40 protein-coding genes and 2 pseudogenes (1 of these 42 only partly in view) are annotated in these 57671 nt (G+C 61.1%); 16 read left to right on the top strand and 26 right to left on the bottom strand.

The genetic code is table 11. The features are described 5' to 3' along the window. Nucleotides 1-36 precede the first annotated feature (36 nt). From J0A91_RS11165 to adh, 3 genes are all read right to left on the bottom strand, one after another. Nucleotides 37-243 carry a cold-shock protein gene (locus J0A91_RS11165; RefSeq protein ID WP_069204975.1) on the bottom strand — a complete coding sequence of 69 codons (207 nt, stop codon included), beginning with the start codon at nt 241-243 and terminating at the stop codon, nt 37-39. Between the two features lie 312 nt (nt 244-555). Then, entirely contained in the window at nt 556-1587 is a 1032-nt protein-coding gene (gene adhP / locus J0A91_RS11160) for an alcohol dehydrogenase AdhP (RefSeq protein WP_069204974.1), read from the bottom strand. A gap of 77 nt (nt 1588-1664) precedes the next feature. Beyond that, nucleotides 1665-3176, bottom strand: coding sequence for an aldehyde dehydrogenase (gene adh / locus J0A91_RS11155; RefSeq protein WP_069204973.1), 1512 nt, complete (start codon nt 3174-3176; stop codon nt 1665-1667). A gap of 302 nt (nt 3177-3478) precedes the next feature. Here adh and J0A91_RS11150 point away from each other — a divergent pair, with 302 nt between their 5' ends. Next, nucleotides 3479-4576, top strand: coding sequence for a helix-turn-helix domain-containing protein (locus J0A91_RS11150; RefSeq protein ID WP_069204972.1), 1098 nt, complete (start codon nt 3479-3481; stop codon nt 4574-4576). Between the two features lie 325 nt (nt 4577-4901). On the opposite strand, the gene J0A91_RS11145 is transcribed toward J0A91_RS11150, so the two are convergent. The 4 genes from J0A91_RS11145 to J0A91_RS11130 form a co-directional block, all read right to left on the bottom strand. Beyond that, on the bottom strand, nt 4902-5114 hold the full coding sequence (locus tag J0A91_RS11145) for a hypothetical protein (protein WP_069204971.1): 213 nt from the start codon (nt 5112-5114) through the stop codon (nt 4902-4904). Nucleotides 5115-5250: 136 nt separating this feature from the next. Next, nucleotides 5251-6306: an acetate/propionate family kinase gene (locus J0A91_RS11140; RefSeq protein ID WP_240502265.1), complete on the bottom strand. Its 1056-nt coding sequence runs from the start codon at nt 6304-6306 to the stop codon at nt 5251-5253. A gap of 29 nt (nt 6307-6335) precedes the next feature. Continuing rightward, on the bottom strand, nt 6336-8666 hold the full coding sequence (locus J0A91_RS11135) for a phosphoketolase family protein (protein WP_240502264.1): 2331 nt from the start codon (nt 8664-8666) through the stop codon (nt 6336-6338). A 267-nt stretch (nt 8667-8933) separates the two neighbouring features. After that, nucleotides 8934-11054, bottom strand: coding sequence for a TonB-dependent receptor (locus tag J0A91_RS11130; RefSeq protein ID WP_169833132.1), 2121 nt, complete (start codon nt 11052-11054; stop codon nt 8934-8936). Nucleotides 11055-11165: 111 nt separating this feature from the next. Here J0A91_RS11130 and J0A91_RS11125 point away from each other — a divergent pair, with 111 nt between their 5' ends. The 5 genes and pseudogenes from J0A91_RS11125 (at nt 11166) to J0A91_RS11105 (ending at nt 17713) form a co-directional block, all read left to right on the top strand. Continuing rightward, entirely contained in the window at nt 11166-11915 is a 750-nt protein-coding gene (locus J0A91_RS11125; protein ID WP_420852823.1) for an ABC transporter ATP-binding protein, read from the top strand. After that, a complete protein-coding gene (locus tag J0A91_RS11120) occupies nt 11912-13330 on the top strand; it encodes an ABC transporter permease (RefSeq protein WP_069204968.1) in 1419 nt (472 codons plus the stop codon). Before J0A91_RS11125 ends, J0A91_RS11120 begins: the two co-directional genes overlap by 4 nt. Continuing rightward, nucleotides 13327-14691: an ABC transporter permease gene (locus tag J0A91_RS11115; protein ID WP_069204967.1), complete on the top strand. Its 1365-nt coding sequence runs from the start codon at nt 13327-13329 to the stop codon at nt 14689-14691. Before J0A91_RS11120 ends, J0A91_RS11115 begins: the two co-directional genes overlap by 4 nt. Nucleotides 14692-15214: 523 nt before the next feature. After that, nucleotides 15215-16375, top strand: a complete 1161-nt coding sequence (locus J0A91_RS11110; protein WP_069204966.1) for a tyrosine-type recombinase/integrase — start codon at nt 15215-15217, stop codon at nt 16373-16375. 273 nt (nt 16376-16648) lie between these two features. Further along, nucleotides 16649-17713 (top strand): annotated as a pseudogene (locus tag J0A91_RS11105) (IS630 family transposase). Here the strand turns inward: J0A91_RS11105 and J0A91_RS11100 are convergent. From J0A91_RS11100 to J0A91_RS11070, 7 genes and pseudogenes are all read right to left on the bottom strand, one after another. Further along, nucleotides 17659-17883 (bottom strand): annotated as a pseudogene (locus tag J0A91_RS11100) (hypothetical protein); the annotation flags it as partial. The pseudogenes J0A91_RS11105 and J0A91_RS11100 overlap by 55 nt on opposite strands. A gap of 185 nt (nt 17884-18068) precedes the next feature. After that, a complete protein-coding gene (locus J0A91_RS11095) occupies nt 18069-19640 on the bottom strand; it encodes a hypothetical protein (protein WP_150126900.1) in 1572 nt (523 codons plus the stop codon). 105 nt (nt 19641-19745) lie between these two features. Continuing rightward, nucleotides 19746-22484 carry a glycoside hydrolase family 99-like domain-containing protein gene (locus tag J0A91_RS11090; protein WP_083224640.1) on the bottom strand — a complete coding sequence of 913 codons (2739 nt, stop codon included), beginning with the start codon at nt 22482-22484 and terminating at the stop codon, nt 19746-19748. A gap of 69 nt (nt 22485-22553) precedes the next feature. Then, a complete protein-coding gene (locus J0A91_RS11085) occupies nt 22554-22967 on the bottom strand; it encodes a hypothetical protein (RefSeq protein ID WP_069204962.1) in 414 nt (137 codons plus the stop codon). 6 nt (nt 22968-22973) lie between these two features. Next, the gene (locus J0A91_RS11080) at nt 22974-24149 is read right to left on the bottom strand and encodes a glycosyltransferase (protein ID WP_069204961.1); all 1176 of its coding nucleotides are present in this window, start codon (nt 24147-24149) and stop codon (nt 22974-22976) included. Between the two features lie 543 nt (nt 24150-24692). Further along, the gene (locus tag J0A91_RS11075) at nt 24693-26000 is read right to left on the bottom strand and encodes a hypothetical protein (RefSeq protein WP_150126899.1); all 1308 of its coding nucleotides are present in this window, start codon (nt 25998-26000) and stop codon (nt 24693-24695) included. A 952-nt stretch (nt 26001-26952) separates the two neighbouring features. Continuing rightward, nucleotides 26953-27744, bottom strand: coding sequence for an acyltransferase (locus J0A91_RS11070; protein WP_150126898.1), 792 nt, complete (start codon nt 27742-27744; stop codon nt 26953-26955). A gap of 468 nt (nt 27745-28212) precedes the next feature. Between J0A91_RS11070 and J0A91_RS11065 the strand changes: the two genes are divergently transcribed. After that, the gene (locus J0A91_RS11065) at nt 28213-29094 is read left to right on the top strand and encodes a class I SAM-dependent methyltransferase (RefSeq protein ID WP_069204960.1); all 882 of its coding nucleotides are present in this window, start codon (nt 28213-28215) and stop codon (nt 29092-29094) included. A 152-nt stretch (nt 29095-29246) separates the two neighbouring features. Continuing rightward, nucleotides 29247-30305: a dTDP-glucose 4,6-dehydratase gene (gene rfbB / locus J0A91_RS11060; RefSeq protein WP_069204959.1), complete on the top strand. Its 1059-nt coding sequence runs from the start codon at nt 29247-29249 to the stop codon at nt 30303-30305. A 24-nt stretch (nt 30306-30329) separates the two neighbouring features. Here the strand turns inward: rfbB and rfbD are convergent, their stop codons facing one another. The 9 genes from rfbD to J0A91_RS11015 form a co-directional block, all read right to left on the bottom strand. Further along, complete coding sequence (rfbD, locus tag J0A91_RS11055) at nt 30330-31187, bottom strand: dTDP-4-dehydrorhamnose reductase (protein ID WP_069204958.1); 858 nt, start codon at nt 31185-31187, stop codon at nt 30330-30332. Then, the gene (gene rfbC / locus J0A91_RS11050) at nt 31187-31732 is read right to left on the bottom strand and encodes a dTDP-4-dehydrorhamnose 3,5-epimerase (protein WP_069204957.1); all 546 of its coding nucleotides are present in this window, start codon (nt 31730-31732) and stop codon (nt 31187-31189) included. The genes rfbD and rfbC overlap by 1 nt, the downstream gene beginning before the upstream one ends. After that, complete coding sequence (gene rfbA, locus J0A91_RS11045; RefSeq protein WP_069207239.1) at nt 31729-32610, bottom strand: glucose-1-phosphate thymidylyltransferase RfbA; 882 nt, start codon at nt 32608-32610, stop codon at nt 31729-31731. Before rfbA ends, rfbC begins: the two co-directional genes overlap by 4 nt. Nucleotides 32611-32743: 133 nt before the next feature. Continuing rightward, the gene (locus J0A91_RS11040; RefSeq protein WP_150126897.1) at nt 32744-34258 is read right to left on the bottom strand and encodes a hypothetical protein; all 1515 of its coding nucleotides are present in this window, start codon (nt 34256-34258) and stop codon (nt 32744-32746) included. Between the two features lie 11 nt (nt 34259-34269). After that, nucleotides 34270-35718: a hypothetical protein gene (locus tag J0A91_RS11035; protein WP_069204955.1), complete on the bottom strand. Its 1449-nt coding sequence runs from the start codon at nt 35716-35718 to the stop codon at nt 34270-34272. 190 nt (nt 35719-35908) lie between these two features. After that, nucleotides 35909-40492 carry a glycosyltransferase gene (locus J0A91_RS11030; protein ID WP_069204954.1) on the bottom strand — a complete coding sequence of 1528 codons (4584 nt, stop codon included), beginning with the start codon at nt 40490-40492 and terminating at the stop codon, nt 35909-35911. A gap of 115 nt (nt 40493-40607) precedes the next feature. Beyond that, nucleotides 40608-41396, bottom strand: coding sequence for a DUF5672 family protein (locus J0A91_RS11025; RefSeq protein ID WP_069204953.1), 789 nt, complete (start codon nt 41394-41396; stop codon nt 40608-40610). Beyond that, entirely contained in the window at nt 41393-43132 is a 1740-nt protein-coding gene (locus J0A91_RS11020) for a glycosyltransferase family 2 protein (RefSeq protein ID WP_169833131.1), read from the bottom strand. The genes J0A91_RS11025 and J0A91_RS11020 overlap by 4 nt, the downstream gene beginning before the upstream one ends. A gap of 156 nt (nt 43133-43288) precedes the next feature. Next, the gene (locus tag J0A91_RS11015) at nt 43289-44446 is read right to left on the bottom strand and encodes a polysaccharide biosynthesis/export family protein (RefSeq protein WP_069204951.1); all 1158 of its coding nucleotides are present in this window, start codon (nt 44444-44446) and stop codon (nt 43289-43291) included. A 259-nt stretch (nt 44447-44705) separates the two neighbouring features. Here J0A91_RS11015 and J0A91_RS11010 point away from each other — a divergent pair, with 259 nt between their 5' ends. The 5 genes from J0A91_RS11010 (at nt 44706) to J0A91_RS10995 (ending at nt 48433) form a co-directional block, all read left to right on the top strand. Continuing rightward, nucleotides 44706-45815 (top strand): KpsE/RkpR family capsule polysaccharide export protein, encoded by a 1110-nt coding sequence (locus J0A91_RS11010; RefSeq protein ID WP_069204950.1) that lies wholly within the window; start codon nt 44706-44708, stop codon nt 45813-45815. Nucleotides 45816-45819: 4 nt separating this feature from the next. Continuing rightward, nucleotides 45820-46620, top strand: a complete 801-nt coding sequence (locus J0A91_RS11005) for an ABC transporter permease (protein ID WP_069204949.1) — start codon at nt 45820-45822, stop codon at nt 46618-46620. Beyond that, complete coding sequence (locus J0A91_RS11000) at nt 46617-47270, top strand: ABC transporter ATP-binding protein (protein ID WP_069204948.1); 654 nt, start codon at nt 46617-46619, stop codon at nt 47268-47270. The genes J0A91_RS11005 and J0A91_RS11000 overlap by 4 nt, the downstream gene beginning before the upstream one ends. A gap of 361 nt (nt 47271-47631) precedes the next feature. Beyond that, nucleotides 47632-48024, top strand: coding sequence for a transcriptional regulator domain-containing protein (locus J0A91_RS25225; protein ID WP_420852822.1), 393 nt, complete (start codon nt 47632-47634; stop codon nt 48022-48024). Beyond that, nucleotides 47945-48433 carry a DNA -binding domain-containing protein gene (locus J0A91_RS10995; protein WP_069204947.1) on the top strand — a complete coding sequence of 163 codons (489 nt, stop codon included), beginning with the start codon at nt 47945-47947 and terminating at the stop codon, nt 48431-48433. The genes J0A91_RS25225 and J0A91_RS10995 overlap by 80 nt, the downstream gene beginning before the upstream one ends. 47 nt (nt 48434-48480) lie before the next feature. On the opposite strand, the gene J0A91_RS10990 is transcribed toward J0A91_RS10995, so the two are convergent. Continuing rightward, entirely contained in the window at nt 48481-48957 is a 477-nt protein-coding gene (locus J0A91_RS10990) for a helix-turn-helix domain-containing protein (RefSeq protein ID WP_169833130.1), read from the bottom strand. 377 nt (nt 48958-49334) lie between these two features. Between J0A91_RS10990 and J0A91_RS10985 the strand changes: the two genes are divergently transcribed. The 3 genes from J0A91_RS10985 (at nt 49335) to J0A91_RS10975 (ending at nt 52679) form a co-directional block, all read left to right on the top strand. Continuing rightward, entirely contained in the window at nt 49335-49925 is a 591-nt protein-coding gene (locus tag J0A91_RS10985) for a GntR family transcriptional regulator (protein WP_150126896.1), read from the top strand. A gap of 289 nt (nt 49926-50214) precedes the next feature. Next, entirely contained in the window at nt 50215-50877 is a 663-nt protein-coding gene (locus J0A91_RS10980; RefSeq protein ID WP_069204945.1) for a lasso peptide biosynthesis B2 protein, read from the top strand. After that, complete coding sequence (locus J0A91_RS10975) at nt 50874-52679, top strand: asparagine synthase-related protein (protein ID WP_069204944.1); 1806 nt, start codon at nt 50874-50876, stop codon at nt 52677-52679. The genes J0A91_RS10980 and J0A91_RS10975 overlap by 4 nt, the downstream gene beginning before the upstream one ends. Nucleotides 52680-52681: 2 nt before the next feature. On the opposite strand, the gene J0A91_RS10970 is transcribed toward J0A91_RS10975, so the two are convergent. Further along, nucleotides 52682-55108, bottom strand: a complete 2427-nt coding sequence (locus J0A91_RS10970; protein WP_069204943.1) for an alpha/beta hydrolase family protein — start codon at nt 55106-55108, stop codon at nt 52682-52684. Between the two features lie 2 nt (nt 55109-55110). Then, nucleotides 55111-57671 carry the 3' portion of a TonB-dependent receptor gene (locus tag J0A91_RS10965; RefSeq protein ID WP_069204942.1) on the bottom strand. It continues 532 nt past the right edge of the window, so 2561 of the gene's 3093 nt are visible here — the last part of the coding sequence; its start codon lies off the right edge, out of view — the gene reads right to left on this strand; its stop codon occupies nt 55111-55113.

Genomic DNA, 57671 nt, shown 5'->3' with positions numbered 1-57671 from the left:
GCGGAGCGGCGCCGTGGGGCGCCGCTCCGCATCCGATCAGGCCTGCTGCAGGTTTACTGCAGACATCTTGCCGCGCTTGTCGGCTTCCAGCTCATAGGAGATGCGCTGGTCCTTATCGAGCGTGCTCATGCCCGCGCGCTCAACGGCGGAAATGTGGACGAAAGCGTCGCCGCTGCCGTTTTCCGGCTGGATGAAGCCATAGCCCTTGTCGATATTGAAGAATTTCACGGTGCCGGTGACCATAGGAGTATCCCTTGTCATTGTAGATGACGGGTACGCGCCAACAGGGCGCGACCCGGCTTTGGTGAGGCTAGAAAGGGACAAAGGGAGAGCCAGAGCGGCCCAATATCCGTCGCATGCGACGTCAGCCCCTCCTCCATGCGCGTCTTTGCGGCGCAAAGCAATGCTATCGTGCGGGGCGGCAGGCTCGTGGCCGACCGGCACGCCGCCTTGAAGCGGCATCCGGGCGGCGCGCGCGGCGGAGATTCGCGCATCTGGCGCGGGCAGATCGAGCGTGGCCGGAGTCGCGATGGCGCGCGACCCCGGCGACACCCCTCAGGCGGTCAGGTCCAGGACGACACGGCCCTCGATCTGGCCGTTGCGCATGCGGGCGAACACATCGTTGACGTCCTCCAGCCGCGCGGTCGAGATCGTCGCCTTGACCTTGCCGGCGGCGGCGAAATCGATCGATTCCTGGAGGTCGAGCCGCGTGCCGACGATCGAGCCGCGTACGGTGATGCCGTTCAGCACCATGCCGAAGATGTTGAGCGGAAAGTCGCCCGGCGGCAGGCCGTTGAGCGCGACGGTGCCGCCCCGCGCCACCATGCCGATCGCCTGTTCGAACGCCTTCTCGCTGACCGCCGTCACCAGCGCGCCGTTGGCGCCGCCGCCCGTCTCGCGCTTGATCGCGGCGGCGGGATCGCCGTGGCGAGCGTTGACCGTCACCGTCGCGCCGAGACGGCGGGCGAGATCGAGTTTGGCATCGTCCACGTCCACGGCGGCGACGTTGAGGCCCATCGCGACCGCATATTGCACCGCCATGTGCCCGAGCCCGCCGATGCCGGAGATCACCACCCAATCGCCCGGCTTGGTATCGGTCATCTTCAGGCCCTTGTAGACCGTCACGCCCGCGCACAGGATCGGCGCGATCTCGTTGAAGCCGATACTGGCGGGCAGATGGCCGACATAATTGGGATCGGCGATGACATATTCGGCGAATCCGCCGTTGACCGAATAGCCGGTATTCTGCTGGCTTTCGCACAGAGTCTCCCAGCCGCCCATGCAATGCACGCAGTGGCCGCAAGCGCTGTAGAGCCACGGCACGCCGACGCGGTCGCCCTCCTTGACGTGCTTGACGCCCTTGCCGACCGCGGAGACGAAGCCGACGCCTTCATGCCCCGGGATGAACGGCGGGTTGGGCTTGACCGGCCAGTCGCCCTCGGCGGCGTGGAGATCGGTGTGGCACACGCCGGACGCCTGAATCGCGACCTGGATCATGCCGTCGCTCACTTCGGGCACGGGGACTTCGTCGATGGTCAGCGCCTTGCCGAATTCGCGCACGACGGCAGCCTTCATGGTCTTTGCCATGACAGTTCCTTTCAGTTGGAATCGGGGAAGCGCCGGGCCGCTATCCAGTGCGGAGGCGAGCGAGCCCGGCGGAAACCTTAGAAGAAGCCAAGCTTCTTCGGGCTGTAGCTGACCAGCAGGTTCTTGGTCTGCTGGTAATGGTCGAGCATCATCTTGTGATTCTCGCGGCCGATGCCGGACTGTTTGTAGCCGCCGAACGCCGCATGCGCGGGATAGGCGTGGTAGCAGTTGGTCCACACCCGGCCCGCCTGGATCGCCCGGCCCATGCGGTAGGCACGGGTGCCGTCGCGCGTCCATACGCCGGCGCCGAGCCCGTACAGCGTGTCGTTGGCGATCGACAGCGCCTCGGCATCGTCCTTGAACGTCGTCACCGATACGACCGGGCCGAAGATCTCCTCCTGGAAAACCCGCATCGTGTTGTCGCCCTTGAGAACGGTCGGCTTGACGTAATAGCCGTCGAGACCGTCGATCACGTTGCGGCTCCCGCCGGTCAGCACCTCGGCGCCTTCGCCGCGGCCGATGTCGAAATACGAGAGGATCTTTTCCATTTGGTCGCGGGATGCCTGCGCGCCCACCATCGTCGCGGGATCGAGCGGATCGCCCTGCACCATCGCCTCGACCCGCTTGAGCGCGCGCTCCATGAAGCGATCATAGACGCGCTCGTGGATCAGCGCGCGGCTCGGGCACGTGCAGACCTCGCCCTGGTTGAGCGCGAACATGGCGAACCCCTCGATCGCCTTGTCGAAGAAGTCGTCGTCTTCATCGGCGACATCCGCGAAGAAGATGTTGGGGCTCTTGCCGCCCAGTTCGAGCGTGACCGGGATCAGGCTTTCGGAGGCATATTGCATGATGAGCCGGCCGGTCGACGTCTCGCCGGTGAAAGCGATCTTGGCGATGCGCCGCGACTGCGCCAGCGGCTTGCCCGCCTCCAGCCCGAAGCCGTTGACGATGTTGAGCACGCCCGGCGGCAGCAGATCGCCGATCCGTTCGGCCCACACGAGGATCGAGGCCGGGGTCTGCTCGGCCGGCTTGATGACGACGCAATTGCCCGCGGCGAGCGCCGGCGCCAGTTTCCAGCAGGCCATCAGCAGCGGGAAATTCCACGGGATGATCTGCCCGACGACGCCGAGCGGCTCATGGAAATGATAGCCGACGGTGTCGTGGTCGATCTCGGAAATGCCGCCTTCCTGCGCGCGGATGCAGCCGGCGAAATACCGGAAATGATCGATCGCTAGCGGAACGTCGGCGGCGGTGGTCTCGCGGATCGGTTTGCCGTTGTCCCATGTCTCGGCGGTGGCGAGTTCGGCGAGGCACTCTTCCATGCGATCGGCGATGCGATTCAGGATCAGCGCGCGCTCGGCCGGGCTGGTGCGGCCCCAAGCCTCCTTGGCGGCATGTGCGGCGTCAAGCGCGCGCTCGATATCGGCGGCGTTGCTGCGGGGAACCTCGCAGATCACCTGCCCGTCGATCGGCGAGCGATTCTCGAAATAGCGGCCGTCAATGGGTTCGACCCAGGCGCCGCCGATGAAATTGCCGTATCGCGTCTTGAACGGCGCCGTGCGCGCCGTGATGGGCTGATGGACTGTCATGTGCCTCTCCTCGTCCTTGTTGTTGGACTAAGGAAACGCCTTGTCGCGCCGGCTGACAATCGGCCGACCCCGATCCGGCACGGTTCGCGGCGGAATTTTTGCCCGCGATGTGGCGCATCTGGCGCAGCGCGCGACACCTTGATCGACGATGTGTCGCATGTTGCGACAGGTGGCCCGCGCCGAAGTGCCGTGCGGCGCGATCCGGTGAGTCGGACATTTGGTGTCCGCGCGAAACGCGCTATTATCGGGCGCAGGATGCGGCACCAGACCGCGCCACGAGACTCAGGAGAGTTGGAGCAGCGATGGACACCGTCGGCATCGATTCGGCACGCGAAGCCTTTTTCGGCGAGGGCCGCCTACCCGTCACGACGGTACGTCCGCCGGTGCTGCAATCGTGGATCCGCTGCACCGACCTCGGGCTGGGGCAACGCCTGCCGTCGCTCGCGCCGCTCCCCGACGGCGAGCTGCGCGCCTTGCGTGAGCGGCACAATGCGCTGCGCCGGCTCTGCCGGCCCGAACTGGAGACACTGGCCGGCGAAGCGCGGGAGACCGGCAGCGTCGTGATCCTCGCCGATGGCGACGGCATGATCCTCGATACGCTGGGCGATCTCGGCTTCGCCGCACGCGCGGCGCAGGTGGCGCTGCAACCGGGCGTTTCGTGGAAGGAGGCGAGCACCGGAACCAACGCGATCGGCACCGCCATCGCCGAGCGCAAGCCGGTTGCCGTACACGGATCGGAACATTTCTTCGCCGGGCACGGTGTCCTGAGTTGCGCCTGCACGCCGATCATGGACCCACGCGGCGCGATCATCGGCGCGCTCGACATTTCGGGCCCATCCACGATCGGCCACGGCCACGCACTCGGCATGATCCGCATGGCGGTCGACCAGATCGAGCATCGGCTCTTCCGCCAGCGGTTCGACGACTGCCGCGTGCTGCGCTTCCATGACGATCCCGCGATGCTGGGCAGCAGTCGCGAAGGCATTCTGGTGTTCCGCGAGGATCGGCTGGTGGCCGGCAATCGCCGCGGACTGGCGCTGGTCGATCGTCATTGGGATGCGCTCGACGAAAGCTCCATCGAGGAATTGTTCGAAGAACGCGCGCATCATGGCGCTGTTCTGGAATTACGGCTGGGAACCGGCGCCAGCGCGGTCGGCCGATGGGATGCGCCTGCGGACAGATCTGGGCTGGCCAGCGCGCATTTCGACGACGGTTCCGGCCACAAAAACAACGCGTTCGCGATACGCGACGCCGAACTCATCGAAGCAGCGCTGGCGGAGGCACGCGGCAACATCAGCAAGGCGGCACGGCATCTGGGAATTCATCGCAGCACGATCCACCGCCATCTCGGACGGCAGCGGGACGCGCGAGCGGCGCGTGTGCCCGGCGGGCGGCAGTAACGCCCGTCGCCATATTCGCGAACGGGCGGCCGGGGCCGCAATATCACATCGATGACGTGGCCCATCGATCGCGGACCCGGCGACACCAGTCCATGTGATCCATCCGCCTCTTGGTGAAGGTGGCTGGGTCATACCAAACAGCATCGCTTAATACTTCAAATCGAACCTTACGACTTGACGTTCAACTTGACGGCATTCTTCTCCGACGCCATCGCCGCGATCGGCTTGACTTCGACCTTCTTGGGCTTGCGCACTTCCTTGTTTCCACGCTTCTGGGCTTTGGCCACGATGTGTTCCTTGTCGTCTTGAGGTGCGCAGGCGGCTGTCAGCCTGCGAAGAACGAGGTGCGCCGTACCGTGCCGGTGATGACTTTGGTCTTGAACAGGTTCGCAATCGTCGCTGCACCGGCTGCATTCGTCAGCACGACACGCGTTCCGCCATCGGGAAGCGGTTCGATGGCGCTGATGGCGACGTTGTGCCGGTCGCACATCGCGGTCACATCCGCTGGTGAAACTTTCAAATTCATGGCCCGAGACATGCGCGCACCCCAATTCGAGCGGGAGCATCACATCTCTCAGTCGTCGCCGGCCCGGAGCGTTGGCGCGATATAGCATATATGGGAAGGGACACACGGCCGTACAATGCCGGGTAGCAGCCCGACAGCCAAAGTAAGGCTAGTGAGGGCCGTTCGCGCTGTTTGTGAGGGCGAAAACCGCTCGCGCCATTTCAGCACCTTCCTGGGAAGGCAAGACCCGCACGACGACACGTACATCCGTAGCGGCAGAGTCCGTCGAAACACCCGCCCAATCGAGATCCGCGCAAATGGTGGAGCGGACGACGGCATCGTTTTCGCCGATCCCGGCGGTGAAGACGATCATATCCGCGCCGCCCAATGAAACCATCATTGCCGCGATCTGCTTTGCAGCCGAGCGGCAGAAAGCCGCGATTGCCAAGGCCGCATCGGCGTTCGTCGCAGCGGCAGCATGCAGCTTACGCAGGTCGCCCGATACCCCGGAGACACCGAGCAGCCCCGAGCGACGATCAACCATATTTTCAATCGCGGCTGCATCCATACCCCGCTCGCGCATGAGATAGAGCAGCAGGCCGGGATCGATATCCCCGGAGCGTGACGCCATGACGATGCCGCCCGACGGCGTCAGACCCATGCTTGTGTCGATCGACCTCCCTTTCCTAACCGCGGTTATGCTGGCGCCGCTCCCGAGGTGGGCAATGATGAGCCGATCGGGTAAATCCTGCCCGAGCTGGTGGACGATCGATTGGCACGACAGGCCGTGGAAGCCGTAACGGCGTACGCCATCCGCCCGGAACGCCTTCGGAATCGGGAGAACCGCGGCGACCTTCTCCAGCCCCTTGTGAAAGCCCGTGTCGAAGCAGGCGATCTGCGGCACGTCCGGGTACCGCGCCTGTGCTGCGCGGATCAGCGACAGCGCGGCCGGGCCGTGCAGCGGCGCGAACGCCGTCGCCCGCTCCAGCCGTGCCAGGACGCTCCCATCGATTTCGACAGGATCGAACAGCTCCGGCCCGCCATGGACGATGCGGTGTCCGATCGCCGCGGGACGCGCGCCGTCAAGGTCCGCATCGATCCGGTCGAACAGATCGGCTGGCTGCGCCCCCTCCACTTCCCCCGACGTGCATTCCTCGACCCCGTCCGGTCCGGCCGCATAGAAGCCGAACTTGAGCGAGGAAGACCCCTCGTTGAGCGTAAGCACGCCGGTCCGCCGCGGACTCTCCACCGCGCTCACCGCCGCCATTGCCAGTCGCGGATCTCGGGCAGGTCGTCGCCCTCTTCATAGACATGCAGCTTGTGCCGCTCGATCAGCGCCCAATAGCGCGCCGTCTCGTCTGGCAGCCGGTCGCGCAGCCGCGGTATCCGCTCGATCGCATCGAGCGCCAGACGGTAGCGATCGAGATCGTTGAGCACGACCATGTCGAATGGCGTCGTTGTCGTGCCCTCGTCCTTATACCCGCGGACATGGATATTGTGGTGGTTGGTCCGACGGTAGGTCAACTTGTGGATCAGCGCGGGATAGCCGTGAAAGGCGAAGATCACCGGCTTGTCGGTGGTGAACAGCGCATCGAAAGCGCGCTCGTCGAGCCCGTGCGGATGCTCCGACTGCGGCTGGAGCACCATCAGGTCGACCACGTTGACGACGCGGATGCGGATGTCGGGTACATAGTCGCGCAGCAGCATCACCGCCGCCATCGTCTCCAGCGTCGGCACGTCGCCAGCGCACGCCATCACGACATCGGGCTCGCCTTCATCGCTGGCCCATTCCCAGACGCCAGCCCCGGCGGTGCAGTGGCGGACGGCGTCGTCGATGCTCAGCCAATTCGCCTCGGGCTGCTTGCCGGCGACAATCACGTTCACATAATTGCGGCTGCGCAAACAGTGATCCGCCACCGACAACAGGCAGTTGGCGTCGGGCGGCAGGTAAATCCGTACCACGTCAGCCTTCTTGCTAGCGACATGATCCAGGAAGCCCGGGTCCTGGTGCGATAGGCCGTTATGGTCCTGCCGCCAGACATGCGACGTCAGCAAATAGTTGAGCGACGCGATCGGCTTGCGCCACGGGATGGTCCGCGTGACCTTGAGCCACTTGGCATGCTGATTGAACATCGAATCGACGATGTGCACAAACGCCTCGTAGCATGAGAACAATCCGTGGCGCCCGGTCAGCAGGTAGCCCTCGAGCCAGCCCTGACAGAGATGCTCGCTCAGGACCTCCATGACGCGACCGTCGCAACTGAGATCGGTATCGTTCGCCTCCGTTTCGGCCATCCACGCCTTGCCCGTCACCTCGTAAACCGCCTGCAGGCGGTTCGATGCGGTCTCATCGGGGCCGAACAGGCGGAAATTGGCAGCGTCAGCGTTGAGCGCCATGACGTCGCGCAGATAGCCGCCCAGCGTCGCGGTCGCCGCGGCCTTCACCGCACCAGGCTCCGACTGCACGACCGCGTAGTCGCGGAAATCCGGCAGCGACAGCGGCTTCATCAATTCCCCGCCATTGGCATGCGGGTTCGATCCCATACGCCGATGGCCCGTCGGGGCGAGCGCGGCAAACTCTTCGCGGAACTTGCCGCCTTCATCGAACAGCTCGTCGGGGCGATAGCTCCGCAGCCACGCCTCGAGCTGCCGCAGATGCTCCGGATCGTTGAAATCGGCGATGGGAACCTGATGCGCACGCCACGTCCCCTCGACCGGCTTGCCATCGACGACCTTCGGCCCTGTCCAGCCCTTTGGTGTCCTCAGGACGATCATCGGCCAGCGCGGTCGCGCGCCGACCTCACCGTCCGTCCGGGCCGCAGACTGGATCGCAGCGATGCGATCGAGCACAGTATCCAGTGTCGCTGCGAGCAACTGATGCACATCGGCCGGAACGTCGCCCTCGACGAAGTGCGGCTCATACCCATAGCCGCGCAAGAGGTCGGTCAACTCGTCGCGACCAATCCGCGCGAGCACGGTCGGGTTGGCGATCTTGAAGCCGTTGAGATGCAGGATCGGCAGCACCGCGCCATCGCGCGCCGGATTGAGGAACTTGTTGCTGTGCCAGCTCGTCGCCAGCGCGCCGGTCTCGGCCTCGCCGTCGCCGACCACGCAGGCGACGATCACGTCGGGATTGTCGAACACCGCACCGAAGGCGTGGGCCAGCGAATAGCCGAGCTCTCCGCCTTCGTGGATCGATCCCGGCGTCTCAGGGGCGACATGGCTCGGAATGCCGCCGGGCCAGGAGAACTGCCGGAATAAGCGGTCCATGCCGCCGCGGCTGCGCTCGATCGCAGGATAGCGTTCGGTGTAGGAGCCTTCGAGATAGGTGTTGGCGACAAGCCCTGGGCCGCCATGCCCCGGGCCGATGATCGCGATCATGTCGAGTTCGCGCTCGACAATGACCCGATTGAGGTGGACGTAGAGCATGTTCAGCCCCGGCGTCGTTCCCCAATGTCCGAGCAGCCGAGCCTTCACATGCTTGATCGCGAGCGGTTCATCGAGCATCGGATTGCTCCGCAGATAAATCTGCCCGACCGACAGATAGTTCGCGGCTCGCCAGTATCCATCCATTCGACGGAGCATGTCGTCTGAAAGCGGGCGCTCCGTTGCCGTTATGGAGACCGCCGCGGCGAGAGGATCAGCCGGGTGTAATGCACCGTTGGTCATGGCGATTGTCCTCCGCGCGTGTTTCGCGCGAGAATAGCCGTAGCAGCAATGATGGATCGCATGTGGGTTTCTCTTGTAAGCCTAGCCCTGCAGACAACCGTTCCAGCTGATTTGCGCATATATTGCGTTACAATGGCGCACGGGACGTGCCGAGCTGCCGTGAAGCTCCACCTGAGCGGGTTCTTAGAATCGCGCCGCCAAAGAGAACAGAACGGAGCGTGGCGCACCGGGGTAAATCCACAAGGCGCTATAGCTGCTCTGGGCATAAGTCTGATCGAGGATGTTATCGACCTCAATGCGTGCAACCAGCCGTTCGGTGACCGGATACGCGATGCTGGCTTTGGCTTTCACATAGCTGTCCAGCCGCAGGTTGCCGCCATCGAGCGCAGCAGCACGCGAGCCGACGTAGGTCCCGCCCGCACTCATAGCGAGATCGCGACCCGCTAGAGGAACGTTGGCGAACAGTTGGAGTGTGCCGGAGTGGCGTGGAACGTTGAGGACGTCGGCGCTGGGAAATGCCGGATCGCGGGCAGCGGCGTCCGTGAAGGCATAGTTGCCGATCAGCCGCACGCGAGGCGCCAGATCGATCTCACCATCCACTTCGACGCCGCGCGACCGAATACGTCCCACCGTCGCGAGGAAGTTCACGTCGATCGGATCGGTCGCAAGGATGTTGCGCTTGGAGACATCGAACCAGCTCACCGCAGCGCGAAGCGATGGCAGGACGAGCTTGGCGCCGACCTCATAGCCACGCCCGGTTTCCGGCGCGAACGCCTCTCCCAGTCGTCCAACACTTGAATTAGCGCGCGAGCCCTCGCCCCAATTGGCATGGAAGGCAATGCGCGGATCGGGACGGTACCGAATGCCAGCACGAAACTCGACCGGATCGCGTCTCAGGCGGCTGAGTTGGCCCGAACGCAAATTGTCGATGCGCTGATTAAGGTGCTCGTAGCGCAGGCCGCCGACCGCACTGAGCGAGTCCGTCAGTTCCCACATGTCCTGGCCGTAGATGGCAACGGCTTTACGACGTTCGTTGGTGACCGTGAATGGGGTCAGTGGTCCGGCGGTGCCGCCATAGACCGGATCGAAAACGTTGATCGGGTAAGGCTGGGCAACGCTCGGCCGGAATCGCTCCTGGAAGGTGTCAAAGTCGAGATCGTAGAGTGTCACGCCGAAGCTCGGTTGGTGCGTGCCGAAGGCTTTGATGGTGCCACGTACCTCCGCCCGCCCCGACCAATCCGTCAAATTCCAGTCGCGGAAACGGCGTTGACGACGGACCGTGCCATCCGGCAGCAGTGTCGACGCTTCGCTGGAGAAGCCCCGGATGCGGGCGTCGCGATAGGCCGTGCCGCCTACCAAGCTCCAGCCGCCTCCCAAATCCTGCTCCAGCGTCAGTTCGTGGCGCCAGTTGCTGGATGACACGCGACCGTCGCCAGGCTCTCCCAGAAAACGATCGCGTGGTACTGCCTCGCTATCCCCATTGATTGCCGGGACGCCGCGATCGAACGGCGAGCGGAACTGAATATATTCGCCCTGATAGGTCAGCGTGGTGCCGTCGATCGGCCGCCAGCTCAGCGACGGTGCAAAAAGACGCCGTCTCAGGTCCACATAGTCTCGAAAGCCGTCGCTGTTTTCGAGTGCGCCGACCAGACGGATTGAAAACGTCCGGGAGAGCACTGACTCAACGTCGCCTTCCAGCCGGTAAGTACCAAACGAACCGCCGCTCGCGGTGAGATTGCCGCCATTGCGAAATCGCGGCTTCTTGGTGACGACGTTGATGACCCCGGCCGGGTCCACCGATCCGAACACGGCGCCGACCGGCCCCTTGAGCACCTCGATCCGTTCGACGGTGGCGGGATCACGCGGCGGTCCAAAACCACGGTTGGCGAGGAAGCCATCAACGAAATACTCGGCACCCGTATCGGGCGTGCCGAGGAATCCGCGGATCGCGTAATTGTCGCGCAGGCCACCGAGATTGTTCTGCTGTGAGATGCCGCTGACCAGCTCAAGGGCATCGGCCAGGCGGCGAACGCCGTAATCATCGAGAATGCTGCGATCGAGAGCGATGCTAGCCTGCGACATTCGCTCAGTTACGATGTCCGATCCGTTGGTCCGATCGAGGCGGCGCTGTCCGAGCACGACGATGTCGTCGACCGTTGGTTTGCGCTCTTCCGTACCGTCCCGAGCAAAAGCTGGCGTGACTGAACAGGCCAGCACACAGATCGCGGCACCAGCGGCCCGGCGCCAGGATGACAAGCGCGTTTTCTCCGGATTTCGCGCGACGTTCGACACTGCCCTGACCACGATTATCCCCAAGTCGCATGTGGAGACGCAGGGCACCAATGCCCTTGCGTCATGATACATCGTCTCATAGACAGCGCGTGTTGCGGTGCAAGATGAAAATATGGTGACACGATGATGACGAATGATGCGGGCGCTCACCTGCCGATCGAAGTGCGCGCGCTGCGGCACAGCTACGGCGAGCGTGAGGTGCTGTGCGGCCTTGATCTGACGGTTGCGCCAGGCGAGATCTACGCTCTTCTGGGTGGCAATGGCGCTGGCAAGTCGACCACGCTGTCTGCATTGCTGGGCTTCATCGTACCATCCGCAGGAAGCGTACGGGTCGGTGGCATCGATCCCGCTGCCGATCCGGCGATGGCCCGCGCGCAGCTCGCTTATGTTCCTGAAAGCGTGGCTTTGTATGACCACCTGAGCGCGCGCGAGAACCTCGACTATTTCCTCTCCCTTGCCAGGGCGCAGAGGTCGCGCAAGACGGTGGTCGAGCCGGCCCTCGACGCAGTCGGCCTGCCTCATCACGCCTGGAATCAGCGCGTTGGCGGCTTCTCCAAAGGCATGCGGCAGAAGGTGGCCATCGCCCTTGCGCTCGCGCGGCATGTCCCCGTGCTGCTGCTCGACGAACCGACATCAGGGCTCGATCCACGTGCGACCATGGAATTCAACCGGCTGATTGAAACGGCGCGTGACCGTAAGGTCGCGATATTAATGGTGACCCATGACTTGCTGAGCGCTGTTGACGTTGCGAACCGCATCGGTTTCCTTTCCGCGGGGCGGATCGAGGAGGAGCTTGCTGCCGGAGACGGTGCTGCCCGGTTCGACCTCAACGCTCTGCACGCCCGCTATACCGGCACGAGGGCGGCGGCATGAACGGACCCGTAATCCGCATTGCCGCCGAGGAATGGCGTAGCCTCGCCAGAAACCGCGCGGGTCTCATTGCAACGCTGCTTCTCGTCGCGCTGATCGTTGTGTCTGCCGTGGTCAGCTTCGAACGCCGCGCTGGTATCGAAGCGGAACGCGCCCGCTATCAGGCCTCGGCAGATACAGGCTTCGACAACCAACCTGCGCGCCATCCCCACCGGATGGTGCACTATGGCCAGTTCGTGTTCCGCCCGCTCAGTCCGCTGGCGTTCGTCGATTTCGGTGTCGACAGCTTCACCGGCAACACGATCTTCCTCGAAGGGCATCGGCAGAACAGCGCAAACTTCGCGGAGGCGCGGCAATCGTCGCTGCTGCTCCGTTTCGGCCAATTGACCCCGGCGTTCGTGCTGCAGACACTGGCGCCGCTGCTGCTCATTTTCCTTGCTTTCACCAGCGTGGCGCGCGAGCGCGAAGCGGGCACGTTGCGGCTGATGCTGGCGCAGGGCGTCAGCGGTTCGCAACTGCTCGCCGGGAAGCTGCTGGGCCACGGTGGTATCGCACTGGCGATCGGCACGCCGGCGTTCCTGCTCTTCGCCTGGCTGGCGGCACGTGCGGTTGCCCCGACGGATGCCGTCGCCTTGCTTGGAATCGGGTACGCCGCATGGCTGCTGCTCTGGGCCATGCTGGCCGTGCTGATCTCTGCACTCGTCACCCGTTCGCGGGACGCTCTGGTAGCGCTGGTCGCAATCTGGATGGTGGGGGTGATTCTCCTGCCGCGAGTCTTGCCCGAGGTGGCGGCGACCCGGACCGTGCTGCCGAGCAAGATCGAAACCGACATCGCGCTCCACCGGGATCTCAAGCAGATCGGCGACGCACATAATCCCGACGACCCCTATTTCGCCCATTTCAAGGCTCGCGCGCTGGCCCGGTACGGGGTGTCGCGTGTCGAGGACATGCCCGTCCAATATGCCGGCCTTGTCGGCATGGAGGGCGAACGGCTGACAACCGGCCTCTATGCCAGATCGGCAAAGGCGATGGCGGCGCGCGAGGCGGAGCAGAACGGCTTCGTCCGCGCCTTCGGTACGATCAGCCCGCTCATCGCGGTTCGGCAGTTGTCGATGGCACTTACTGGTACGGGGCTGGCCGCTCATCAGGACTTCCTCAACCAGTCAGAGGCGTTCCGCTATCGGTTCGTGCAGGCGCTCAATTGGATGCAGGCGGAGAAGATCCCAAGCGTTAACGCCGGCGAGGACCCTCGCGTCTCCGCCGACAATTGGAAGACGATTCCCCGCTTCCGCTATCGCCCCTTCGTACCACCTTCCGCGCTGATCTGGCCGAACCTGCTGGTGCTCGGTGGATGGCTGGCGGGTCTACTGCTGCTATCGCTGCCAATTGCCCGACGTTTGGGGAGGGCGGCGCGATGAGCTTGCTTCACGCAGAGCTGCGGCTGATCCTGCGCTCCCGACTGGCCGCCGCGTCGCTTGCGCTGTTGATGGCGCTGTCAGCCCTCTCGGTCGTGTCCGGCCTTTCGGCTGTCAGCCGCCAAGAGGCTACGATCGCGCGCGCAACCGCCGAACAGGCACGCGATCTCGCGGCGGTCGCCAAGGCGTATGGGAAGCCAGACGGGGAGGCAGGCTATGCTGCCTATTATTCCTTTCTCCTGACCCACGACCGCCCCTCGCCCCTCGCCTTTCTCGCGCTGGGGCAGCGCGACGTACAGCCCACGGTCCTTCGGGTACGAGCGCTGAGCTTGCAGCAACAGCTCTACGAATCCGAAACGCTGAACGCGGAACAGGCCTTGCCGGGTGTGTTCGACTTCGCCTTCGTCGCCATCTATCTGGCGCCTCTCGTCGTGATCGCATTGACTCACGATCTGGTCACCAGCGAACGTGAAGCGGGGCGGCTGCGGCTGCTTCTCTCGATGCCGGGCACCGGTCTGTGGCGTCGGCGGATTGGCCTGCGCTACCTGCTCGTGGCCCTCTCCCTCCTCATCCCTGCGGGCGTTGCGCTGGTTGCCACTTCCGCACCTGCGCACCTCGGACTTGGCATCCTGACCGTGCCTGCGGTGTACCTCGCCTTCTGGTTCGGGCTCAGCCTGCTGGTCGCCAGCCGGGTACGTGCATCGGCGACGGCAGCGGCCGCGTCAGTGGGATATTGGATCGCCCTGACCCTGCTGATTCCCACTCTCGCCAATGCCGCGATCACGCGTGCGGTTCCGGTCAGCAAAGGCATCGACCTGACCCTGGCGCAGCGCGAGATCGTTCATCACGGCTGGGACATCCCCAAGGCCGCCACGTTCGATCGTTTTCTGGCGACACATCCTGAGTGGCGTGGTCACGAGACGTTCGAAGGTCGGTTCCATTGGAAATGGCTCTTCGCCATGCACCAGGTTGGAGACGAAGCGGTGGCGCCGCAGGTTGCCGCCTATCGCGCCAGCCTGCTCAGCCGCGAACGCTGGACAGCACGTCTCGGATGGCTGCTCCCGAATGTGGCGGCACAGGGCATCTTGCACCGGCTTGCCGACACCAACCTCGTTGCGCAGCTCGATTATCAGGATAGCATCGGCGCCTTTCACAAGGAACTGCGCGCGTTCTTTTACCCGTATCTCTTCTTCGATCGGCCATTCACGCGTGCCGACTTCGATTGGCTGCCGAGCTATAGTGCCCGTACCGGCACGGCATCCTGGCCAGCCATCCCGATGCTCATGCTGTTGGTTGTGACAGGTCTCATCCTCGCTGCGGGTGCAGCCCAGATGCGCCGAACCGGCCGCGACGCTTCGCGCTGAATCTGCTCACCTCATACCGGCGGCCTTAAAGTTTGACCTGTGGCCATGGTCGGGAGGTTATGGAAGTGAGGCGGACTGGATCGTCGGCGAAGACGTTCCAGGCATTGCAGCACGCCCGACGACGTACCAGGCCAGCGCCAACATTCGTCGCGCCGCACGTGCTCCTCATGCGCGCCCGATGCCCGCCGCAATCGGGCGCCCTCATATCTTCGCGCGTGATCTCTATCCCCGCCATCACAGCCTCCAACCCAATGCTTCCGCATCGAATTAGAAAATCCGCCCTTGGCGAATCCCGCAGAGTGAAAACTCTCGACCGTTGGTAACAGTCATTGAAAAGATGGTGCACCCGACTGGATTCGAACCAGTGGCCTCTGCCTTCGGAGGGCAGAGGCATGGGGGTTTCTGAAATTATACGAAACTCATAACCTATTAAAATAGCTTTATTTTAAATCTAAAGCCGTCTAGCAATATTCGACTATGTTTTCCGTACTTTTTCCGTACGGAATCGATGCGGAGATCGGCGATGACGCTGGACCTGAGCATAGTGAAGAAACGCGAAGCGCTTCGCAGCCAGCGCGAGCCATATTGGCAGCGCATTCGGCCCGGTTGCTTTTTGGGCTATCGACCCTCAACCAGAGAGGGCGTGGGAACCTGGATCGCTCGTGCCTATGACGAGGATCATCGCTGTTACCGCCTTAAGGCGCTGGGCGATTTTGGCACTTTCCCCGGGCGCGATCGGTTCGCGAATGCGAAGAAGGAAGCCGAGGCCTTCGCCGCCTTAGTGGAATCGGGCGGACATAGCGAGGAGATGGTCGAGACCGTCGGGGAGGCGTGCCGCTTATACGCGAAGTCGCGACCCGACGCTGCGAGCCGCTTCGAACGCCACATCTATTCAGATCCGATCGCGACCGTGAAGCTCGCGAAGCTTCGCCGACATCATCTGCAGGCTTGGCGCCAACGGCTGGAGGGGAAACCCGTCTCGGTCACACGGCGGAAAAAGGGACCGCAGGTCACCCGCCTGCGCGCGCCCTCTTCGATCAACCGTGACATGGCGACACTTCGCGCAGCATTGAACAAGATATTGGCACCGGGCGCGCCGGACACCGAAGCCGCGTGGCAAGAGGCGCTGAGTGCCATTCGAAATGCCGACCGGCAACGCACGCTCTATCTGGATCGCGATCAGAGACGCGCGCTTTTGGAAACGATCGACCCGGAAGCCGAGCCTTTCGTGCGCACGCTTTGCTTACTTCCGCTGCGGCCGGGCGCAGTCGCCGGCTTGACGGTCGGTGATTTTGACAAGCGTACATCAGAACTGAACATCGGCAAGGACAAGAGCGGCAAGCCTCGCCGTATTCTCGTACCCGCCGCTGCCGCCAAGTTTCTCGCAGCCCAAACGAAGGATAAGCCGCCCGGCGCACCGCTGCTGGCACGCATCAACGGCGCGCCCTGGGACAAGGAGTCCTGGAAAAGGCCGATCGCAAAGGCTGTTGTCGCTGCAAAGCTGCCAGCTGGGACGACCGCCTATACGCTCCGCCATAGCACAATCACTGACTTGGTGAACGGCGGCCTACCACTACTGGCGGTAGCGCAGATCAGCGGCACAAGCGCCGAGATGATTGAACGCCACTATGGTCACCTACGCCGTCACGCCGCCGCTGAAGCGTTGGCGAGGCTCGCTCTGTAAGCGCCCTTAGTATGCCGGCTCGACCTCGCCAACCGAGTGCTCAGTCATTCGACTTTCTCAAAGAACCGGCACGGTCGCGTCCGCATAGTTGCTCACAGGGGTGGCGCGGGGTGACCTGATCAGGCGACGGCGAACTTACCATCGACAAGGTTGCGCACCGCCCCGAGCGCAGATTTGCCGCTGATACCAACCTGCGCAGTGTCTGACTCACGGGGGATTCCCAAGGCGGTGAAAATCTGAATCAATGAGGCTGCGACTTTGGAGTGTGGCACCATGGGTTCAGCGATCGGCTTGCGGGAAGATTTTGACGGGGCGGCGCTTCGGCTGTTGTCGCGGACGACGAAGAGCGCGAACCAGGCGCGGCGGCTGTTGGCCTTGGCCGAGATTTACGACGGTGGTAGCCGGAGTGCCGCGGCTCGGATCGGCGGAGTTGGCCTTCAGATCGTGCGTGACTGGGTGATCCGGTTCAATGCCCGCGGCCCCGATGGATTGCTGGATGGCAAAGCGCCTGGTCCCCCGTTCGCGGCTGAACGATACGCAGCGCCAGGCACTGGTCGATGTCGTCGAGAGCGGCCCGATTCCGGCGATCCACGGGGTGGTGCGTTGGCGGCTGATCGATCTGGCCCAGTGGCTCTATGACGAGTTTGCGGTCTCGCTCGACGAGACCACCATCAGCCGCGAGTTGAAGAGGCTGGGCTACGTCAAACTCACGGCGCGGCCTCGCCACCATGCCCAGAACGAACATGCCATGGAGGCCTTCAAAAAAGGGGCTTCGCTGCCGAGCTGGCAAAGGTTAAAGCCGTCCTCCCGAAGGGCACGCCCATAGAGATATGGTTCCAGGACGAGGCGCGTGTCGGCCAAAAGAACACAATCGCGCGACGCTGGGCCAGACGCGGAACGCGGCCATCGGCACCGAAGGATCAGCGGACGAAATCAGCCTATATCTTTGGCGCGATCTGCCCGGAACAGGGCAAGGGCGCCGGGCTCGTCCTGCCCTTTTGCAATACCGATACCATGTCGCTGCATCTGGCCGAGATATCGCTCGCCGTCGCGCCGGGTGCCCACGCCGTTGTGCTGATGGACCAGGCTGGTTGGCACATGACCGGCAAGCTCGATGTCCCCCACAACATCAGCATTGTCGCGCTCCCGGCCAAATGTCCCGAACTCAACCCGGTCGAGAACATCTGGCAGTTCATGCGAGACAACTGGCTCTCCAACCGCGTCTTCACATCCTACGAAAACATTGTCGACCTCTGCTGTGAAGCTTGGAACAAGCTCGTCGATCAGCCTTGGCGAATCATGACCATCGGACGCCGCAAATGGGCGCGTAGGTCATAATCAACGCAGGTTGGTATGAGACGCGCGGTGCCGGTGACAGAGCGATAGCCGGCGTTGATTTGTGCTCCCCAGTCCCGGCGGAAGCTGTTGGTGACCGTTCGGAACACGACTGAGGAGCGGATTTGACGCTCGGAGATGTTGTGGGTGGCAGGGACCTCTCGGTTGGTGAGGGCACGACAGACAAGCCTCAATCGAACGGTCACTTCGTTTCTGCCGTCTGTACAGAAATCGCGGGAGAGTCCCAATTCGCATCGGGTAAGCGCGTGAAAATTCAGTCCGCCCGAGCGAATTCGGTGATGCCCATGGGCAGGGAATGTTCAGCAACCCGCTGGCGCGATAGGATTTTCCACATATCTTACCCACGGGCCGGTGCGATGGTGATCGCACTTAGAGCCAGGCCAAGTTCCCGATGGTCCAGATAGCCTGGCAGTTGCTCGGAAGGGGTAAAAGTACGGTCGCAGACCAGCCAGATTTGAAGAGGGCCTGGCTTGGTCGATCCGGAAACCTCAAATCTGACCGTGGTTGAGGGTCCGGCTGGGATTTCCCCATACTGGACCCGTTCGCCATCCCACCAGATTTCGAATTGCGTGGCGTCGTTCCACGGAGAACGCAGTTCTATGGCACAAGAGAGCGCACCAGGGTCGCCGAGCGGTGCGATGCCAAGAACGCCAACGCGGCCGCTCCAAACCCCCCAAGGCTCTAACTGGTGCCAACCGAAGGTGAGGGCCGCCGCAAAGTCCACATCTGCCGCGGAGACCGCAACTGGATCCGCACCGACCGCCATTCCGGTGAAGATCGGACTGGCATTCTGAATTCCTGCATACGCCCAAATATTAGCACTATTTTGCGGGGAAATCGGCTCATCAGGAAATGGGCGCTTGAGCGGTGGTAGCATGAAGCCACTCACACGCGCGATGCCGTTCGCCAGCGCACCGCCAAGTGCGCGGACATCGATAGTTACACCTTTCCACTGTCTGGGGGGCGCCAATCTTACGGACGAAGCTCCAAAGAACTTCGCTTCTTCTAGTAACGACGACGATATCGCGACGACGAGGTCAATTTTTCCGGTAGCGAGGAGACGATAAGAGTTCGCTCTTGAGATTTTGATCGAGGCGATCGAAGCTAACTTTTCTAATCCAGCGATGCTGTTCGCGGAGTGCGGATGCGGCGTCAGGATTACGAGAGCCCTGTCGGTCGACAACCTGCGCAGGTCATCGACAAAATTGCCCAAATCGAGTAGCTTTCCGGCATCGATCAATGCCCTGTCGGCGGGCATTTGCCCCGCGATCAGCACCGCCGAACTAAAATTCTCCTCACCTTCAGATGTCGGACGCCCCATGCGCGCGCGCATAATACCGAACTGCCACTGCAATTCGCGCTCCGTTATTGTTTCGCTGTCGATGGCGGCCTGAAGTTCGGGGTGCGTACTTTGGGCCGAAAGAAGAATACCGCTAAGAAACCGAATAGGCGCGACCTCGACTTCGAGCAGCGCAAGAGCCGCGCCTTCTAATATCGCTCGCAAGTCGGACGATATCTCAAACGCAATCACGACCTTGCCAGCTACAGCCTTGCGAATGCGAGCGGCGAGTCTTGAACTCAGCGGAGATCCTACCGACTCCACCCACCATGACTGCAACGTCGAGCCGTCCTTCGGCCCGAAGTTACTGGGTGACAGCCCGAGTGCGGCATGATCCAATACGCCGACTTTTATGTCCGGATTGCTCGCGAGAGCACCGCCGACCAGCTGACTTAGCCAGTAGACATTTTCGTCTTGGTGCCAGCGCCACGGCCCGTCTGAGGTAGCAACCAGCCTGAAGATGTCTCCGGTCACAAGGACGTGACAATCCGCTACAGATACAGAATCGTTCAGAGCGCTGTTCGGATTTTTGAACGATCCGGCTTTACGGCTTGCCGAGGAAGCGCTCATTCATCGTCCCATGCCGACAGCGCCGGACGCTGTAACCAAAGCCTAGCTTAACGAGGCCGCTTCGACGTCGTCAATGGAAAACCACGGGAGCCGGTTCTCTCCATATCAGCTCCGCTGATATTTGGCCGCAGCGAGCCCGTCCTGAAGCGCCTGTAGCCAGGAATGCCCATAGGCAACGTCGGGCTCGAGATGCGCGCCCTCGGCCCATTCGTTCCAAGCGTTGACGAACATCATCTTTTCTTCGCCGACCAACATTTCATACGCGAAATCCGCCTTCTTGCGTACATATTCGGAAAAAGCCGCCGGCGTCTGGCCGATAAAACTGGTGCCGCGCAGTGGCTGGCGGGCGGTGTTGTCCCAGCTCGGAAACACCGCCGGCATACGCTTGTACGGTGCCGTGCTTTCCTTGCAGGCCAGTAAGACCGACTCTTCATAGTCGTATACGTGTCCCTGCCAACCCGCCTTCAACATCGACAGTTCGTCTGCATAGGGTGCGCCGATTCCTTGCGGTGGAAATTCGACGCAAGCGTCAAACCCGATATCCTGCGGACTAACGCCGCGGTTGATCGCCTCCATGCTTTCGACATACAGAAGATACGGGTTGCCGAGCCCCTCGTCGATGAACGCACTCCGAACCATGTCAGTAAACAGGCGCGGATCTGGGATCAGCAGCGGTCGATATACGAGGAACATCGGGCGCCCGTTTACCGTGATCGCGCGGGGATCGCGCGCCGCTTCGATCGCATCGGAGCAGACGGAAGCGAGCGTCTCGTTGTCATATTGCTGCTCGAGCAGAATCGCCTTCTCGCCACCATCCCAATGGCGAGTCCAATTCTCATTGGCCCAGCACAAGGCAAAGCGGAAATGTATGCCCTTGTTGCTCAGGAGATTTCGCAGCGGCCGATCCAAAACGCGCCGTGCGCCAAAATTATAATAGTACATGATGAAGCCGCTCAACCCATACCGTTGGGCAAGCGCATATTGCTCACTCATCACGTCGCCGCAGCGCAGGTCATAATAGCCATGGTCCGAGGGAAGATGTGGTTGATAATGCCCTTCGAAGGAGGGCAATGCTTTCGCCACATTGGTCCATTCGGTGAAGCCCTTGCCCCACCAAAGATCGTTTTCCGCAGTCGGATGAAATTGCGGGAGATAGAAACAGAAGGTCGATACCTCGCCATCCTGCTCCAGCTGCTCGCTCCATTTATCAAACAACTTATGTTGGTTGATGACGACTTGTCGTACTCGCCCCACCTTGCTGTGCTTACCCGTCGATACGGACAACTCATGAACACAGGTTGCCTGCGGAACATATCTTATGCGCTTGCCACTAAACCGCAACCGGAGCGACAGGTCCGCGTCCTCACAGTATGCAGGCCGAAACCGCTCATCGTAGAGATCGTTTCCGATCATGTCGCGCTTGAGAAGCAGGCATGCGGCCGAAATATGCCCGACATCCCGAGCATAATTGTAGCGTGGCAAATCCGGATTGCTGCCTAGGCCAACCATCACCGTGGTCGCGTCGGGCAACAGCGCGCAGCCAGCCTCCTGAAGGTGGCCGGACGGATAGACGATCTTGGGGCCGGCCGCCGCGATTTCGGGAGCGGAGCGCAACTCGTCGAGTAGCGCTTGAAGGGCGCCCGGCAGCACGAAGGCATCATTGTTCAGCAGGAGCACGAACGGCGCACTCGACGCACTGAATGCTCTATTGCACGACGCGAGGTAGTGAAGATTCTGTTCGTTGCGGATCATGGTGACGCCCGGCACGGCGCTCAAGATCGCCGTATCCTCAGTCGATCCATCGTCCATCAGGATAGGGTGGATCGCCAGGTCCCCCATGCCCTTGTGCAGCGCTCCCAAGCAGCGCCGGGTCGTTTCCGTCTCGTTGTAAAACGGAATGATGACGTCGATCAACGGCGCACCGTGCACCGGGAAGGCTATCGCCGTCGCCGATGAGGCAGAATCGACGCTTATCGGAACGATAAGCGCTTGTTCGCGCTGCGCCGCTTGCGACGCTACCAACTTGGCGCGAAGTCTCTGCGTATCGCTTTCCCAGATCGCCGGATCGGGTTTGAAAGTCCAATCCTGCGTCGCGCGCGCATGCAGTTCCGTGCGGCCGAATTTCGCATGATGGAAGATCTTGCGCCCCTCGAACCGGCCGATCCGCAAGTAATGCTCCAGCGGCGGAAGGGCCGCGCGCATAACGTCGCCGTAGCGCGCCTCATACGCGAGCGAGTCGAACGCAGCGCTTGGGGAAACCCGGTTCTGGTCGCCGACACGGATGAAATGCAGGAGGGCATCCCGCCCGTTCGATGGCACGTCCAAACCCTGAGCGCGGTAATATACAGGATCGAACAGCGCGAGAGGAGATATGTCGCTTTCCGCAGCGACATTCAGAAAATGGATGAGGAGCGACCCGTATACTTTTACGTCGGACACCACAAATCGATAATCCTCCAATGAGAAAAATGGGGAAGGATCGATGGCATTATCGGTGATGACGCCGAGCATATCTTCAATCGAGGGAACCGGTTGAAATATATCACTCCGAGTACTGCGCATATAGCGTAAATCTATCAGCGGATGAGGATCCCGCCACATCTCGATTCCGAAAGCCAAGAAATGGTCGAGCGCGCGAACATCGCCAATATCGCTTTGGTCACGATAATATTGACTGTCAAAAATCGGGAGAGTGATCGACTGTTCTAGCTTGCTCAGCGAACCAAAAACATCAAGAAACTCTTCCGGATAGAAAATATCCGCGCCCACGATGCTTACCAGAAACTCACGATTAACCACCCCAGCGTTGAGAATACACCGAGCTCCGTGCAAGGCTTCAATCATGACGATCTCTTCTATTCAAATAAATAGCTGACCGACTGGTCGGCCAGAGTTACGATTCGCGTCGGATACCTATCCAATTAAACCCTGCATTGGCTCTAGCGTCAGGTTGCGGATGACCAAGGCCAGTGGACGGATATCATGAGCCAACTGTGGGCAACGTCCGGCCGAACGAATCGACAAGACGAGTCCGCCTTCTGCTCCCACGTCCACATCGCGCTGCACGCCCTGGATTTGCTCGGGCATCAGGTCCGGAAACACCGCGATCGCGCGATGATCGAGCCGAATAACGACCTCGTTCGGGTTGCGATCAATCATCGCAGGGTTCCAAAACTCGACGGTGACGCGCACGCGGCCAATCAGATCTGGAAAGTGGATGCACAAGTATGGGGTACACCAGGCGTCGTGATAAATGGTCCCCGACGTAACAAGATGCGGCGGCAAATCAAACAGACCGGGCGCTATGGCAGTGTCGATCACACTCATGCGGAATTACGCCCCTTGCCCTTGCAATGCCTGAAGAATGCGCAGGCCAACGGCCCGATCGCCGCTCCGAGACAGAAGGTCCCGGGATGCGCGCTCGGTCAGGAGCCGTAAATCTCCCGGAGAATCGATCACCTTCTGCAACTGTCTTGCCGCGTCATTCGGATCGGCTTCCGCCCAGTGGTTTCCAGCACCAAAGGGATATTCGCCCGCTTTGACCGGAACCAGATCGTAGTCGACTGGCAACGAATTGTTTGCACTCATGAAGTCTAGATTGCCCGACCAATTGGTTCCCACCGCGAGCACGCCCAGCGACATAGCTTCTGCAAGCCCCCGGCCGAAGCCTTCCGACCGGTGCAGCGACAAGAATGCGTCGGAGCAGCGGATTAGACTCTGTACGCGAAACGTCGTCAGGTGCTCGTCGATGATGACGACATCCTGCGACTGCACAGCCAGACTTTGGATGAATTCGGGCGTCGCCGTGTTGCCCTTCACCTTCAGGATCAGTTGAACGTCCTCGAAGGGTCGATTTGCCCGTAATCGACGAAAAGCCTCAATAGCGGCTGCCGGATTTTTGCGGGCGACGTAAGAACTGGTGTCGAAAAAATGGAGAATCGCAAAGGCGGACTCCCGTATACGAAAATGTCGGCGCGGTAGAAAACTGCGCTTCTTCACCTCCGCAGACTGTCCGACGAAACGGCTCGACAATCCGGCATTCGACAGAGAGGTGTTGACGAATTCCGATATTGCCCAGCAGCCATCGAACCTCCGTAGCTTTTCCGCCCACTCTTCGGGGTAGTTTGGAAGTTCCCACGCAGGCATGACAAAGTTGAGATGCGACGCGAAATCGAAGCCTCGCGCCTCAAGCGCCGCGACGCACGGCTCCACCTCATCGCCGTTAAGATGGTAGACGCAGATTTTCCGCGTCGGAATCGAGGATTCCTTACCCTCGACGATTTCTTGATGAGCAGGGTCGGTTCGGGGTGCCCATTGATAAACATCCACCACCTCACAGTCGATTTGCGCGCATTCCGCAGCACGGATGAAAGAACGCAATTGCTCCCCCATTCCGATCGAAACGAAGGGGTGGCCAATCACCGAAATCTGTATCTGCCCGCTCACGGCCACCTCAGACCGCCAGCGCAAAGAAGCGCGTTGAATGCGCGCAAGGTCGATATCTAACATCGCAGCGCCGAAGCAAATTTTTAAAATCCAACGTCACAGACCTGTCTTTTTTGGGCAGAAACCCAGCGCGCAAACCACCAACCAAGCAACTATCGCCTGATTTACTCCGAGTCAGGCCGATGATATTTTGTCCTTATTCGAAAAGCTGCTGGTTGTCAGAATCGTCACATACCCAGCCTCATTCGAAACCGATCAACCGGTTCGGTCAATACCGTAAAGCCAATATTTTTTATATGTCAAAACATTTTAGCCGCCTCGCCCTATGCCGCGCGCGCCGCACTCCTCCGCCAAGGATTACCGCTCCTGGCGCCCGAGTAACAGCCGTGGCGAGTCGGCGTCAGCCCCCCCCTCCACGCGTCTCCACGTCAAGGGTCTGAAGACCAAAGCCGCGGCGTCCGCGACCTTGGACGTGAGATTGGCGAGGTCGCCTAAGCAGGACGAGGCAGATTGATGCGGATACCTCCCAATACACCGCCCTTAAGAACGCCAGCACTGAACCAGAGGCTCCTTCCGGTCGATATATTACAGGCACACCATCTGCGATCAGTGCACCAACCATTCAGTACCGTCATACGTGAGGTTTGCCCAACCATGATCACGCGATATCTTGTAAAATTTTGAGCCGTCGATAGTTCCGGATTGCGGAACTATCGTGATCGGGTTTTTCGTCGCATCGCCGCGACCATCTTTCACGACTATCGTCGAGCCGGCATCTACGACAGGGAGTATTATGGTCGTGCCAGATCCGATCAACTTCCGTATGACGACCATCCAATCGCTCGGCCGCAGAGTTAGAACCGCCCCTGCTGTTATAGTGCGAACCGAAAATACCGGCGACGCTATATACCCCTTTCCAATCGGTTCATCGCGAGTTCCGATCTGGACAGCTTTCGCTTTACCGTCATTCAAGAGGGCGATTCTCGACCCAAACGACAATGAAGCATTGCCATCAAGTGATAAGCCTTCTTTAGAGATTGTTGCTACTGGCTTCTGACCGGCATATATTACCACAGGATAGACCCGATCGTTTCTTCCAATCTCGATAACATTTTGAGAATTTAGTTTTTCGATCATGACATCTTCGTCACCGCCGTTAGCGCGGCTGTATATGCCCTGCTCGTTACCAAGCCGAACCGCCTTCTTAGAGATGATATTGGCGTTTCCGAGATCGATCGCAAATGTATCTATCTTTCCGGTTAGCTGAATTCCCAATCCTAAATTGGCATCCAGCGTCATTCCGGTAAGCCATTCTTGAGATCCGTCGCTTTTGCTCCCAAATGCTAACGAATTATGTCCAAGGTAAAAAGCATCTGTGCCGCCTGCACCCTTAATTCCCGTGATATTCATAACAGATACGCCATTTGCGTCGTCATACGGGACATTATTTCTACGAATTCTCGGACTTATAGTTACGTAAATCGGATAAAGAACCCCTTTGCTGTTGGGAGTCACATCATCCCTGTCCCTCGATTCGACGTATAAAGTATTTCCTCCAATGAAGGATTTATTATCTCCATTTGAAGATTGCACGAAACGTGCGAGTTGAGCCAGGCTTACGCGGTTAGAATAGGCGGCGGGATCGGCCTGCGTACCATAAACTTGGAACAGTGGGTTTCCAGGATGCCCGAACAGGCCGGAATCGCCGACCTGCATGCGCACCGATACCGGGCCCGTTCGGCCAATTTGGGAACTTGGCAGAGCCCCCCCACTTTCAGAAAGTATCTTTGGCTTGTTAAGAGGGCGACGAGCTCCGTCCGCAGTTAGCGGTTGACGGCTTTCGACATGCCGCTTGCCAATGGCCGTCGCCGGATACAGAGCCAGAATCATCAAGAGTAATTTGCGTGAAAACATGCCTGTTTCCTAAAGCGTGGCGAGAACGGTCGATCGCCCGCCGAACATGTCGGTAAGCAATGGCGCAATTGAGCGATACCTCACCGGCCTAGCAACCGACAATCAGTCCTTATGTTACGATAGGCGGCAAATTTGGCCGCGGTCCCGGGGCAGACACCGGGCGAACGAGGCCAGACTGCAACTTGCGGCCTAGCCAGCCAGGGGTCGAGCGCGTCAACGTCGCGCTCGACGAGCACCACGTCGAAGCGCCTAGCGAGATCGGCGGCGTCCATTCCAGGCTCATCTTCCGCGAGGCGACAGGCGTTCGGTCGAATGTCGCCACGCAGCCGAAACTTGATTCAGCGCCGGAAGCTACGCACATCGCCGTCGCAACCCTGTTTGCCCAACTCTCCAAACAGCGGTGTGGCGCTGTGACAGCCTTCATCCAACCGTTCGCGGATATAGGCATCGAAGTGCCTAGCGAGATCCTCTATGATCGCATGAAGACTGTCGTGCTCGGCAATGATGGGATTGGCCGCATGGTCTACACGTCAAGGGAGACGTGCGACGGGAGCACCGTTCACACGCGCCGAGACGAAGATCACGCTCGCCCACCGCGCCTACAACATCGACCGCCTGATTTTCCGAACGACGAGCGACCATGTGGTAACTGTGCCCAGGGACCGTGCTTTCCGGCCATGAGAGCCGGACACGCCCCCTTCAGATCTGCAGAAGGGGGCGCCACGCTCTCCCCACACCGTTATCGGCGCCATACTATACTTGATGGGGTGCCCAGATTTATCGATGGCGCCATCAATTCAGGAAACGAGGGCTGCCGCTCTGCCCGGCCGATCCGGTTGATGGGAGCTACATGATCAGGCCAGAGACCGGCAAGGGTATCGAGCATTTCTCTGTACCGTCCGCGTTTCAGTCGGCACCTTTTCGTCAACGAATATTTCCATTCAGCCTACATCTATTGCGATGAAAGGGCAGAAATTAGGTCAAGTTCAGCCGCCGAGACCGAACTACTTTGGCGCCCCCAAGACACGTTGCTCTTAACAACCTTTGCAGGCGAACCGACTGCCACCGACTTGGGTGGGATTTCCCGTTTCAGAAATGATCTGGCACCAATGATTGAACCGAATCCGATATGCTGCCCCCCGACTGCCAGGACATCCTGCCCCAGCCAAACATGCCGTTCTATTAAGATATCCCCGGGCGGAGGATTGGTAATCTGCCCGCTACTCAAATCGATCAGGCTATGCATATCGTGATTGCGTAGCCACACGCCCGACGAGATCAAAGCATCTTCCCCAATAACACATACCGAATCCTCGCCCTCCATTTCGATGGATACACCGACTGCAGAAGCGTCTTTCCCAACAAAGACGTTTTGCCTATGACTTCTCAAGTTTAATATCTCAATTGAGAAATAGTTCTTTCCAGCTTCATTAAATATACAACATGTATCTTCGCCGTGGATATTTATATGCGCAAAAAACTGCCCATTACTTTCGTCGTTATCGAAGAAAACTGTATTGTTTTCAAATCTCGCCTGAATATTCACAACCCCAACCGGTTTCGATGCATCCGTAACCATGATTCTCGGCATGACATCACCCTGACGAACGAAGATTCCAAGCGTCTCGGCATCCGCCCTATCGACAGAAAAAAAACGTCCAGAATCGGCTTCAATCTCGCCCGGATCGAATGTCGAATATTCAAAGCGCGTTATGAAATCTTCTAGTCGGGAATGAATTTTCACAGCAGAATCCACTTAAACAAGACAAACACAACACACGACAACGTCAAATCGCAAAAACATCGCAGCAAAATCGGCAGTCACTTATTGATGATGTCATGTTCGTTTCACTTCCGAACATCCTTTAACATCAACATCCATGCGCGGCCTGAACCCGCAACGACACGTCCATCGAAAACGCGCGATATTCGATTATGGTGTGACGGTAGCATGAAACCGTGCGATGTCGATGGCTCACGCTCGCACTATACAGCCGCCTTTGAGAGTGGGAGGAGCAGTCAATCCTTTGATTTTTCGATCCTTTGCGCCTGTCGCTCACGCGGGATCAGCAAAGCGAGCACCGCGCGACACTCCTGCGCAGAGTCCTTCGAAATCACAGCTTCCGGCTTGCCTACGGGCCGTCCTTCGTTCAGCTACTGAAATGCACAAGGGCGAACAGGCTGTGTCGCCAACGAAATGAAAGGATTTCGAATGGGGCAGCCGATGCGCCTGTTTTTGCACGCGGTAAGGCGCGGCTGGCGCGGTCGATACGCGGTCGAGCTTGATAGGCGATTTGCTGATCGCGCCTCGTTCCTCGATTTCCTCGCCGAACACCCCCGCCTGCAGGATCGCCATTTCCTCGATGCCTTGACCGCGCGTATTCGCCGATACGGAGCTCGCGAACCGCTCACGGGAGCAAAAATTCGAGCAGGCATGCTAAGCGCACCGCCGAATCTTCGCGACGGCCTTATGTATGGCGGACTGACATCGCGCGCGCGCGCAGTGATGGCGGCAATCGAATCGCTTCTGGTGGAGGCAGGAACGAAGGAGCCGGTCATTTACGCACCGGAAGCTGTGACGTCGTTGGCGTTGCGTCTGCGCGGGCGATTTTCGCGCTTCATCGGATCGGAATACACCGAGAATCCGAACACGGCCGCCAGCCTCTACCCCATCCCAATCATGGATTTACAGGCGCTCAATCTGCCGGACGCGACATTCGATATCGTCACGACCAACGAAGTTCTTGAACATGTGCCGTCGCTAGACGGCGCCTTACGCGAAATACACCGCATACTTAAACCTGGGGGCTACCATATCGGAACCGTGCCGTTTCTATATACGCAAGACGATTCGATCGTCCGCGCGCGGCTGGAGGCGAATCAGGTTATCCACCTCATGCCGCCCGAATATCACGATAATCCAGTCGACCATGAGCTCGGCGCGCTCGTGTTCGAGATACCGGGCTGGAATGTGCTGGCGCGCGCCCGCGCGATCGGATTCCGAGAAGCGCATATCCGCTATATGGCATCGGCCCGTTACGCCTTTGTGAGCGAGGATATCGGTGGCGTACTGCTTCTAGAGTTGCGCAAATAGCCTGTCACGTGAATGGGGCGACATAGTTTTCGGCGCGACGAAGGCGAAACATTTGCCACTGCTTCCGATCACCCCGTCACGCTTTGCGTTTGTGCATGACCGCCGAAGTTTGCTACCGGCTTCTCGACTTTTGGTAAGCGAGATCGAGATTTATGCGGGTATTGGTAACGGGCGGCGCGGGTTTCATCGGCTCGGCGGTGTGTCGGCATCTGGTGGAGGATCTCGGCCATTCGGTCGTAAACCTGGACGCGCTTACTTACGCCGCCAGCCTTGCGTCGCTTGATCCGATCGCCGGTTCCGACCGCTATGTGTTCGAACGCGCAGACATCCGGGACCGCTCGGCGATGGATTCCGCGCTGGAGAAGCACCAGCCCGACGCAATTATGCATCTAGCGGCCGAGAGCCACGTGGATCGATCGATCACCGGTTCGAGCATCTTCCTCGAGACCAACATCATGGGCACCGCGACCCTTCTCGAAGCGGTTCGCGCGTATCGTGATCGTTTGCCGGCCGACCGCGCCGATGCGCTGCGGATGCTGCACATTTCGACCGACGAAGTATATGGTTCGCTCGGCCCCGACGGCCTATTTACCGAGGAAACCCCATACGATCCATCTTCTCCCTATTCCGCGTCGAAGGCCGCGTCGGACCATCTGGTTCGTGCCTGGGTGCGCACCTATGGGCTGCCATGCGTGATCTCGAACTGTTCGAACAATTATGGGCCTTACCATTTCCCGGAAAAGCTCATCCCGCTCATCATCCTCAACGCGATGGCGGGCAAACGTCTGCCGGTCTACGGTGACGGGTCGAATATTCGCGACTGGCTGTATGTCGAGGACCATGCCCGCGCATTGGTTATGGTGCTGGAGAAGGGGCAGTTCGGCGAGAAGTACAATATCGGCGGTCGCAATGAGCGCACCAATTTGCAGGTGGTTGAACGCATTTGTCGGCTTATGGACGAGATGGCGCCCAAAGGTTTTTCACATAGCGATCTCATCGAATTCGTCACGGACCGTCCCGGCCACGACCACCGTTACGCGATCGACGCGACCAAGACGGAAACCCAGATTGGTTGGCGCGCGCAGGAATCATTCGAGACCGGCATCGCCAAGACGGTGCGGTGGTATCTCGACAACGAAGGGTGGTGGGCGCCGTTGCGCAAGGGCTATTCGGGAGAGCGGCTCGGCAGGTTGGAAACTGCGGCAGAGTAAGGCGCCCCACGGGGCGGGGGGGGGTCAGCCCTCCGCCCGTATTCTCGCAATCATCACGCGCAGGTTGCTGCGCCAATGCGGTGTAGGGCCGCCGAGCGCCGCGAAGGTCGAGGCCTTGTCCAGCACCGAATAGCCAGGCCGCTTGGCAGGCGTCCGGAAATCGGCCGTGGCGATCGGAATGACCGGCACCGCAGCATTGAGCAAGCCTGCGGCGAGCGCCTCCTCCTGGATCGCGACCGCGAAATCGTACCAACTGGCTACACCGGCGTCGGTATAATGATGAAAACCGGTGATACCGGCGCCCGCCATCTTCCAGAGCGCCGCAGCGAGGCCGGGTGCCCAAGTTGGCGTGCCGATTTGGTCGGCGACGACGCGCACCTCGGGCCGTTCACCCATCAGCCGCAGCATCGTGCGCACGAAATTCCCTCCCGTCGGCGCATAGACCCACGCCGTGCGCACGATCAGCGCGTCTTCGCCTGCCATATGCTCTCCGGCCAGCTTGGTACGGCCATAGGCACCAAGCGGGTTCGTTTCCGCATCGGGCGCATACGGCGTACCCGCGCTGCCATCGAACACGAAATCGGTCGAGACATGGACGAACCGCGCATTGTTTGCGCGGGCCGCTTCGGCAAGCAGACCGACCGCCGTCGCATTGACCGCATAGGCCGCATCCTCCTCGGATTCGGCTTTATCGACCGCGGTATAGGCGGCGGCGTTGAGAATCAGGTCAGGCTTCTCCGTGGCCACGACGGCACGGACGCTGGCGGCATCGGTGATGTCGAGCGTGTCGATGTCATGGCCGACGATCTCCATGCCCTCAGGCGCGCTGGCGGCGAGGCCACGACCGAGTTGGCCCCTGCTGCCGACAATCAGTGCTTTCATCACGCGAAGGCCTCGATCTCGGTGAGCGGCTTGCCGATCGCGTCCTTGCCCGACAACTTCGGCTCGATGCCGTCGATCGGCCAGTCGATACCAAGCGCTGGATCGTTCCACAGCAGCGCATGCTCGCTCGCCGGATCGTACAATTCGGTGCATTTGTAGAGGAAATCGGTCCCTTCCTCGAGCGTCAAGAAGCCATGCGCAAAACCAGGCGGCACCCAAAACATCCGCTTGTTAGCCGCCGACAGCTCGATGCCAACCCATTTCCCGAAGTGCGGCGACGAGCGACGGATATCGACCGCCACGTCCCAGACAGCGCCGGCGGTGACGCGTACCAGCTTGCCTTGCGGATTGGGGTTCTGGAAGTGCAGGCCCCGCAGCACCCCCCTGGCCGAGCGGCTGTGATTATCCTGCACAAAGGTCAGGTCGAGCCCGCCATCGCGGAACTTGGCCGCGTTCCAGCTTTCCATGAAAAAGCCGCGGTCGTCCCCGAACACGGCGGGCTCGATGATGATCGGGCCTGGAATTGCGGTTTCAAGAAAGTTCATGCGAGGATTTTTCCTTCGAGCAGATCGAGCAGATATTGACCATAGCCGCTCTTGCGCAGCGGGCCCGCGATCCGCTCCAGATGCGCATCATCGATGAAGCCCTGCCGCCAGGCGATTTCCTCAGGGCAGGCGATCTTGAGCCCCTGCCGTTCCTCGGTGATGCGGACGTACAGCGCCGCATCAAGCAGCGATCCATGCGTTCCGGTGTCGAGCCACGCGTAGCCGCGCCCCATGATCTCGACGGAAAGATTGCCCTGTTCGAGATACAGCCGGTTCAGATCGGTAATTTCGAGTTCGCCGCGCGGCGAAGGCTTGAGGTCGCGGGCCAATTCGACCGCCCTGCCATCGTAGAAATAGAGGCCCGTAACCGCATAGTTCGACTTGGGAACCGTCGGCTTTTCCTCGATCGTCTCCGCACGACCATCCGCATCGAACGACACCACGCCATATGCAGTGGCATCCTTCACATAATAGCCGAACACGGTGGCCCCGTCATCACGGGCGGAGGCCCGTGCGAGCAGGCCGGGCAGGCCATGCCCGTAAAAAATGTTGTCGCCCAGCACAAGCGCAGACGGCTTGTCGCCAACGAAATCCGCGCCGATGTGATACGCCTGCGCCAGACCTGCGGGCTCGGGCTGCACGGCATATTCCAAAATCATACCGAGATCGCTGCCATTGCCGAGCAATGCCTTGAATGCCAACTGGTCGTGCGGAGTGGTGATGATCATCACCTCGCGGATGCCCGCGCTCATCAGCGTGGACAGCGGATAATAGATCATCGGCTTATCATAAACCGGCATGAGCTGCTTCGACACACCGCGCGTCAATGGGTAGAGCCGTGTACCGGAGCCCCCCGCCAATATTATACCCTTACGCAAGGTGATCTCCAAAATTCAGCAAAGTTTATCAATCAGCCGGCGCATAATACGCGTTGCGTGCCTCGGCAACGACGAAGTCCGAATTCCATCCACATAGGCCCACGTCGCCGCTTTGTCGCTCGGTCACGACCATTCATTCGGTCATCGCAACTCCCGCTTGCCGCACGACCTCATCATGCACATGACCGCGAAAATCGTTCTCTCGCCTGTCTGTTGCGAATATATGCCAGGGCTCCTCGAAATAGCCGTATTTGACCTTACCCGTTCCGCCGTCGCGTGCGCGGTTGCCCTGCATCGTCACATTGTGAGATGCGTACCAGTCCACGCCGATTCCGGCGTCGAAGATTGCAAACGCGGCTTTATCCGCCTCTTCGCCCGCAGAAGCGCCGCCTTCGAAACCCGTGTTTGTAGCGACATTTCCGACGTATTTCACATCGGAAGCAAAATTCGAGAATCCCGACCCACCAAGATCGTAGGCATTATTGTTTTTCACAATGGAATTTACACAACTATTCTCCAGACCAGCATGCACTGCATTATTTACATCGACACCATTCCCCGTATCATGCAGGATATTGCCGGAAATAAGACATCCGCAGTTCGACGGGGCCGAAATGACATAGCCCCCTTTCTTCCAAGGGCCGGGGTCGCTTTTGACCGCGTAGGAAACGCTCGCAGATGTCACCCCGATGACCGTAAACACGCCGTTGTATCCAGTAGGTACAGCACCCTGCACACCGATCTTCTGACCCACGACGAAGAAACGTACAGACGGCCTGTGGGATATCGTCACCACCGAATTGGCCCAACTCGCGGCGGCAACGGGCAATCCAACGTTCTGCTGCGCGTAAATTGCGGTTCCGAACGAAAATCCGCTAACGTCGTTTTCGGAGACGCGAGTGTCAGCCCCATCGATCTGAATGCCACTACCCTTGCAGACGTTGCCAATCACCTGCGCTGCCGGAATATATCCCGTTCCGTTGACCGTGGTTAGCGCGATACACTGGTTTGTCGTGGTAGCAGGTCTCATTTGCAGATAGTTATCGCTGATGACCACCCCGTCATATTTATGTCCGGCGGTGGCGCCAACAGTAATTTGCAGCGAGGGACTATTCCCGTTCAGTATCGCGATATGGTCCACACTCAGGCGTGCGGCGTCGGCGTCATACGCCGTGAATTTGAGCACAGGCTGCAGAGCTGGATAGACCGGGTCGTTCAAATCAATGGTCAACCCCGACACGCGAACATCCGCCTTTCCATCCCAAGCCATGAACGGCGTGGAGAACGAGCAACCGCGCGGAAGCCTGAGGATTGTATTCGCGGCGCCCGCCCCGAGGATCGAAACCGCGCTGGCCGCAGTATAGGTCCGACAGGACAAATTGTAGGTGCCAGCACTCAAATGGACCACCGATGGCCGGGGCGATGCGAAAAACGCGTCGAATCCACGAGTATTTGCTTCAGCCGTATTGGCCGCCGAAATTCCGAACGCAGCCGCGGCGTGGAGATCAACCGTTTCTGCCGACGGCGCGGAAGCGTTCTGCCCTGCCCCGGCCCCAATGGCCGATACCCCGATACCGAGCGCAATTACGGCGACCGGCAGCAAGCCGTGCCACGCATATCGAGTCATTACGTCAGAAGGCCGGCTCATCTGCCTGCCCATCAAATCTGGTACAAAATCTCATTCTCGACCAAGCTTTCTAGGAAAAACGAAACAAACTTCTGCAGATCTTGTACGAAATAATTCTCAACATTGAGATTTCTTTGGATCTCGTCGTCATAACTAAAATCTTCGAACACACCGATTGTTTCATCCGGCACATACGTTGGCATGATGGCCACTTCGGATTTATCTACGACCCACTGGGCAGGCCGGGATTCGAGAACCTTACGATTGCAATGCACCACCCCGGGCACGCTGGCGAACCAGCCCACCTTGTGCTGGACGGTACCATGATGGCAGAAATAGAATCCGACGTCCTGCGCGATTAGGATACTCTCATGCACCTTGTCGCCGCAGCGTGTCACGATATTAGCATCTGGAAGCGTCTCACGAACGGCAGCAACCACGCTTTCGATGGTGAGATGATCATCCGCGACGACGGCGGCATTCGCTTCTCGCAGGAAGTCCGGGTCACGATCATGGTCATAGGGCAGCGAGTGGCCGTCCATAATCACCACTCGATCAGGTCGGTCGCGTAAGTATGCGCAAATGACGGCCGCCAGAACCTCCGTCTGGTTGGTCATCGTCCGGTTTCTTGTTCGAACACTCACCCAGAGCGCACGGCCACGACGACGGGAAAGATCACCGAGCAGGTCGGCCAAAGGCGGGTCGATCTGCGTGCGCGCGAACGTACAGATCTTATCGACCACGTTGCGAGTGATGAGCGTGCCACCTGCGGCAAACGTCAGACGCCCACCGCCGTGCAATTGATTGGTTTGCCATTTGGCGAGCTTTCCGGCAATATTGAAATTCGCACCCAAGATTTCGTTGATCGGACCAAGCGCTTCGTGGAATGCGTACAGCGTGACGCGGCGGTCGAGTCCCAATTCTACAATTTTCTCCAACGCCGAAAGTTCATTCCACGCATGATGCGCAAAGTTAGGGTCACCCGCCACGAGACAGATCTGCCTCGGCTCGGAGACCGGCGCAATTTTTGAGATGCCATTTTCTTTCAGAATGTCAAAATGACGCGATTTCAACGCCCAGAAAGTCGGATTCAGCGAAAATATCAGCCTCTTTTCGAAAAGAATGAGGTTCGTGATCGGAAAACCCTGTGAAAGATCGCCAGCAACGAGGGCGAAAGAATTCTCCGCATCCACGAAGAAGAAAATTGTGAGAAAATCGTCGAATGTGAACGTATTGGACACCGGACACGATTTACCGGTCATCGGATTTACTGCAGAAAAGCTACCCGACTCGATGAGATCAAAAGCGTATTTCCTCAAATTCTGATACGCAAAAGCATCTAACGCAAATACGCTTTCCAAAGCTGGCCTCAGAAAGGGAGTGTCGAACCGCGTAGCGGCGTCCACGATGCGCTTTTCGTCAACAGAGACCAACTGTATCTCATAATATTTCCGGAAATCGGTCTCAAATTCGCAAGTCATCGCGCAATACCTTACCAAAATATATGTGCAGCGAACGCATCAGCGAACCTGCCATGCCCCCGGATGGACCACAAGCGCTCCACCCATGTATTTAGGCGCCACATCTTCGTGCGAGTACGCGGCACCGACCGGGGATAATAGCCGTTGCTTACGGCCGTAGCTTTCCGCGTAAAAAAGCATCTTCGCCGCATCACCGCTCGATAAGATCCCGGAATATGCGCTCGAGAACCTCCGCGGAATACTGCTGATTCACGCGTTCAAGTGCGCGGCTCGCGCGCAGCCACGCCTCGTCCCGATCGCCCAACGCGCGCTGTATCGCCTCGGCAAGATCGGCGGCATCGCTGGCGACAAACATCAGCTCATCGGGATTCGCGAGTCCCTGCGCTCCCGTTGGCGTGGTTACAAGCGGAACGCCCATTGCCATCGCCTCAATAACCTTGCCCTTGACGCCAGCACCATATCGCAGCGGCGCAACAATCACGGACGCCTCGTCGTACAACTCGGCAAGACGGTCGTCGGAGACGAAGCCGACGACTTCGATGTCATTGCTGGCCAGGCTGGTGATCGATTCTGGCGGCTTGGAGCCAGCGATTGTCAAGTGCACATGATCGAGCTTCCGCTGGAGTTCCGGGAAAACGGACTCCATGAACCATTGGATGCCGTCGCGGTTGGGCGCATGATTGAACCCGCCGACGAACAGAAGGCGCTGGCCAGCCTTCGAGCGAATTGTCTCCAGCATCCTGGCCCCGCGCGCGAACATATGCCGATCGAACGCGAAAACTGGAAGAGCGGCGAAGACCCTCCTTCCGCCGATTTGCTCCTCCATGAAGTGGACCTCCTCAGGATCCGGATACATCACAACATCCGCCTTGCGGCAAACCTCGAATTCCATATGCCGCATACTGGCGATATCCGCGTCCGAAACCGGTTCGCCCGCCGCTTTGGCCGCCATCATGCGCTTAAAATGTAAGTCATGACCGTAAAACAGGATCCGGGTCTGCTTCGAGCGCTTCCTCAGATCGGTGAGATATTTTTCAGCGACATGAGGCCGGTTGACGAACGCCGCATCATATAGATCGCTGCGGCTCTCGATAAAGTCGCCGAACCCGTCGAGGTAGTTCCAGCCATAGATAACTTCGACGCCGAGTTCTTGCAGCTTGAGCGTATAATGCGGATCTCGCCAGAGATTATCTGGCCAGAATGTCACCGCATACCCAAGCGTGAGGAAAGCCTCGATGCACATGAACGTGGATCGCGATCCGGCATCCTGATCCCATTGCGGTACGTAGTGATCGATCACGAGAACATGCCGCTTCCGGCCGGACCGATCCCGCGCCCGCAAGACATTTTCGGCGTTAGGGTAATGATCTCGCTCCAGCGTCTCCTTCCAACGCTCTAAGAAAATCTGTTGGTTCCTGACCTGATAAGCCTTGACCCCCGAGGTCAGGTCGCGCCCATGGCTCCGGCCTTCGTGGTGCAACACTTCCGAGTGCGGGTTTAAGACCGTCCGATATCCAGCCGCGCGTAAACGAAAAGCCAGATCGGAATCCTCGCAATAGGCGGGAGCATAGATTTCATCGAAGCCGTGCATCTCCCGCCAGATGGCGGCGGGCACCGCAATCGCCGCGCCGGAGACGTAATCGACATCCTTCAGGTAACAAAATTCCGGCGCACGAGCATCGGCGCCGCGCCCGAAATTCCAGGCCGAGCCATCCTTCCAGTAAATGCCGCCTGCCTCCTGCAAAGTGCCATCCCAACTCAGCAGCTTGGATCCCGACAAGCCGATCTTATCGTAAAGATCGAACGGCCTAAGCAACGCATCGAGCCAGCGCGGCATCACCAGCGTATCGTTGTTGAGCAAGACGATATGACGCCCCCGAGCCTGTTTGGCGGCCTGATTGCAATTGCCCAAGAAACCGTAATTGCGCGGCTGGCGGACGTAGCGAACCACCCCGCTCAACGAGGTGATAATTTGCGCGGTTGCATCGTTCGATCCATCGTCCGCAACGATGATCTCGTAACTGATTCTCGTGTCGTCCTCCAGGACAGAACAGATGCACAACAGCGTGTCCATGATGTTGTTGTAAACTGGAATAATGATCGAGCTGTCGGGCATTTCCGGAAGCGTAGCAGCACGCGTACGCGATACATTTCTTGCGCGCTCGACGATACGACGGCATGGCTCGGATTCGGGGAAATCTTCCGGTGCAGTCTGGAACGCTGCCATCACCGAACACAGATAGACATACAGATGAACGGCGTCTTCACTATAGCCTTCGATGATGAAATCGCGCAGGCGCTGGGGTAGCCAGAAGTCGTTCAGCCGCTCTGGCGGCCATGCTGGAGCGTGACCCTGCACTTGCTCAATCGCAGGACTAGCGTCCGCCCCCGCAATCGCCAATGGCGAGTCCTGAAGAATAAAATCTAGCAAGGTTTTACTTCTGGCGGCCGTCGGAAGCAGCGAAGTCCACACCGGGTTGACAGATGCCGACGGTATCTCACGCCCTTCCCGCCGCCCATATGCGAGAAAATGCGTCAATGGTTCCGTTTTTGCGGCCGCAACGTCGGGGTAGCGATCGAGATAGGCCCGCGGATTGAACAGCGGATTGGGCCAGCGCCCCTCTCGCCAGCCATGTTCCAAATAATGTTCGAGCGGGCTGATCGACCCAGCTGCCATCACGTCCGGATTTTGGGCGAGATACCAATCGTTTGCGAAATACGGATGCGGAGACCGGCCCTCACGCCACCCATGCTCGCGATAATGCTGCAGCGGATTGAACTTCGTCGCCGCGACGTCTGCATTGCCCTGTAGATATTCTCCGGCGGCGAAGACGGGGTGCGGATCGAGTGTCCATAATCGGCTATCGCGCAGATATCGGGCGAGAGAGACGCGACCGACGGAGGGGTCTTGCTCGGCAATCCAGTCGCCGTTGAACAACACCGTTCGGAACGGCGCCACATAGGGATTGACCTTGGTCGCCCAGCGCTTGACGTTCCACGCGCTTGTCGGGCGCGATCGCGCGGCTGGGATACGGCCCGACACGTCGCGCGACGCGCGCGCGAGTTGTGCACTCACCGATTGATGGACTTTGACGAAGCGCTCAAGCTCTCGCTGCGATCCGGATGCCGCAGAGACGCTCGACCCGGCTCGCCCCTTGGTTTGAACCGCAGTCGAAGCTTGCTGACCTCCCGAAGCGGGCACCACCACATCGGCAGGTCGGGTGCGAGCCTTCTCCAACTCCGATCTCAGCGTAGCCGCTTCCGTGCGGGCATCGGCGAGGTCACGTTGGAGAGTGTCCCGCAACGCCCGCGCCTCGTCCAATTCGCGTACGGTACGCGTGAGGTCTTGTCGCGCGGCGGCAACTGCCGCGTCGCCGCGTTGCCGCACTTCCTCGAGCTCGACTTGTGTCGCGCGCAACGAGCTCGCATCGCGCCGAGCGGCCTCGGCAGCATTCGCGTGCATCGCCTCGGCCTGCGTACGCTCCAGATTGACCGAAGCCAGCTGCGACGTAATTGCGCTATGCTCCGCGCGCTTCCGATCAAGCTCGTCGGAGAGCGCTACCGCGCGCGCAACCTGTTCGGACACCTCGCGCCGCAAGGATGCCAACGCCGTTTCCGCCTCAACCAGCCGGATCTCGCGCTGTCGCGCTTCGGCAAGACGGGAACGCTGCTCGGTCAGCGTCTGGCCCAGCACGAACAGTGCCTCGACGATCGATTGGTCGTCGGCGGCCACACTGTCCCCCGTCAGACGGGACAAGAGCCGCGAGGACATCGTGAAATGCGCGGTTCTCATCTTATCAACAGCATCCCGATGCGTCGCGATCGTGTCCGCGGTGGCGGCTCCAATCTGACGCAGTTCGGCGAAACGTTCGTCCAGTCGCGCATACTCCTCGCGCATACGCAGGACCTGATCGCGCTCAGCCTGTAGTTCGGCACGCGCCTGATCGAGCTCGCTGCGGAGGATCCTATCCTCATCGTGCAGGCCGGATGCCCATGCCATGACGCGTTCGTGCTCCCGCCACAGATCCTCGTCACGCGAGACGAGCAGGCTAGGGCCAGGCAGACCGGATTCGATCGGGGTGTCCGAACACAATGCGAGCACATATTCCGGTTCGTGCAGCCAAAGTTCATCGGCGGCGACTGCGGGTACTGCGGCATCCCGAAAATCGCCCAGGTAGGTCTCTGCACTGGGCAGGTTGTCACGGTCTTGTGCATGCGCCATCCGGAAGCCGACCGAGACGAGCGCCATTCGCATGCCCACCATGCCGACATGATCGAAATGCCGACCCAGCAAACGACTAAATTCCGGAATGTCCATTGCGGACAAATACGAATGGTCGACCGGTTTGTATCGATTGTGGATCAGCTTGTTCAACGCCGAAAGAAGCAGGATTCCACCCGGTCGCAAGATCCGCCGGACCTCCTTTAAGAGACGGTTGGGATCGCTGACATATTCGATCATTTCATTCGCGACGACTACGTCGAAGCTGGCATTGTCAAACGACAGATCGAGACCGTCGCCCGCTAGGAATTCGACGTTCGGCAATGGAAAGCGTTTTTGCGCGGCGCGGATTACCTGCGGATCGATATCGACCCCGACCACTGATGCCGCCCTTTGCGCCAGCAACGCCGTCCCATGCCCTGCCCCGCTCGCCAGATCGAGAACACGCTTGCCTTCAACGTAGTCGAGGCAAAGCGCATAGCGATGGACATTCTCGTGTGAAACACGGCCGCGCTCCGCCCAAGGATAGCCCCGTTCCAGTTGCTTTTCCATCAACACCTTAGCTCCCAATCTTCCGTCGCCGGCACGCTGGTGAGCGCCTCGCACGCATAGCCACCACTTTCAACTGCCACCGGAAGGCGCTTTGCGGTAGCCCTAACGCCAAAGCTTAGCGCCGCCGACGACGCGCATTCCGCGCCTGCCACACCATCTTCCAAGCGAGTACCGGATCCAAATGCCGGATCGCCCACCACCGTAGATCGCGCGCTTCGCGCAAACCGATCACGTCGCGGTCGAGAGACTCCAGCAGCGCCCGAAAGCGCCGCGCTCCCAGGATATCGGGCATGTTGAAGACACCGTGGAAACCGAATTCCACCCCGTGCGCAGGACAACGCTCATACGCGAAACGCCGGGCAACCTCCGCCGGAGCAAACCGCATGCCATACCGCTTTTCCAGCATAGCGCGCGCCTGTCGGCATATCGTGACATCCTCCGACATTCGCCCGTCATGATCGATCGTCGCACAAGCCTCTAGCAAGCGCCTCGACCGCAGAGAAAATCCTCCATTTCCGACATCATGGCCATCGGAAAAATGTGGCCACGGGGCACCGATATAATCATATTCCAGAAACGCACTTTCCCACCGGCTCGCGTCAAGGACAAAGCCGTCCCATTGAACGCACAGCACGTGGCTGGTGTGAATATGCTCTGCCAAGTCCCGAAGCATAAAGCGCGAATACGCCTCGCGAGATCGCAGAGGCGCAATCTCCCGCCACTCGATTCCATTTTCCGTCACGGTGTCCGGCGGAACGTCGCTCAGCAATAACGATCTGCCGAACCGAATCCGGATGCTGGACGCACGCATTGCCGCCAACGTCGCGTCCAATGCCACACTGGTCGCCGCCACCAGCGTCACATCCGGCAGGTCGATGATCGGCGAATCCCGGCTGTCGGTCACGCTTGGAATTCGAGCACACATGCCTCCGATGTCCGCGAAAACAGCGGACTAAACCTGGCATCGCGATAAGTATCCGTGTTCCATCGTTGGCGAAGGGCGCCGAGCTCTTGCAGAAAACGAGCGGATTTTTGCGGCGTGTCGTCCAAGCCTCGCGACTGAGACTCGTGGTGCACAAGGCGAGCTTGCGCGACGTACACATTTCGATACCCGTGCTGATCGAGGCGGAGGCAGAAATCAACATCGTTGAAGGCGACGGCAAAATTGTCCTCATCAAAGCCACCGACCGCCATATAGAGATCGCGACGCACGACGAGGCAGGCTGCGGTCACGGCCGACACGCATCGCGTCACACCGATCCAACTGCCATAGTGGTCGTCATCGGGCCGCGCCCCTTTTCCGAAGTGCCCGGCAGCGCCGCCAATACCGATGACGACGCCAGCGTGTTGAACGCTCCCGTCCGGGTACAAAAGCTGCGCGCCGACAGCACCGACCTCCTCACGAACGGCATGACGCACCATGGCCGACAACCATTCCCCGTCCAACGCTTCGATATCGTTGTTGAGCAAGCACAGCATGCTGCCGTTCGCTTCCTTCGCAGCGAGGTTGTTCAATCTGGAAAAATTGAAATCGCCTGGCGCCGACACGACTCGCGCCAGCCCGCTTTCACGATAGCGCTTAAAAAGCGCATGCGTGGCAGCGTCGGTGCTATCATTATCGACGATCAGGATTTCCACCGCGCCGGCATATGTAATCCTTCGCACGCTATCGATGCACATCTCAAGCAATGTGTGGCGATCCCGCGTGGGAATGATAATCGAGACCGCAGGCCAGTCCGCAGGGTCTGCCGGCACGACGTTGCGCCAAGCCCAGCGATCGCCCTGCGTCGCCCGTACCCGCCCCGCTCCATGCATCGCTATTTCGTCCAGCCCTGATGTAAGGTTCGGATCCGGCAAGGGCGGCGATCGATGCGTCAGAATGAACGGTATGTGCACTGGTGTAGACGCACCCGGTGTCTCGACGATGGCCGATAACGTCGCGGCGATCCCGGCGCCCGGCAGCGAAGCATCACTTTGCGCATCCTTAGAGACGGCCGCCGCCGCGAGCCTCACGATACATGCTCCCATGAGGACATCGCGCGCCAGAAACAACAAGGTATCCCAGTCGGGCTTGATCCAGGGGAGCGCCCGACCTGAACCGCGACGCACGTCTTCGTCCCAGTAGAGAATTTCCGCGTCGGGCTGATGCGCCTGTGCGTGTCGTAGAATCTCGCCAGTGCTGGGGGAAAGCACATCGCCGGCCCTGATCGGCAGCAACCACTCAGTAGCGGCGGTCTCCGATAGCATCGCAATCAGACGGGCGAGACCGGCCTCCTGATCATACGGCCGAGTCCCAGCAATCTGTGTTCCGCTCCAGATCACGACATCGTCGCCGAATGCCCGACTCACACTTTCGACAGTCGCGCGAACGTCCTCCGAATTGACGAGATTCTCGTCGATGATGACACACTGATAGCGAGGATCTACGCCAACTTCGCCCGCGCAGAAGTTTTCGATCTGCCGATGCTCGGCAACTCGTGCCCAGGTGCTGAAGCAGAGCGGGTTTTTCGCGGCGACAACGCACAGGCGATTCCAGCCCCGGACACGCTTGCCACGGATGACCCAGCCCAACCCCCGGATCGCAGCAGCAGGATCGATACGAAGAGCGAGCCAGAAAACACTACGGAACGTCTTGGACAACAATTTGGGCGGCCTAGCCGTCATACATACCGCATGACGGACAAGGGCGACCCGGCCAGGATGCCAGAAATGGCTCGGCGAACGCGCTGTGCCACATGGTCTATCGCACCACGCGCCGGCTTAGCCTGCAAGCGCGATATCCCGGATCGATCACCGTCACCGGACTGCGTTCGTCAACCCGAGGATCGAGAACGTGACAGGCGATATGAGATTGATGAATTTCTGAACGTCGGACAGCGGAGCGTTGGATACGTAGATCACGTCGTGATTGCGGATCGGAAATCCCTGCGCGACAAAGAAGCTCGCCGGATTGCTGAGATCGAGACGATAGATCACCGGCACCTTGCCGTCCGGAGTCGTCCTCGGCGCGGGTTCGCTCGGATCAAGGACCGCCGCCGGATCCTCAAGCCGGAAAATGAAGATGCCGCGGACGTTTGCGCGGTCATCGCGCAAACCGCCGATCCGGCCCAGCGCCTGCGCCAACGTCAGTCCGGTGCCTTCGAAGTTGATTTCAGAACTGTTTGCCAGCGCCCCCAGCGCCGTAAAACTATATGGCTGAAACAGCGCCGTGACGACATCGTTGGGTTGCAGGCGGATATTCTGCGCGGGATCGCGGATGATCTGATCCATCGGCATGGCCGTCACGACGTCGCCGCGGGTCACCTGGATGGTCATCTTTCCGACCGGCTGCCGGACGCCACCCGCACTCGCCAATGCGTCCAACAAACGCTCCCCTTTCGAGGTTAATGGCATGCGCGTCGATCCCGCAACCTCCCCGACAACGGTCACATTGGCCGATGCGTTGCGCACTATGCGAACGATCGCCTGCGGCTGATGGGCCTTACCGCGCAAACGCCCGATGATATCCTGCTCAACCTGAGCGGCGGTGCGCCCGAGGACATTAAGCGAACCCGCGAACGGAATCGATATCCGCCCACCGTCATCAACGATCTGCTCCGGAATAGACGACGTACGCGCGGTCGAAAGCGACGACCCCAGCCGCGGATCAGCAGATACCGTTCCAAAGAGCGCCGCAGGCGGCGCTTCCCAGATCGAAACGTCGAGCGTATCACCCGGCCCGATCACGCTGCCAAAAGACCGGCCGCTTCCGACGAGGTCGGACAAGCGCCGCCCTTGGCCTGCCGCAACGACCTTGCGGGCCGTGGCGTCCGTCAAATCGATGATCTTGATATTGGCATTCGCAGCATCACTGGCATGCGCGATAGCTTTGGAGGTCGGCCCCGACGCGCCGAGAGATGTACAGCCCGTCAAAGCGGAGCTCAGCATAACCGCACCTAAGATACTGATTTTCATGAAATTCCTTGCGCCCGGCGCTTCCGCAGGCGGGGTTTACGATTTTCGCGGCCATGAAACAAGGCGCAACTGCAAAACGCCGTATTTTCGGACCTTACGCCACGCTGGGCCGCGGCCAGCGACGACGCGCGCGTCCCACCGCCCTCCGCCGAGACGGGCCGATGAGCCTTTCCGTTTGCAAATTCTGCGAATTTCGACCAATCGACCTTGCGGAAAATGGCGTCGGCCACCCGTTCTGCACCTTGAAAGATGATGATTAATGCTTGCGAACATCCGAGACCGAGCAATGGGACTTAGCCGGACCTTCATACTAATTGTTTTAGCCCCTACAGTCCTGGCGATCATTTACTTCGGATTTATCGCGTCAGATGTCTATATATCTGAGTCGAAATTCGTCGTTCGAAGCCCGGACAAGCCCGCCTCCTCGGGGCTGGGCATCATTCTGAAGACGGCCGGCTTCTCCAATTCGAGCGAAGAGAGCTATGCGGCGGAGACGTTTGTGGAGTCTCGAGATGCGCTGCGCATACTGAACCGAGCTAATCTATATCAGCAGGCGTACGAGCGGCCCTACATTTCGATGTTCGACCGGTTCAATCCCACAGGGAGCGGCGGAAGCTTTGAGGAGCTTTATCGTTTCTATGGGGATCATGTCCATATCGACCACGATTCCACCTCCTCGATCGCGACACTTAAGGTACGCGCTTTCTCCGGAGCCGACGCGAAGCGCATCAACGAGCAGTTGCTGGAAATGGCAGAAGCGACGGTTAACCGACTCAACGTTCGCGGTCGCCAGGATCTGATACGCTTTGCCAGGACCGAAGTGGACGACGCGAAGCGCAGCGCCTCCAGCGCAGCCATCGCCTTGTCTAGCTTCCGCGACAGATCGGGCATTGTCGATCCCGAAAAGCAGGCCACCGTCCAGACGCAGATGATCTCCAAACTGCAAGACGAACTGATCACGGCCACGACCGAACTCGATCAGTTGCGCAGCATGGCGCCGCAAAACCCGCAAGTTCAGTCGCTGGAAGTCAAGCGAGCCACGCTCGAGCGCGCCATTAGAGAACAGCTCAGCTTGGTCGCGGGCGGGCGTCGGTCGCTCGCTAGCCAGACCGCGCAATATCAACGCCTGTTCCTTGAAAGCCAGATTGCCGACAAGCAGCTCGCCTCGGCAATGGGGTCGCTTGACGAGGCGCTCAACGAAGCGCGGCGTAAGCAAAGCTATATCGAACGGATTGTCGAACCAAGCCAGCCGGACAACGCGCTCGAGCCGCGACGACTGCGGGGTATCTTGGGCACTTTCGTGCTTGGCTTGATCGCGTATGGAATCCTGTCGATGCTCTTGTCCGGCATCCGCGAACATCAGGACTAAAGTCATGTCGCAAGCACTGCCGCCGCGATCGCTGGCCCGATCCGCCGAGATTCAATTGCGGGTCATCTGGGCGCTGATGATGCGCGAGGTGATGACTCGCTACGGTCGCCACAATATCGGGTTTCTGTGGCTGTTCGTCGAGCCCATGTTATTCACGCTAGGCGTGACGGCGCTGTGGAGCTTCTCAGGCTTGCACCGCTCATCGTCGTTACCGATCACCGCTTTCGCGCTGACCGGATATTCCACCGTCTTGCTTTGGCGCAATATGCCGATGCGGTGCGTCGGCTCGATACTGCCGAACTCATCGCTGATGTATCATCGCAACGTGCGGGTCATGGACATTTTTCTGTCCAGAACCTGCTTGGAAGCGGCGGGTGCGACCATGTCTTTCACAATCCTGTCGCTGCTGTTTTGGGCGATTGAATGGATGCCGCCACCCGAAGACATCCTATCGCTGGCGCAGGCATGGCTGTTGACCGCCTGGTTCGGTATGGCACTGGCAATTCTGCTGGGAACGCTCGCAGAACGCTCCGAGATGGTTGAGAAACTCTGGCACCCTGCGGCATATCTGCTGTTCCCGCTGTCAGGCGCGGCGTTCCTGGTCGAATCGACGCCGGAAGCGTTCCAGAAATTTATCCTGTGGATCCCGATGGTTCACTGCACGGAGATGGTGCGGGCTGCATATTTTGGCAGCAAATTCACGCCCCATTACGACGCCCAGTATCTGATAGCCTGCAATCTGGTTCTGACCTTGCTGGGTCTCGCGCTGGAGCGGCAGGTAAGCCGAGAGTTTATTCCGGAATGATTCAGTTAAGCAATATCGAGAAATATTACGCCACGCGCACGGGCCAAGCGCATATCCTGAAGAACATCAACCTCAAGGTCGACGACGGCGAAAAAATCTGCATCCTAGGAGGAAACGGTTCGGGGAAATCGACCCTTATCCGGCTGATTAGCGGCATCGAACGGCCCTCCTCGGGGCAGATCACGAGGACGACCCGAATTTCGTGGCCGCTCGCTTTTTCGGGAGCCTTCCAGGGGTCGATGACCGGCTTCGACAATATGCGGTTCATTTGCCGAATTTACGAAAAAAACTTCGATGAAGTTATTGATTTCGTCCAAGATTTTTCTCAACTTGGACATTATCTCCGCGAACCGCTGAAAACCTATTCGTCGGGCATGCGCGCGCGGCTTGCCTTTGCGTTGTCTATGATGGTTGATTTCGATTGTTATCTTATCGATGAAGTCGTCGCGGTTGGGGATGCTCGATTTCAACAGCGATGCCATGACGAACTCTTCGTCAGACGCGCGGATCGCAGCTACATCATCGTGTCGCATGATGCGCAATACGTCCGGGAGCATTGCAATAGCGGGTGCGTTTTGTCCCACGGCGTGATGACGCAGTATGATTCGGTGGACGAAGCGCAGTCTGTACACGCGGAAAACATGCGTTGATTGGAGCGGATGAGTTCCTCACCAGCGTATGGACCTCGACGTGGGGACGGCGCAATTCGAGGCACGTAATGTCACGGGCACCTCGCCGCTAACCGGAGTAAAGGCGGTGCTTTGTACGCGACCGCCCAGCCTATCTTATTATTCCAATAAGGCGCCGCAACCAAACAACCAGAAGCACCTTCGCTGCAACCGCACGTTGCACGCAAGATTTGCGAACAGTTGGTTCATCAATCCAGCGGGCGAAAGACACCGTTGTTGCGCATCGCCGCAAATCAAGCCTCCTATACCTCAGATATATCCGGAATATATGACATATGGCGCCAAAAATGCCTGACTTGCTGCGTTACAGCAGGAGCGCGTCATGGCAGCACATCGCCCGATTCCGCCACTTGTCGTCCGCGGTACGCCATCACCTGATAGTCTATGGGACGCTGGCAGCATCGCATGGGAGATTCTGCGCCGCCGCGCCGATTATCAGATTGATGCCGGCGAAGCCGCAGTGAACCGCGTCGAGCAAGGTTCACAGCGAATCGAATTCCTCTCCGCCTCCCTGCCCGATCCGCAATGGGGATTGCTGTTTCGCGGAGGACCCTGGCCGCCCGGCCGACCGCGCCCGGGTCTTCTGGCAGCCACACCGCGATCCGCTGGTTGTAGTCGTCGATGCCGTCCCGACTATGCGCGGCGACAGAGATGGGTTCGACCTTTCTGCGGCGCCGGGTCCGATTACACATTTGTTGCTACCCTCGGGAGGTGAACACGTACTGCTGGGAATAGGCCCGCATTCGATCCGGCTTAGCGTCGCGCATGGCACGCTCCTCGACGGCCCGGTCAGGCTGGCGTATCAACTGAGCGGCACCGACCGCTTGGAGATCCGGTTGCTTGCCCTGCGCCGGTTCGCGGCGTTCTTGCGAAGCCGCCGCATGCCCGTAGCCCTGTTTCCGACGAATGCGAAAGCGCGGCGGTGGTCAGATATTCTACGCGTGCTTGACGCGCTCGCGCTAACGTCACGTCATCGTTCGGTCGCCGAACACCTGTTCGGCACGGCGCTCGTCAGCCGGGACTGGTCCGGCGGTTCGGATTATCTGCGCACCCGCACGCACCGCCTGGTTGGCCAGGCGCGCGAACTCGTAGCCGGTGGCTATCTCGATCTGGTGCGGCGTTGACATACCCATTGTGGCGGATCGCGCCCATTGTGGCGGATCGCGGGTGACTACTCCTTGCGCGGCTCTCCCGCCTTCCGGTCGCGGCGGTTGACCATGCGCTGACGAAGAGCGCTCAGCGCGATCGAACCGGTTCGGTTGGCCAGCCAGTTTTGCAAGAACCGCTCGCGGTCGTCGAGCAGGGCGCCAAAATCCTTGAACAAGCGATCAAACCCGCCGGCGAGGTTGGGTGGATCGAGATAGGCGATGTCGCCGCCACGGTCGCGGGCGAAATCCTCGAAATACATCATCATAATCATGCAGAATTTCGTATCCGCGCAGTCGATCGCGAGGTCGGCCTGCCCGAAGATCGCGCCGAGCAGCAGCGCGAAGGGATCGCAATCGGTCGCTTCCGCGAAGGCGAAGAGCCGCTTGTGGGTCAGCGGCCCGCGGCCGGATTCGAACTCCTGATAGGTGCGCAGCGGCATTTCCAGCGCGGCCGCAATGTCGCTTGCCGTCATGCCGCGCTTCTTGCGGATCGCGCGCAACGATTGCGTGAGGATGCGCACGTCGGCGTCGACCTCGATGGAGGAATGCTTCATGCCAGCAACCTCGGGCGCCAAATCACACGAGCGCTCGCCCTCGTCGCGCCAAAACGGATGGCAAGCGCCGGGATTATAGACACAATCCGCCATGGCCTGTCACCAAACCGTTTCGGCACCGTCACCAGTGCCGCGCCAGTCCGGTGCGGCGAGCCGATCGGATTCGCGATAAGACCGCCGAAAGATTGCGGTTCGACCGCCGTCTTCCCGCAGCTACCGCGCAAGCGATCAGCGCGGACGTGTTCCTGGGCACCAATTCCGGCGCGGTGCATCGACAGGTGGCAAACCGCCCAACAAGGATCGCCCGCGAAGGAGCCTTTGCGATGCCGAACCGGGTGGAGCGCGCACGTTTCGACGATCTTTATGCACTGGTGTCGGACCAGCTTGGCGATGGCCGCTATCGCCCCGGCGACCGCATCGGCCTCAAGGATCTGGCGAGCCAGCTTCATGTCAGCGTGACGCCGCTGCGCGAGATCCTGTCCCGTCTGGTCGGGCGCGACGTGGTGACCGAGCATCGCTCGGAAGGCTATTATCTGGCGCGGCTCGACGCGCGCGACATCACCGAACTCTACAGCCTGCACCTGATATGCTTGAACCGGGCGCTGCGCGGCGATCTGCGGATCACGCCCGGCGCAGAGTCGGCCGACATCTGGGCGGTGTTCCGCAGGATCGTCGACGCGGGCGGAGAGGCGATCGTATCCGACCTCCATCGCTACCTCGACGACCGCCTGAAACTCGTGCGACGCTGCGATACCGCGCTGTTCGGGGATGCCGCATCGGCAGCGATCACGCTCCAGCGGGTACTCCTCGAGCACAACCTCGACCAGGCGCACGATCAGATCCGCGCCTTCCACGAACAACGCATCGCGGCCGCCGCCGAGATCGCGCTGATGTTCGGCCGAGGGACGGCGTGAGCGTGAATATATCCCAGATATAGCTTGGATAACCAGCGGCGCGGGCGCGCAATCGTCTTCGCCACCGTCGATTCGCGGTGGGAAAAAAACGCAAGCAAGGAAAGGCTCTATCATGACGAAAGACCAAAAATCCGCGCCCAAGCTGGTCGCACTCGGCTCCGCACGCCGCGAGACCAAAGGCACCCCGATCGGCGCCAAGCAGGAATCGCTGATGGTCGGCTTCTACGACTGACGAGGGCAACGGCACCGGTTCCTTTCGGAACCGGTGCCGTATGGTCAGGGATTCCTCATGTCGCCAGACTCAGACCTTCTCGACAAGCTCGCGCTGGCCGACGGCGTCCATGCCGTCCGCGCCTCGGATGGCCTGGTCTTTCTCGATGTCGACCGCGATGCGTATTTCTGCCTGTATGCGCCGGTCGCAGCGGACGACGGCGGCAACGCCATGCGCGCGGCGATCCGCGCCCAGTTGATCGAACAGAATTTGGTCGCCGATCGCCCCGCACCCGGTGCCGTCGCGCGCCCGGTCACCCGGCTTTGGCGCGAAGATTGCGGACCGGACCCGGCGCACGTGGGTCTCCGAGACCTGGGCCATTTCCTGCGCGCACTGGTCCGCACCGCGTGGCGGTTCCGGCGCTCGTCACTGGCGCAGATGATCGCGCACGCGCAACGCTGCGCGGCCCCTACCCGCCACGCCAGCCACGCAAACGTGGCCGCCCGTTTCGAGCGGCTGTGCCTGTGGCTGCCGTTCCGCATTACATGCCTGTTCCGGTCCCTCCTGCTGCTCCACTTCCTGCGTTCCTATGGCCTCGGAGCCGACTGGATCTTCGGCGTGTCTCTGTTCCCGTTCCATGCGCATTGTTGGCTCGCCCACGGCGACCTGCTGCTCGCCGAGCGTCTCGGCAAGGTCGAAGGCTTCGCGACCATCCTCCAGATCGAACGCGCGAGCGCATGACCGGCTTCGTCGCTTTGCGCTGGCCGGCCGGCACGCCCGCCCCCGACCGCACCGCACACGTGCTTCGCCAGCGCGCGCTTGATCTGGGCTGGCATTGCCTCATCGACCAGCCCGGCTGGACGGTGATGACCGATCCCCGTTCGGGGGATGCTTGTACGCACCGAATGCTCGATGATCGCACCATCGTGGTCGGCGCGCTGTTCGATCGGGCGGCGACCGAGCAAGGCGACGTTGCCGCAGGTGTCGTCGCGGCTAACGCCGGGGATTTCGCGAGCATGTGCGAGCAACTCACGACGCGCTGCTGGGGCGCCTATGTCGCGCTCGCGATCGACAGGGATGACCCATCGCGTCTCGACATGTTCCGCGACCCCATCGGGATGACCGAGTGCGTCTCGTGGCGCTGCGGTGCGCTCCGGGCCGTCACCTCCGCGCCCGAGCGCTTCCTTGCCTTGGCCGCGCCGGCCGACCTCGCAATCGATTGGCCGAGGGTCGCTGGTCTGCTGCGCTTTCCAGGCTCAGTTGCCGATGCGCTCCCGTTCACCGGGGTGGAGACGCTTGAGCCGGGTGTCCGACTGGAACTGGCCGGACGGACGCGACACGCGACCCGGCACTGGGCGCCTGCGCGTTTCGCGCGCGCGTCCGCGCTATCACCGCCGGTATCCGGCACATCGCCGCTGCCCGCGCTGGTCGATGCCTGTGTCCGCGCCTGGCGTTCCTGCTCGAATGTCGCGATCGCCGAACTCTCAGGTGGGCTCGACTCGGCGATCGTCGCCGCCGGCCTCGCCCGCTCGGACCACCCCGTCGCTGGCTGGTTCCATTATTATGCCAGCGACCGCGAAGGCGACGAACGCGTCTATGCACGCGCCGTCGCCGCACACCTCGATCTGCCGCTCCACGAAACCCTGCAGGACCAGCGGCTGATCGACGCCGCGCTGATGGCCGACGTGCCGGTGACGCTGCGCCCCAATGTCGCCAGCATCAGCTTCTTCCACGACCGCGATCTCGCCGCGCGCGGTCGCGCGCTCGGCGCCGATACCTTGCTGACCGGCCAGGGCGGCGATGCGCTGTTCTTTCAGCCGGCAAGTCCCTTGATCGCCGCCGATCTCTGGCGTGATCGTCGCTCGTGGTCCGCCCGGTGCGCGGCGATCACCGATCTCGCCGCCTGGAGCGGACGACCGATCTGGTCGGTGCTCGGCACCGCGCTACGCGCGCGTGTGGCGCCCGCCCCGATCGCCACGCCCGCGTACCGTGTCGATCTCGTCGCGAACGCCATGCCGCGCGAGGCGCATCCGTTACGTTGGCTCGACGACACCGCCGACCTCGCGCCCGCCAAGCAACTGCAGATCCTCAACCTCGCAGCGGCGCGCGCCGCGTTCGGCGGATCGTGGTGCGCATCGACGATGACGGTGCTGCATCCGTTGATGTCGCAGCCGCTGCTCGAGCACGTCCTGCCGCTCTCCGCACTCGACCTCACCCAAGGCAAGCGCGACCGCGCGATGATCCGTGCGGCGTACCGGACCCGGCTGCCGCCGATCCTGCTCGAACGCCGCGGCAAGGGCTGCCTCACCCCCTTTTTCGGGCGCATGCTCGCCGCCAGCACGCCGTTCCTGCGCGACTATCTGCTCGGCGGCGTGCTCGTCCAGCATCAGGTGCTCGATCCGGCCAGCACGGCGGCGGTGCTCGATCCCGACCATCTGATGCAGACCAACAGCTATACCGAGATCTTCGTGGCACTGCTGATGGAACATTGGGCACGCGCGTGGTGCGATCGGCTCGCCGCGATCCAGGCCGAGCCGAGCTGACCTCAGCGCCCTGGCGTACCCGCGCCTGCGAAATGGCGATCGAACCAGGCAAACGCGCGGGCATAAGCGTCGCGGACATTGGCCGGGCTCATCAGCACATGATTCTCGCCCCAATAGCTGACCAGTTGGGCGTCCTTGCCTTGCCGGTAGAGCGCGGAGAACAATTGCTCGCCCTGCTGCAACGGCGTGAAGTCCCGGTCATCGGCCATGATCAGCAGCGGCGTGGTGATCCGGTCGGCGTGATAGATCGGGCTGTTCGCGACATAGCGCGCCGGGTTGCTCCACGGTGTCGCGCCGAGGCCCGGTTGCCCGGTCTCGGTCCAGCCCGCCCAGGGCAGGATCCCGAGCCCATAGCCCGGCGACCGCCGCGCGGTCGGCGCAAACGTCCCCTGGAAGCTGGTCATATCGTAGATCCCGCTCGACACGATGATCGCCTTGAACCGGTCGGTCTCGGTGGCGATCGTCGCGCCGGTATAGCCGCCATAGCTATGCCCCCACAGGCCGAGCCGGGTCGGGTCGGCCTCACCGCGCGCGATCACCGCATCGACCCCCGAGAGCACCTGGCCTGCGACATCGAACGAGCCATGATCGGTGGCGGTGAGCGCCGGCATGCTTGGCAGCAATACCGCATAGCCGTGCCCGACCAGCGCGGGCACATTGGTGTAGGTGCGCCCGACTCCCGGGTTCCACAACGCCGGCGGCGTGTCGCCATACACCGTGCCGGCATAGGGGATGACGATCAGCGGCGGCTTCGTTGTCGCGGCGCCAGGCTCGGGCAAATACAGCCAGCTCGTCACCGTGTTGCCGTCGGGCAGCCGATGGCGGACCGGCACCGGCGCGCGCGCCGACACACCGGCCAGCCGCGCGTTGATCGTCGCCACGGTTAGCGTCCGCCCGCTGCTCGGCACGATGGCGAGATGCGCGACGCCATTGGCCTCGATCTCGTTCACGACCAGGCCGTTCCGGACGCTGGCCGCCACTGGCCGCACCGCGCTGTCGGCGTGCGCCGCGAACCGGCGCGTGCCGCCACTCGGTCCGTCGATCACGATACCGCCGCCGGATTGCCGCCAGCCCAGCAGCGTCGCACTCTGCCCGGGCCGCTCCGCGACGGTCGCGAATGCCGCGACGCCATCCATTCCCGCTAGCAGCGGCCGCGCCTTGCGCGCACCCAGCCGCCACGCCGCGCCCGACGCCAGCATGATCGGGGCCGTACCCGCCGCCAGCGTCGCCGTCGGCGCGGCGACGTTCGCCGTCAGGATGGTCGCGCCCGACGCGTCGAGCGCATACCAGTCGGCGCGCGCGCCTGGTGCCGCGTTGCGGCCGAACAGCAGTGGCCGCTTGCCGAGCCAGCCCAGCCCGACCGCATCATAGGCACCGCGGCGCATGATCACCTCGGGGCGGACGCCCGAAAGCGCGACCGGCGTCACCTGGCGTGATCCAGGATCCGCGACCCAAGGTCGGCCAGCAGCCCAGGTCTGCGCGGCGTGTCGGGCGAAGAACAGCAGCCGGTCACCGCGTGGCGACCAGACTGGCGGATCGAACGGCAGGTCGCACGCCGCGCACGGTGACCAGATGTGTCCATCGGTGAGATCGACGATGCGCAACCTGCGCCGCCTGAGATCGTCGGACTGCCGGATCGGTGCTGTAGTGGTGACGGGGATGACCTCGGCTTGCTCGGTCAGCGCGACGTGACGTCGGTCGGGCGACAGCCGCAGCGTTTCGAAATCGCCTTGCGCGAGCAGCCTCGTCGCGCCGGTCGTCACATCGAGGCGGACCAGCCGAACCGGCGGTGCCGGCGGCGTGACCGTGCTATCGCGTCCGCTGCCGATCGCGGTGACGGTCGGCACCCGCCCGGCCTGCGCCTGCGCCCACAATCGCCCAACCTCGGCACGGTCCTCGGTGTCACGCCGCAACACCCAGGGCGGCGTGTCGCCGGCTTGCGCCAGCATCACCACCTGCGTGTTGGAAACCCAGGCGAGCGTCGGCCGGAACTCGGAAGTATCCGGCGCGACCGCGAACCAGCGGATCGCGCCGCTCGTCAGTGTGACCACGCCCAGCGTCCAGCGCGGTCCGTCGAGCCGTCCGATCGCCAGCCGCGTCCCGTCCGGCGAAAAGCCGAGCATGATCATGCCGGCGCGCTGCTCGGGCGCCAGCAATGGCCTCGCCTCGGCCGGATGCGCGAGGTCGACGACATACAAGCGCGACCGCAGCACATCCATCGCGTCGAGATCGAACCGCGCGGCGGTCTCGAACGGCACCAGCCGTTCGAACACCAGCCAACGCCCGCCGGGCGACGTCTCGATCCTGCCGAAGGCCTCGGTCATCAGCATGTCGTCGACGCTGTACGGGCGCGCACCAAGCGGCGTCGCGACCGCCAGCAGACACGGCAGCGCAAGCCGCAGCGCTGCGCGGAACCAGGACGATGTCATGCTTACCAACGCTTGGTGAGTTGGATCGCCAGGTAACGCCCGAGCGCATCGGCGTTGGCGGCGTCATACCCCACTCCGACCGGCGAATCGTAGAACGGCGGTGCCTGCTCGAGCAGGTTCTGCGCGGACAGTGCGATCGCCAGTCCCTCGAGCGCGCCGCTATCCTCGGGCGCGCGATATCCCAATTGCAGATCGAGCGTCTTCCAGGCGTGGATCGGGTTGCCGAGCAGATCATGGTAGGGCGCGACATAGTTCAGCCCAAGCAGCGCATTGAGCGGCCCCCGGCTCCAGCCGACGCTCAGGCGGCCACGCAGGTCGACCGGCTGGCCGACCCGGTTGATCCGGTCGACTGAAGTCGCGGTCGGCGTCACCTGTTCGCGGTAGTGGAGCAGGTAGGAGCCGTTGCCCGACAGCGTGACCTGGTTGGCGCCGATCGGAAGCGTATAGCTCGCGGTGAGGTCGATCCCGCTCACCTCGACCTTGCCGGTATTGACGTAGCGCGTGTCGACGATCGCGGCGATGCTCGCTGGCGGGAAGCTGTTGCCGCCGGTGAATGCCGGGTCGCCGAGCAGCCCGGTCACGCGGGCGAGATCGGCCGCGCTGCTGTTCGGCGAGACCAGTTGCACGAACGGCGCCAGCGTCGGATCGCTCAGCGCATTGGCGAAGTTCGCGCTCGCCGGCGTCGCCACGCGCTGTTTGAACACCGTACTGAACCACGTCGCATTGAGGTGGAAATGCGGAATTGCCGCCGGATCGATATCGAATCCGGCGGTCCAGCTTTGCGCCTTTTCCGGCCTGAGGCCGGGATTGCCGCCCGACAGCTGGATCACTGGCACGCTCGCGCCTCCACGCGTCAGCGTGGTGACCGAATATTGCTCGGGGTCGCGCAACTCGCGCAGGTTGGGCGCGCGAAACGACGTGCCGAAGCTCGAGCGCAGCGTCACCCCCGAGATCGGCACCCAGGCTACCCCGACCTTGGGATTGGTGGTCGTGCCGAAATCGTCATACTGTTCGACTCGCACCGCCAGCGACACGTCGAGCCGGCGGAGCAACGGCATCGCGTTGCCGGGGCCGACGATCGGCACCTGCGCTTCGACAAAGCCGGCTTCGATCAGCCGCGACGCAGCGACACTGGCGGTCGCCACCGGCAACGCGGTCGACAGCAAGCTTTCGCCGCTACGGCGGAAGGTCTCGCGCCGCACGTCGCCACCGAGCGCCAGCCTGACCGTACCGCCGGGTACCGAAAACAGCGAGCCATCGGCATCGACATGCGCGGTCAGCACCTGGCTGCGCGTGCGCGAGCGCGAATAGCCGTCGCCGACGAAGTCGAGGATCGCCGCCGAATTGGATTGCCCCGTGCCATAGGGGTTGAAGAAGCCGTCGCGCGCGGTGCTGAACGGCGTTGCCGGGTTGTCGGGAATGCTGCCGGTCGCTTCGGCGAGCGCCGCCGTATTGACCAGATTTCGCGATTCGTTGAACTCGCGTTCCTGCGCGAACGCCGCATAGCCGCGCAGCTTCCAGCCCGCTCCGAGATCGGCGTCGAGTCCGAGCGACGTCGCCAGCGCTTCGGCATAGCCGTGCGTGTCGATCGGTCCCAGTTCCGGCGCGAGCGAATAGGCGATCAGGTCGGAGCGCGCGCCGGTCGGCGACACGAAATAGGGATTGGCGGCGGTGACCTGCACGATCGCCGCCGATCCGGGCAGCCGCGCATCGAACGCGCGGTGCGCGTAGCGCGCGTCGGCGGTGACATGAACCCCGGCGCCGACATCCTGGTCGAGCGTCGCGTAGAGGCTGTGCCGGACTTGGCGCGGGATCAGGTCGGTGTCGATTCGCGCGTTCTGGAGATTGGTCTTGCCCGCCACGAAGTCCGCCCGGGTCAACGCGGTGCCGTCCTGACCGGACGGGATCGCATAGGCGACGCCGAGCGCGCCCGTCGCCGGATCGATGCCGAGCACGTTGCCGGGCAGGCTGTAGACATAGCGGTGATCGGTTCCGCCGAGGCTGCGCGAATCGGTCGAGCGCGCGAACGCGCGGTCGGCGCTCGCCAGCCGCCCCGACTGGTCATATTCATACGACAGCATCACGCCGCCCGTGCTCCATTGCTTGCCGAGCGTCTGGTCGATCTGCACGTCGCGCTTGCCGCCGCGGGTGACGCTGCCGAACCGCACCCGCGTTTCCGCGCCTTTGAAATGGCGCTTGAGCAGGATGTTGACCACGCCGCCGACCGCGTCGGACCCGTAGATCGCCGATGCGCCGTCCATCAGCACCTCGACCCGGTCGAGCGCGCCGGTCGGGATGCTCGTGACATCGGCGAACGCGCCCTTGGTGCCTGACCCGCCGAGCCGCTGACCGTTGACCAGCACCAGCGTCGCGCCCGCCCCCAGGCCACGCAGGTTGACGCCGGTCGCGAACCCGCCATTGCTCCCGCTCGTGTCGGCGAAAGCGAGCGCGCTTTGCTCGTTCGCCATCCCCCCGAAATTGCCCGGCAGCGCCTGCAAGGCTTGCGCGACGGTCGCGAAGCCACGCCGGTCGAGATCGTCGCGGGTCAGCCGCTCGACCGGCG

The sequence above is a fragment of the Sphingomonas panacis genome, assembly GCF_001717955.1.
In the GTDB taxonomy this organism is placed as follows: domain Bacteria; phylum Pseudomonadota; class Alphaproteobacteria; order Sphingomonadales; family Sphingomonadaceae; genus Sphingomonas; species Sphingomonas panacis.
The sequence above is the reverse complement of the archived record's forward strand: the minus strand, read 5'-3'. Positions and strand labels throughout refer to the sequence as shown.

What these genes read in the sequence shown, in the direction of transcription:
- J0A91_RS11165 (WP_069204975.1), bottom strand. Translation starts at nt 243, where the DNA reads ATGGTCACCGGCACCGTGAAATTCTTCAATATCGACAAGGGCTATGGC.
- adhP (WP_069204974.1), bottom strand. Translation starts at nt 1,587, where the DNA reads ATGGCAAAGACCATGAAGGCTGCCGTCGTGCGCGAATTCGGCAAGGCG.
- adh (WP_069204973.1), bottom strand. Translation starts at nt 3,176, where the DNA reads ATGACAGTCCATCAGCCCATCACGGCGCGCACGGCGCCGTTCAAGACG.
- J0A91_RS11150 (WP_069204972.1), top strand. Translation starts at nt 3,479, where the DNA reads ATGGACACCGTCGGCATCGATTCGGCACGCGAAGCCTTTTTCGGCGAG.
- J0A91_RS11145 (WP_069204971.1), bottom strand. Translation starts at nt 5,114, where the DNA reads ATGTCTCGGGCCATGAATTTGAAAGTTTCACCAGCGGATGTGACCGCG.
- J0A91_RS11135 (WP_240502264.1), bottom strand. Translation starts at nt 8,666, where the DNA reads ATGCTCCGTCGAATGGATGGATACTGGCGAGCCGCGAACTATCTGTCG.
- J0A91_RS11125 (WP_420852823.1), top strand. Translation starts at nt 11,166, where the DNA reads ATGATGACGAATGATGCGGGCGCTCACCTGCCGATCGAAGTGCGCGCG.
- J0A91_RS11120 (WP_069204968.1), top strand. Translation starts at nt 11,912, where the DNA reads ATGAACGGACCCGTAATCCGCATTGCCGCCGAGGAATGGCGTAGCCTC.
- J0A91_RS11115 (WP_069204967.1), top strand. Translation starts at nt 13,327, where the DNA reads ATGAGCTTGCTTCACGCAGAGCTGCGGCTGATCCTGCGCTCCCGACTG.
- J0A91_RS11110 (WP_069204966.1), top strand. Translation starts at nt 15,215, where the DNA reads ATGACGCTGGACCTGAGCATAGTGAAGAAACGCGAAGCGCTTCGCAGC.
- J0A91_RS11095 (WP_150126900.1), bottom strand. Translation starts at nt 19,640, where the DNA reads ATGAGCGCTTCCTCGGCAAGCCGTAAAGCCGGATCGTTCAAAAATCCG.
- J0A91_RS11090 (WP_083224640.1), bottom strand. Translation starts at nt 22,484, where the DNA reads ATGATTGAAGCCTTGCACGGAGCTCGGTGTATTCTCAACGCTGGGGTG.
- J0A91_RS11085 (WP_069204962.1), bottom strand. Translation starts at nt 22,967, where the DNA reads ATGAGTGTGATCGACACTGCCATAGCGCCCGGTCTGTTTGATTTGCCG.
- J0A91_RS11080 (WP_069204961.1), bottom strand. Translation starts at nt 24,149, where the DNA reads ATGTTAGATATCGACCTTGCGCGCATTCAACGCGCTTCTTTGCGCTGG.
- J0A91_RS11075 (WP_150126899.1), bottom strand. Translation starts at nt 26,000, where the DNA reads ATGTTTTCACGCAAATTACTCTTGATGATTCTGGCTCTGTATCCGGCG.
- J0A91_RS11065 (WP_069204960.1), top strand. Translation starts at nt 28,213, where the DNA reads ATGGGGCAGCCGATGCGCCTGTTTTTGCACGCGGTAAGGCGCGGCTGG.
- rfbB (WP_069204959.1), top strand. Translation starts at nt 29,247, where the DNA reads ATGCGGGTATTGGTAACGGGCGGCGCGGGTTTCATCGGCTCGGCGGTG.
- rfbD (WP_069204958.1), bottom strand. Translation starts at nt 31,187, where the DNA reads ATGAAAGCACTGATTGTCGGCAGCAGGGGCCAACTCGGTCGTGGCCTC.
- rfbC (WP_069204957.1), bottom strand. Translation starts at nt 31,732, where the DNA reads ATGAACTTTCTTGAAACCGCAATTCCAGGCCCGATCATCATCGAGCCC.
- J0A91_RS11040 (WP_150126897.1), bottom strand. Translation starts at nt 34,258, where the DNA reads ATGAGCCGGCCTTCTGACGTAATGACTCGATATGCGTGGCACGGCTTG.
- J0A91_RS11035 (WP_069204955.1), bottom strand. Translation starts at nt 35,718, where the DNA reads ATGACTTGCGAATTTGAGACCGATTTCCGGAAATATTATGAGATACAG.
- J0A91_RS11030 (WP_069204954.1), bottom strand. Translation starts at nt 40,492, where the DNA reads ATGGAAAAGCAACTGGAACGGGGCTATCCTTGGGCGGAGCGCGGCCGT.
- J0A91_RS11015 (WP_069204951.1), bottom strand. Translation starts at nt 44,446, where the DNA reads ATGAAAATCAGTATCTTAGGTGCGGTTATGCTGAGCTCCGCTTTGACG.
- J0A91_RS11010 (WP_069204950.1), top strand. Translation starts at nt 44,706, where the DNA reads ATGCTTGCGAACATCCGAGACCGAGCAATGGGACTTAGCCGGACCTTC.
- J0A91_RS11005 (WP_069204949.1), top strand. Translation starts at nt 45,820, where the DNA reads ATGTCGCAAGCACTGCCGCCGCGATCGCTGGCCCGATCCGCCGAGATT.
- J0A91_RS11000 (WP_069204948.1), top strand. Translation starts at nt 46,617, where the DNA reads ATGATTCAGTTAAGCAATATCGAGAAATATTACGCCACGCGCACGGGC.
- J0A91_RS25225 (WP_420852822.1), top strand. Translation starts at nt 47,632, where the DNA reads ATGGCAGCACATCGCCCGATTCCGCCACTTGTCGTCCGCGGTACGCCA.
- J0A91_RS10995 (WP_069204947.1), top strand. Translation starts at nt 47,945, where the DNA reads ATGCGCGGCGACAGAGATGGGTTCGACCTTTCTGCGGCGCCGGGTCCG.
- J0A91_RS10985 (WP_150126896.1), top strand. Translation starts at nt 49,335, where the DNA reads ATGCCGAACCGGGTGGAGCGCGCACGTTTCGACGATCTTTATGCACTG.
- J0A91_RS10980 (WP_069204945.1), top strand. Translation starts at nt 50,215, where the DNA reads ATGTCGCCAGACTCAGACCTTCTCGACAAGCTCGCGCTGGCCGACGGC.
- J0A91_RS10975 (WP_069204944.1), top strand. Translation starts at nt 50,874, where the DNA reads ATGACCGGCTTCGTCGCTTTGCGCTGGCCGGCCGGCACGCCCGCCCCC.
- J0A91_RS10970 (WP_069204943.1), bottom strand. Translation starts at nt 55,108, where the DNA reads ATGACATCGTCCTGGTTCCGCGCAGCGCTGCGGCTTGCGCTGCCGTGT.